Annotated in this window: 56 protein-coding genes (2 of these 56 running past the window's edge); 22 read left to right on the plus strand and 34 right to left on the minus strand. The window is 69.7% G+C overall.

Annotated features, from left to right (window positions below):
* A protein-coding gene (locus DMC61_RS05105) for a glycosyltransferase (RefSeq protein WP_125687244.1) crosses the window boundary here: on the plus strand, window positions 1-541 show its 3' portion. It extends 425 nt beyond the left edge of the window; the window shows 541 of its 966 coding nt (coding positions 426-966); the start codon falls outside the window, past its left edge; it ends in the stop codon at window positions 539-541.
* Between the two features lie 29 nt (window positions 542-570).
* On the plus strand, window positions 571-1,788 hold the full coding sequence (locus DMC61_RS05110) for a glycosyltransferase (protein ID WP_125687246.1): 1,218 nt from the start codon (window positions 571-573) through the stop codon (window positions 1,786-1,788).
* Between the two features lie 20 nt (window positions 1,789-1,808).
* On the opposite strand, the gene DMC61_RS05115 is transcribed toward DMC61_RS05110, so the two are convergent.
* Genes DMC61_RS05115 through DMC61_RS05125 form a run of 3 tightly spaced genes read right to left on the minus strand, consistent with a single transcriptional unit; the run spans window position 1,809 to window position 4,460 of the window.
* Entirely contained in the window at window positions 1,809-2,714 is a 906-nt protein-coding gene (locus DMC61_RS05115; protein WP_125687248.1) for a glycosyltransferase family 2 protein, read from the minus strand.
* Complete coding sequence (locus DMC61_RS05120; protein WP_125687249.1) at window positions 2,704-3,576, minus strand: glycosyltransferase family 2 protein; 873 nt, start codon at window positions 3,574-3,576, stop codon at window positions 2,704-2,706. The genes DMC61_RS05115 and DMC61_RS05120 overlap by 11 nt, the downstream gene beginning before the upstream one ends.
* On the minus strand, window positions 3,573-4,460 hold the full coding sequence (locus tag DMC61_RS05125; RefSeq protein ID WP_233594706.1) for a polysaccharide pyruvyl transferase family protein: 888 nt from the start codon (window positions 4,458-4,460) through the stop codon (window positions 3,573-3,575). The genes DMC61_RS05120 and DMC61_RS05125 overlap by 4 nt, the downstream gene beginning before the upstream one ends.
* A gap of 70 nt (window positions 4,461-4,530) precedes the next feature.
* On the opposite strand from DMC61_RS05125, the gene DMC61_RS05130 reads away from it, so the two are divergent.
* The 11 genes from DMC61_RS05130 to DMC61_RS05180 all read left to right on the plus strand — a co-directional run bounded on the left by DMC61_RS05130 (window position 4,531) and on the right by DMC61_RS05180 (window position 14,950).
* A complete protein-coding gene (locus tag DMC61_RS05130) occupies window positions 4,531-5,490 on the plus strand; it encodes an NAD-dependent epimerase/dehydratase family protein (protein WP_125687252.1) in 960 nt (319 codons plus the stop codon).
* A 551-nt stretch (window positions 5,491-6,041) separates the two neighbouring features.
* Window positions 6,042-7,664 (plus strand): carbamoyltransferase C-terminal domain-containing protein, encoded by a 1,623-nt coding sequence (locus DMC61_RS05135; protein ID WP_125687254.1) that lies wholly within the window; start codon window positions 6,042-6,044, stop codon window positions 7,662-7,664.
* A gap of 16 nt (window positions 7,665-7,680) precedes the next feature.
* Window positions 7,681-8,244 carry an SIS domain-containing protein gene (locus DMC61_RS05140; protein WP_199749902.1) on the plus strand — a complete coding sequence of 188 codons (564 nt, stop codon included), beginning with the start codon at window positions 7,681-7,683 and terminating at the stop codon, window positions 8,242-8,244.
* Window positions 8,241-9,599: a PfkB family carbohydrate kinase gene (locus DMC61_RS05145; RefSeq protein WP_125687256.1), complete on the plus strand. Its 1,359-nt coding sequence runs from the start codon at window positions 8,241-8,243 to the stop codon at window positions 9,597-9,599. Before DMC61_RS05140 ends, DMC61_RS05145 begins: the two co-directional genes overlap by 4 nt.
* Window positions 9,599-10,285 carry an SDR family oxidoreductase gene (locus DMC61_RS05150; RefSeq protein ID WP_125688051.1) on the plus strand — a complete coding sequence of 229 codons (687 nt, stop codon included), beginning with the start codon at window positions 9,599-9,601 and terminating at the stop codon, window positions 10,283-10,285. Before DMC61_RS05145 ends, DMC61_RS05150 begins: the two co-directional genes overlap by 1 nt.
* Window positions 10,282-11,220 carry a glycosyltransferase family 9 protein gene (locus DMC61_RS05155; protein WP_370456387.1) on the plus strand — a complete coding sequence of 313 codons (939 nt, stop codon included), beginning with the start codon at window positions 10,282-10,284 and terminating at the stop codon, window positions 11,218-11,220. The genes DMC61_RS05150 and DMC61_RS05155 overlap by 4 nt, the downstream gene beginning before the upstream one ends.
* Window positions 11,213-12,520, plus strand: coding sequence for a UDP-glucose/GDP-mannose dehydrogenase family protein (locus tag DMC61_RS05160; protein WP_199749903.1), 1,308 nt, complete (start codon window positions 11,213-11,215; stop codon window positions 12,518-12,520). The genes DMC61_RS05155 and DMC61_RS05160 overlap by 8 nt, the downstream gene beginning before the upstream one ends.
* Window positions 12,517-13,128 carry a flavodoxin family protein gene (locus DMC61_RS05165; protein ID WP_125687260.1) on the plus strand — a complete coding sequence of 204 codons (612 nt, stop codon included), beginning with the start codon at window positions 12,517-12,519 and terminating at the stop codon, window positions 13,126-13,128. Before DMC61_RS05160 ends, DMC61_RS05165 begins: the two co-directional genes overlap by 4 nt.
* Window positions 13,129-13,170: 42 nt before the next feature.
* Window positions 13,171-13,551 (plus strand): hypothetical protein, encoded by a 381-nt coding sequence (locus DMC61_RS05170; protein WP_125687262.1) that lies wholly within the window; start codon window positions 13,171-13,173, stop codon window positions 13,549-13,551.
* Between the two features lie 98 nt (window positions 13,552-13,649).
* A complete protein-coding gene (locus tag DMC61_RS05175) occupies window positions 13,650-14,324 on the plus strand; it encodes a DUF6766 family protein (protein WP_199749904.1) in 675 nt (224 codons plus the stop codon).
* 62 nt (window positions 14,325-14,386) lie between these two features.
* Window positions 14,387-14,950, plus strand: coding sequence for a hemerythrin domain-containing protein (locus tag DMC61_RS05180; RefSeq protein ID WP_125687266.1), 564 nt, complete (start codon window positions 14,387-14,389; stop codon window positions 14,948-14,950).
* A 99-nt stretch (window positions 14,951-15,049) separates the two neighbouring features.
* Here DMC61_RS05180 and DMC61_RS05185 read toward each other — a convergent pair whose 3' ends face one another.
* The 6 genes from DMC61_RS05185 to DMC61_RS05210 are packed head-to-tail and all read right to left on the minus strand — an operon-like array spanning window position 15,050 to window position 20,734.
* Window positions 15,050-15,721, minus strand: a complete 672-nt coding sequence (locus tag DMC61_RS05185; RefSeq protein ID WP_016333528.1) for a PhoU domain-containing protein — start codon at window positions 15,719-15,721, stop codon at window positions 15,050-15,052.
* Window positions 15,718-16,455 carry a metallophosphoesterase gene (locus DMC61_RS05190; RefSeq protein ID WP_016333527.1) on the minus strand — a complete coding sequence of 246 codons (738 nt, stop codon included), beginning with the start codon at window positions 16,453-16,455 and terminating at the stop codon, window positions 15,718-15,720. The genes DMC61_RS05185 and DMC61_RS05190 overlap by 4 nt, the downstream gene beginning before the upstream one ends.
* Entirely contained in the window at window positions 16,452-17,261 is an 810-nt protein-coding gene (locus DMC61_RS05195) for a nucleotidyltransferase family protein (protein ID WP_125687268.1), read from the minus strand. Before DMC61_RS05195 ends, DMC61_RS05190 begins: the two co-directional genes overlap by 4 nt.
* Complete coding sequence (locus DMC61_RS05200; protein WP_125687270.1) at window positions 17,258-18,307, minus strand: NAD-dependent epimerase/dehydratase family protein; 1,050 nt, start codon at window positions 18,305-18,307, stop codon at window positions 17,258-17,260. Before DMC61_RS05200 ends, DMC61_RS05195 begins: the two co-directional genes overlap by 4 nt.
* 28 nt (window positions 18,308-18,335) lie before the next feature.
* A complete protein-coding gene (locus DMC61_RS05205; RefSeq protein WP_125687272.1) occupies window positions 18,336-19,370 on the minus strand; it encodes an FUSC family protein in 1,035 nt (344 codons plus the stop codon).
* Window positions 19,370-20,734 carry an aldehyde dehydrogenase gene (locus tag DMC61_RS05210; RefSeq protein WP_125687274.1) on the minus strand — a complete coding sequence of 455 codons (1,365 nt, stop codon included), beginning with the start codon at window positions 20,732-20,734 and terminating at the stop codon, window positions 19,370-19,372. The genes DMC61_RS05205 and DMC61_RS05210 overlap by 1 nt, the downstream gene beginning before the upstream one ends.
* A 106-nt stretch (window positions 20,735-20,840) precedes the next feature.
* Between DMC61_RS05210 and DMC61_RS05215 the strand changes: the two genes are divergently transcribed.
* From DMC61_RS05215 to DMC61_RS05225, 3 genes are read left to right on the plus strand one after another with little or no spacing between them, the layout of a single operon-like run.
* Window positions 20,841-22,946 (plus strand): catalase, encoded by a 2,106-nt coding sequence (locus DMC61_RS05215; RefSeq protein ID WP_125687275.1) that lies wholly within the window; start codon window positions 20,841-20,843, stop codon window positions 22,944-22,946.
* Window positions 22,947-22,980: 34 nt separating this feature from the next.
* Window positions 22,981-24,468, plus strand: coding sequence for an HAD-IIIA family hydrolase (locus DMC61_RS05220; RefSeq protein WP_125687277.1), 1,488 nt, complete (start codon window positions 22,981-22,983; stop codon window positions 24,466-24,468).
* Window positions 24,465-25,490 carry a glycosyltransferase family 9 protein gene (locus DMC61_RS05225; protein WP_125687279.1) on the plus strand — a complete coding sequence of 342 codons (1,026 nt, stop codon included), beginning with the start codon at window positions 24,465-24,467 and terminating at the stop codon, window positions 25,488-25,490. Before DMC61_RS05220 ends, DMC61_RS05225 begins: the two co-directional genes overlap by 4 nt.
* Here DMC61_RS05225 and DMC61_RS05230 read toward each other — a convergent pair.
* From DMC61_RS05230 to DMC61_RS05265, 8 genes are all read right to left on the minus strand, one after another.
* A complete protein-coding gene (locus DMC61_RS05230) occupies window positions 25,453-26,307 on the minus strand; it encodes an SDR family oxidoreductase (RefSeq protein ID WP_016333519.1) in 855 nt (284 codons plus the stop codon). The two genes, DMC61_RS05225 and DMC61_RS05230, sit on opposite strands and share 38 nt — an antisense overlap.
* 293 nt (window positions 26,308-26,600) lie before the next feature.
* Complete coding sequence (locus tag DMC61_RS05235) at window positions 26,601-27,611, minus strand: TauD/TfdA family dioxygenase (protein WP_125687281.1); 1,011 nt, start codon at window positions 27,609-27,611, stop codon at window positions 26,601-26,603.
* The gene (locus DMC61_RS05240; protein WP_125687283.1) at window positions 27,608-29,017 is read right to left on the minus strand and encodes a cation:proton antiporter; all 1,410 of its coding nucleotides are present in this window, start codon (window positions 29,015-29,017) and stop codon (window positions 27,608-27,610) included. Before DMC61_RS05240 ends, DMC61_RS05235 begins: the two co-directional genes overlap by 4 nt.
* Window positions 29,018-29,839, minus strand: coding sequence for a dimethylargininase (gene ddaH / locus DMC61_RS05245; RefSeq protein WP_125687285.1), 822 nt, complete (start codon window positions 29,837-29,839; stop codon window positions 29,018-29,020).
* Between the two features lie 79 nt (window positions 29,840-29,918).
* Window positions 29,919-31,172 (minus strand): ATP-grasp domain-containing protein, encoded by a 1,254-nt coding sequence (locus DMC61_RS05250; RefSeq protein WP_125687287.1) that lies wholly within the window; start codon window positions 31,170-31,172, stop codon window positions 29,919-29,921.
* A complete protein-coding gene (locus DMC61_RS05255; RefSeq protein WP_233594707.1) occupies window positions 31,169-32,371 on the minus strand; it encodes an FAD-binding oxidoreductase in 1,203 nt (400 codons plus the stop codon). The genes DMC61_RS05250 and DMC61_RS05255 overlap by 4 nt, the downstream gene beginning before the upstream one ends.
* A 46-nt stretch (window positions 32,372-32,417) precedes the next feature.
* A complete protein-coding gene (locus DMC61_RS05260; protein ID WP_125687289.1) occupies window positions 32,418-33,986 on the minus strand; it encodes a carbamoyltransferase C-terminal domain-containing protein in 1,569 nt (522 codons plus the stop codon).
* 87 nt (window positions 33,987-34,073) lie between these two features.
* Window positions 34,074-35,540 (minus strand): NB-ARC domain-containing protein, encoded by a 1,467-nt coding sequence (locus DMC61_RS05265; RefSeq protein WP_125687291.1) that lies wholly within the window; start codon window positions 35,538-35,540, stop codon window positions 34,074-34,076.
* Window positions 35,541-35,728: 188 nt separating this feature from the next.
* Here DMC61_RS05265 and DMC61_RS05270 point away from each other — a divergent pair, with 188 nt between their 5' ends.
* Both DMC61_RS05270 and DMC61_RS05275 read left to right on the plus strand, forming a co-directional pair.
* On the plus strand, window positions 35,729-36,421 hold the full coding sequence (locus tag DMC61_RS05270; RefSeq protein WP_125687293.1) for a hypothetical protein: 693 nt from the start codon (window positions 35,729-35,731) through the stop codon (window positions 36,419-36,421).
* On the plus strand, window positions 36,405-36,755 hold the full coding sequence (locus tag DMC61_RS05275) for an MmcQ/YjbR family DNA-binding protein (RefSeq protein WP_125687295.1): 351 nt from the start codon (window positions 36,405-36,407) through the stop codon (window positions 36,753-36,755). The genes DMC61_RS05270 and DMC61_RS05275 overlap by 17 nt, the downstream gene beginning before the upstream one ends.
* A gap of 277 nt (window positions 36,756-37,032) precedes the next feature.
* Here the strand turns inward: DMC61_RS05275 and DMC61_RS05280 are convergent, their stop codons facing one another.
* The 14 genes from DMC61_RS05280 to DMC61_RS05350 form a co-directional block, all read right to left on the minus strand.
* Window positions 37,033-37,362: a hypothetical protein gene (locus DMC61_RS05280; RefSeq protein ID WP_125687297.1), complete on the minus strand. Its 330-nt coding sequence runs from the start codon at window positions 37,360-37,362 to the stop codon at window positions 37,033-37,035.
* Window positions 37,359-38,612, minus strand: coding sequence for a glutamate synthase-related protein (locus DMC61_RS05285; protein ID WP_125687299.1), 1,254 nt, complete (start codon window positions 38,610-38,612; stop codon window positions 37,359-37,361). The genes DMC61_RS05280 and DMC61_RS05285 overlap by 4 nt, the downstream gene beginning before the upstream one ends.
* Window positions 38,609-39,604: an asparagine synthetase A gene (locus tag DMC61_RS05290; RefSeq protein WP_038515220.1), complete on the minus strand. Its 996-nt coding sequence runs from the start codon at window positions 39,602-39,604 to the stop codon at window positions 38,609-38,611. Before DMC61_RS05290 ends, DMC61_RS05285 begins: the two co-directional genes overlap by 4 nt.
* On the minus strand, window positions 39,601-40,911 hold the full coding sequence (locus DMC61_RS05295; protein WP_016333506.1) for a methylaspartate/glutamate mutase E subunit: 1,311 nt from the start codon (window positions 40,909-40,911) through the stop codon (window positions 39,601-39,603). The genes DMC61_RS05290 and DMC61_RS05295 overlap by 4 nt, the downstream gene beginning before the upstream one ends.
* Window positions 40,908-41,372, minus strand: a complete 465-nt coding sequence (locus DMC61_RS05300) for a cobalamin B12-binding domain-containing protein (protein ID WP_125687301.1) — start codon at window positions 41,370-41,372, stop codon at window positions 40,908-40,910. The genes DMC61_RS05295 and DMC61_RS05300 overlap by 4 nt, the downstream gene beginning before the upstream one ends.
* Window positions 41,369-42,649 (minus strand): ATP-grasp domain-containing protein, encoded by a 1,281-nt coding sequence (locus DMC61_RS05305; protein WP_125687303.1) that lies wholly within the window; start codon window positions 42,647-42,649, stop codon window positions 41,369-41,371. Before DMC61_RS05305 ends, DMC61_RS05300 begins: the two co-directional genes overlap by 4 nt.
* Window positions 42,646-44,397, minus strand: a complete 1,752-nt coding sequence (locus DMC61_RS05310) for an ABC transporter substrate-binding protein (RefSeq protein ID WP_125687304.1) — start codon at window positions 44,395-44,397, stop codon at window positions 42,646-42,648. Before DMC61_RS05310 ends, DMC61_RS05305 begins: the two co-directional genes overlap by 4 nt.
* Window positions 44,398-44,596: 199 nt before the next feature.
* Complete coding sequence (locus DMC61_RS05315) at window positions 44,597-45,853, minus strand: MFS transporter (RefSeq protein WP_125687307.1); 1,257 nt, start codon at window positions 45,851-45,853, stop codon at window positions 44,597-44,599.
* A gap of 6 nt (window positions 45,854-45,859) precedes the next feature.
* A complete protein-coding gene (locus tag DMC61_RS05320; RefSeq protein WP_233594708.1) occupies window positions 45,860-47,479 on the minus strand; it encodes a class I tRNA ligase family protein in 1,620 nt (539 codons plus the stop codon).
* A 2-nt stretch (window positions 47,480-47,481) separates the two neighbouring features.
* Window positions 47,482-47,847 (minus strand): cupin domain-containing protein, encoded by a 366-nt coding sequence (locus tag DMC61_RS05325; RefSeq protein WP_037344297.1) that lies wholly within the window; start codon window positions 47,845-47,847, stop codon window positions 47,482-47,484.
* Window positions 47,848-47,870: 23 nt separating this feature from the next.
* Entirely contained in the window at window positions 47,871-49,184 is a 1,314-nt protein-coding gene (locus DMC61_RS05330) for a lysine N(6)-hydroxylase/L-ornithine N(5)-oxygenase family protein (RefSeq protein WP_125687311.1), read from the minus strand.
* Window positions 49,185-49,243: 59 nt separating this feature from the next.
* A complete protein-coding gene (locus tag DMC61_RS05335; protein WP_125687313.1) occupies window positions 49,244-50,500 on the minus strand; it encodes an ATP-grasp domain-containing protein in 1,257 nt (418 codons plus the stop codon).
* 525 nt (window positions 50,501-51,025) lie between these two features.
* Complete coding sequence (locus DMC61_RS05345) at window positions 51,026-51,376, minus strand: hypothetical protein (protein WP_125687315.1); 351 nt, start codon at window positions 51,374-51,376, stop codon at window positions 51,026-51,028.
* A gap of 144 nt (window positions 51,377-51,520) precedes the next feature.
* Entirely contained in the window at window positions 51,521-51,928 is a 408-nt protein-coding gene (locus DMC61_RS05350) for a VOC family protein (RefSeq protein WP_125687317.1), read from the minus strand.
* A gap of 130 nt (window positions 51,929-52,058) precedes the next feature.
* Between DMC61_RS05350 and DMC61_RS05355 the strand changes: the two genes are divergently transcribed.
* From DMC61_RS05355 to DMC61_RS05365, 3 genes are all read left to right on the plus strand, one after another.
* Complete coding sequence (locus tag DMC61_RS05355) at window positions 52,059-52,643, plus strand: GNAT family N-acetyltransferase (protein WP_125687319.1); 585 nt, start codon at window positions 52,059-52,061, stop codon at window positions 52,641-52,643.
* Between the two features lie 92 nt (window positions 52,644-52,735).
* Window positions 52,736-53,215: a DUF2975 domain-containing protein gene (locus DMC61_RS05360; protein WP_125687320.1), complete on the plus strand. Its 480-nt coding sequence runs from the start codon at window positions 52,736-52,738 to the stop codon at window positions 53,213-53,215.
* Window positions 53,215-53,427 (plus strand): helix-turn-helix transcriptional regulator, encoded by a 213-nt coding sequence (locus DMC61_RS05365; RefSeq protein WP_016333493.1) that lies wholly within the window; start codon window positions 53,215-53,217, stop codon window positions 53,425-53,427. The genes DMC61_RS05360 and DMC61_RS05365 overlap by 1 nt, the downstream gene beginning before the upstream one ends.
* On the opposite strand, the gene DMC61_RS05370 is transcribed toward DMC61_RS05365, so the two are convergent.
* Window positions 53,424-54,737 (minus strand): cytochrome P450, encoded by a 1,314-nt coding sequence (locus tag DMC61_RS05370; protein WP_125687322.1) that lies wholly within the window; start codon window positions 54,735-54,737, stop codon window positions 53,424-53,426. The genes DMC61_RS05365 and DMC61_RS05370 overlap by 4 nt on opposite strands.
* Window positions 54,738-54,808: 71 nt before the next feature.
* On the opposite strand from DMC61_RS05370, the gene DMC61_RS05375 reads away from it, so the two are divergent.
* Window positions 54,809-55,429: a UdgX family uracil-DNA binding protein gene (locus tag DMC61_RS05375; RefSeq protein WP_125687324.1), complete on the plus strand. Its 621-nt coding sequence runs from the start codon at window positions 54,809-54,811 to the stop codon at window positions 55,427-55,429.
* A 1-nt stretch (window position 55,430) separates the two neighbouring features.
* On the opposite strand, the gene DMC61_RS05380 is transcribed toward DMC61_RS05375, so the two are convergent.
* A complete protein-coding gene (locus DMC61_RS05380) occupies window positions 55,431-55,622 on the minus strand; it encodes a hypothetical protein (protein WP_125687326.1) in 192 nt (63 codons plus the stop codon).
* 117 nt (window positions 55,623-55,739) lie between these two features.
* Window positions 55,740-55,891 carry the 3' end of a TIGR03557 family F420-dependent LLM class oxidoreductase gene (locus DMC61_RS05385; protein ID WP_125687329.1) on the minus strand. 811 nt of this gene lie beyond the right edge of the window, so only the last 152 of its 963 coding nucleotides appear in the window; its start codon lies off the right edge, out of view; its stop codon occupies window positions 55,740-55,742.

Below are 55,891 nucleotides of genomic sequence, written 5' to 3' on the forward strand. Positions count from 1 at the left end.
GCACGGGATCCCAGATCCCGGTGAGCGGTACACCGGGGAGCTGCCCCACGGCGTGGCCTTGATCAACGAGCCCGTGCGGCGGGGCCGGATCACCGGAACCGATCTGCTCCCCGCCTTCGCGGAGATCGCGCCGGTCGACGTCTACGGGATCGGTGCCGAAGAGCTCGACGGCCGCCACCCCGCGGTGCGTCCCGGGGGCGATCTGCGGAGCGGGGAGCTGCACGCCGAAGTGGCCCGGCGACGCGTCTACCTGCACACCGCGCGGTGGACGTCGCTGGGCCTCTCGCTGCTCGAAGCGATGCATCTGGGCATGCCGGTCGTGGCGCTGGCGACCACCGAAGCGGTACACGCGGTCCCGCCGGACGCCGGCGCCGTCTCGACCGACATCAAGGCGCTGGCGAAGGCATACCGCGAGCTTGTCCACGAACCCGATTTCGCCGTGCTGGCGGGGAAAACCGCGCGTGAGTTCGCCGTGAGCCACTACGGGCTCGACGCGTTCCTCACCCGCTGGGACGCCCTGCTGGCCGAGGTGACCGCTTGATTCCGCCGGAGGCGGAGGGAAGGAGCCCGATGAGGATCGCGATGGTTTCCGAGCACGCGAGCCCGCTCGCCGCCATGGGCGGAGCCGACGCCGGGGGTCAGAACGTCCACGTCGCGGCGCTTTCCGCCGCGCTGAGCAGGCAGGGCCACGACGTCACCGTCTATACCCGCCGCGACAACCGCCGTGTCCCGGCGACCGTCGAGACGCCGGACGGCTATCGCGTCGTCCACGTTCCGGCGGGGCCCGCCAAGAAGCTGCCCAAAGACGAGCTGCTGCCGCATATGGGCGAATTCGGCCGGGTGCTGCGGTCCCGCTGGGCCAAGGACCGGCCGGACGTCGTCCACGCGCATTTCTGGATGTCCGGCCTGGCTTCGATTCTCGCGGCCAAGGATCTCGGCATCCCGGTGACCCAGACCTTTCACGCGCTGGGGGTGGTGAAACGCCGCTATCAGGGCAAGGCCGACACGAGCCCGCCCGAGCGGATCCGGCTGGAGCGGATGATCGCCAAACAGGCCGACCGCGTGATCGCGACGTGCTCGGACGAGGTGTTCGAACTCGTGCGGATGGGGCTGCCGCGTTCGCGTGCTTCCGTCGTCCCCTGCGGAGTCGACCTGACCACGTTCACCCCGGACGGTGGTGTCGCTCACCGGACCGCTCGGCGCCGCATCGTCAGCGTCGGCAGGTTGGTCCCGCGCAAGGGTTTCGACCTCGCCATCGCCGCGCTGCCCTCGCTCCCGGACACGGAACTGGTCATCGTGGGCGGCCCGGACGCAGGTCCGCTCGCCAAGGCGCCGGAGGTCCGGCGGTTGCGGGCGATCGCCGACCGGGTCGGCGTCGCCGACCGCGTACATCTGCCCGGGCTCGTGTCGCGCGAGCAGATGCCGGCGCTCCTGCGTTCCGCCGACGCGGTGGTCTGCACCCCTTGGTACGAACCGTTCGGCATCGTGCCGCTGGAGGCGATGGCGTGTGGTGTCCCGGTCGTGGCGACCGCCGTCGGCGGGCTGACCGACACCGTCGTCGACGGGGTCACGGGGATGCTGGTCCCTCCGCGCAATCCCGTCGAGCTGGCGGCCGCGCTGCGGCGCCTCCTCGGTGACGCCTCGTTGTGCGAGTCGTTCGGGCTCGCCGGAGCGGACCGGGTGCGGGCGCGGTACTCCTGGGACAGGGTCGCATCGGATTCCTTGCGCGCTTACGGTCGTGTTCTGACCGGGGAAACGGAAGTGGCGGCTGCCGCTTCGCCTTCCTGAGGTCGGCTGGCGCCGGTACGTCACCCGACGTACCGGCGCGCCACCGAGTTCCGCTGCGATTCCTCCAGCAGGACCAGCCCGCGCTCGACCGCCGCCGGGACCACCGCGCGTTCCCGCATCACCCACGGGATCCCCCGGATCGCCTCCGCCACCGCCGCGAACGTCGCCCGGTCGAGCGGTGCGGAACGCAGCACCGTCACCATCCGGCGTACGACACTGCCGAGCGGGCGCCGCAGCCACAACGTCCACAGCGTGTTGCGGATGCCCAGCTGACGGCGCCGGCGCGGATCGCGGACGGTCGAGGGAGCGTGATGGATCACCATCTCCTCGTCCCAGCACATCCACCAGCCCTTGCTCGCGAGGTCGAGGGCGAACAGCTCCTCCTCTCCCCCGAGCCACATCCGGTCGGAGAAGCCGCCGACGTCGTGGAACGCGCGGACGCGGACGGCCGACAGGCCCGCCATGACACCCAGCAGAGCGGGACCGGGCAGCCATTCCGGGCCGGGGACCGGTGAATGGCGCAGCTCGGGGGTGATCGGGTCCTCGGTCAGTGACGGCTCCACCAGGCACCGGCCGGTCACCACGCCCAGCCCGGGAAACGCGTCGAGCCGGTCGGCGGCGCGGCGCAGGGATCCGGGCTGCCAGCGAGTGTCGTCGTCGCAAAAGGCCACATACGGCGTGTCCACTTCACGGACGGCGAGATTGCGCGCGACGGCGCCGAGGTTCCGCGGCGCGCGGATCAGCCGGATCGAAGGGAACCCTTCTTCGACGGCGTCCGCCGTACCGTCGGTGGAAGCGTTGTCCACCACCACGATCGGCGCCGCGTCGGGCAGCGCGGTCATCGAGGCGAGCGTCTCCAGCAGCTGCGCGCGACGGTTGTGCGTGATCACCACGACCGTGATCCGGTCCTGCACTTCATCCTCCATGGGCGTGTTCCAGTACCCGGATCCGGCGTTCCACCGAAGCGGGAAGTCGTTGCCGGTCGGCGAGCGCCCGCGGCAAGCGCCGCAGGACACCGGCGAGCGCGGCGAGCACGTGTGGCTCCCGCGGCACCCTGGCCAGCGCGCGGCCCGCCTCGGTGAGGCACCGGCGCACAGGCCGTCTCATGACGGTGATCAGCATGCGGTTGCGGAGTTCGGCGCGTTCCCGCCAGGACGGCGACGGCCGCACCGGAGAGGGATGGTGGTGCGCACGCACCTCCTCCGCGTAGCAGAGCCACCACCCGCGGGCCGCGAGGTCGTAGGACAGCAAGCGCTCCTCGGCACCGAAACGCAGCAGCGGATGGAAGCCGGCGGCCTGCAGATACGCGGTCCGGCGGACGATCGCGGAACAGGCGAGGAAGCCGAGCACGGCCGGCCCGGGGAGCCCCTCGGGCCGGCCGAGCGGGCTCGCGGCCATCAGCGAGACGACCGGATCCTCGCGTTCTTCCTCGCCCACCAGGGTTTTCGCGGCGACCAAGCCGACGTCGTCGTGGGTGTCGAGGATCCGTTCGGCCTCGGCGAGGGCGTCTTCGGCCCACCAGGAATCGTCGTCGCTGAACGCGACATACGGCGTCCGGGCCACCGCGACGCCGAGATTCCGCGCCGCCACACCGATGTTGCGCGGCAACCGGACCACCCGGACGCTGTCGAACGCGGCCGCGGTGGCCGCCGTGCCGTCGGACGAACCGTTGTCCACCACGACGATCGGCGGTGGCGGCCGCAACGCGGTCAACTGTCGCAAGGTCCGTTCCAGTTCCGGCGCCCGGTCGCGGGTGGCGATCACCACCGTCGTCGCCGCGGCGCTCATCGCACCGGCCTGGTCTTGAGCGCCTTCACCATGTTCCGCAAGAGCCCGTTGTCGGCGGGCAGCGCGCGCAGCGCCGCCACCGCCCGGCCTTGCACCGAAGAACACCACCGCCACCAGGAGTCGAGTGCTTCATGATCACCCGCTTCTTCGGCCGGGACGAGCGCGGGCCAGCCGAGCGCGTCGGCCTGGGCGGTCACCTTGCCACCTCCCGCGACCGGGTCGATGGCCAGCGCGGGCACCCCTGCCCGAAGGCTCAGCACCAGGCCGTGCAGCCGCGTCGTGACCACGACATCCAGATGCGACAGGATCGACGCGAACTGGTCCGGTGTCTCGCAGCGTTCCCAATCCGACGACGCCAGCCGCGTGTCGAGCGGCACCCGGGCACAGTCCACCCCGGCGATCCATTCCCGCACCGACGCGTGCACCTCCGCGTGGCGACCGGAATCGCCGTACTCCCGTTGCTGCGGGGCCAGGATCACGCCGGTCACCAGCACCTCGTCGGTCGGCGCGCCGAGGGAGAGATCCGGCGTGCCGACCTTGTCCCGATCCCGCGCGAACACCTCGTCGAAGTCCCGGACCGTGTCGTCGTCCGGGTCGATCACCGACACCCCCACCGCGATCCGGCGGCAATGGGCGAACCTCCGGTGCACCTCCCGGACCTGCCATCCGTGGGCAGGCCCGCAGACGAAGACCACGTGGCTGTACCTGGCCGGATCCACCTCTTCGTAATTGACCTCCCCTTGCCGGTAGACCGGGCTCCACGCCAGATCGTGCGGCAATCCCATGGTGGACAACGCCTCGTCGACCCTGCGCATGCTGAGCACGTCCCCAGCGGTCGCCTCACCGTGGCGGAAGCTGGCCCAGCCGATAACCAATGCACGCATATTCGACACTTACCCGGCATGTCCCGGTTCACACGGTTTTTCCCGGGCCCGCTCCGGGTAGTCCGTCGCCATGGACAGAGCGCTGGTGACCGGGGGCGCGGGTTTCGTCGGTTCGCACCTGTGTGAACGCTTACTGGAAGCAGGCACGGAGGTCGTCGCGGCGGACAATTTCGCCACCGCCGACACCGTCAACGTGGCGCATCTGCTCGACCGCCCGGACTTCCGGCTCCTTTCCCGCGACGTCACCGGGCCGATGACCGCGCCGGGCCCGTTCGACGTCGTCTTCCACTTGGCGTCCGCGGCCTCGCCGCGTGACTACCTCCGCCTTCCGCTGGAGACGCTGCGCGCGGGCTCGTACGGCACGGAACGGGCGCTGGACATCGCCGAACGCGACGGCGCCCGGTTCGTCCTCGCGTCGACGAGCGAGGTCTACGGCGATCCGCGGGAGCATCCGCAGCGCGAGGAATACTGGGGGCACGTGAACCCGATCGGCCCGCGCAGTGTCTACGACGAAGCCAAGCGATATGCCGAGGCGCTCACTTCGGCCATGCGCCGGGAGCGCGACGTGAACACCGGGATCGCGCGGATCTTCAACACTTACGGCCCTCGCATGCGTCCCGACGACGGCCGCATGATCCCGACGTTCATCGGGCAGGCGCTGGCGGGCGCGCCGCTCACCGTGACCGGAACCGGCGGCCAGACCCGTTCGCTCTGCTACGTCGACGACACCGTCCGCGGCCTGATCGCGCTGGCCGGCTCCGATGTGCCCGGCCCGGTGAACCTCGGCAACCCGCACGAACTCACCGTGCTGCGGATCGCGGAGGAGATCCTGGCCGTCACCGGCAGCGCTTCCCGGATCGAATACATCGACGCCGCGGTCGACGATCCGTCCCGCCGGTGCCCGGACATCTCCCGCGCCCGCCGCGAACTCGGCTGGGAGCCGGAGATCGGGCTGGCGGAAGGACTTCCGCGCACGGTCGCCTGGTTCACGCGGCAGCGGTCGGGTCCGTATCCGGCCGTCGGTGCCTGACCTCGGTGAGTGGCGTCTCGCAGCTTGATCAACGGAGGATTAGGGACACTCAACGTCCTCATTCCTCCGTTGATCAAAGTCTTGCCGAGTGGGGAGGATTTGGGACGTCCAACGGCCCAAATCCTCCCACTCGCCGACACCGGCCCGCCGGGGCCCGGACATCTCCCGCGCCGGGTGTTGACGATGTAGGAATCAGGACGTCGCGTGTCCCAATTCCCACATCGTCGAGGGCGGCTCAGGTCACGCCGAGGACTCCCCCGCCCCGTCGGCGCGTGACTGGATGGCCGACACCTGTGATCAGATGGACGACACACGTGTCCAGGCGGACGGCTCGGGGCCGGTTCCGGATTGGGCGTGTGTCGTCCGTCCAGTCACGCGTGTCGTCCATCTGATCACACGCGCCGTCTCACCCATATCCCCCGAGAGACGCTTCGCTCTGTAGCGACGTCCTGGGCTTTTGCGCCGCATCGTTTATCCCCGAACGCACCGGGTAGCGCTACGGGAGTAAGCGCGGGTCACGGCCCGCGGCCCCGAACCGGAGAGGTGGCCCGGTGCGCATACTCGGTATCAACGCCGTCTTCCACGACCCGGCCGCTGCCCTGGTCGTCGATGGCGAAATCGTGGCGGCGGCGGAGGAAGAACGGTTCAGCCGACGCAAACACGGCAAGCGGCCGGTGCCGTTCTCCGCGTGGGAACAGCCGGTCGAGGCCGCCGCCTGGTGCCTGGCCGAGGCGGGAATCTCCGCTCAGGATCTCGACGCCGTCGGCTATTCGTATGATCCGGCGCTCGTCGAGCCGGGCATGGCGGGGCACGACGGGAAGAACGAATGTCTCCGCACCGACTTCGCCCGCCGGGCCCCTGGGTTCCTCAAGGCGGCCTTGCCGGGGCTGGATCCCGGGATCGTCCGCTTCGTGCGGCACCACGTCGCGCACGCCGCCTCGGACGCGCTCGCCGCACCGTTCGGGGACTGCGCGGTGCTGGTCGCGGACGGCCGCGGCGAGAGCACGTCCTACCTCGCGGGCGAGTATCGCGACGGCAAGTTCGAGGAGCTCGCCGAGCAGCGGCTCCCCCATTCCCTCGGGCTGATGTACGAGGACCTGACCGAGCACCTCGGTTTCGCCCGGTCCAGTGACGAGTACAAGGTGATGGCCCTCGCCTCCTACGGCAAGCCCCGCTTCCTCGGCCGGATCGCGGAAAGCGTGCACACCAACGGGATGGGATTCCGCACCGACGAGATCGACTGGGCGTCGTTCGCCCCCGCCGTCGAGCCGGGACAGGAACCGGGGCAGATCCACGCCGACTTGACCGCGAGCGTCCAGCGGTGCCTGGAGGACGTGCTGCTCGACCTGACGGCCAAGCTCCACGAGCACACCGGGCACACCGACCTCGCGCTCGCGGGCGGGATCGCGCTCAACTGCGTCGCCAACACCCGGCTCCACGCCGAGGGGCCGTTCGACCGGATCTGGGTCCAGCCCGCCGCCGGTGACGCCGGCACCGCGCTCGGCGCGGCCTTGGAGCTCGCCGCCGAATTCGGCGACCACGGCGGCCCGATGACCGGCGCGGATCTCGGCCGCGGCTGGACGGACGAGCAGCTGGAGAACGCGCTCAAGACCGCGAACGTGCGCTACGAGCGGCCGGACGACATCGCCGAGGCCGTCGCCGAAGCGCTGGCCGAAAACCGGATCGTGGCCTGGTTCCAGGGCCGGGCCGAGTTCGGCCCGCGGGCGCTCGGCCACCGGTCGCTGCTCGCACATCCCGGGCACGAGACCAATCTGGAACGGCTGAACGACGTGAAGGGCCGCGAGCAGTTCCGTCCGGTCGCCCCGATGGTGCTCGCCGAACGCGCGGGCGAGATCTTCTCCCGCGGCCCGCTTCCCAGCCCCTACATGCTTTTCGTGCACGACGTCGCTCCACAGTGGAGGGACCGCATCCCGGCCGTCACCCATGTCGACGGTACGGCCCGGGTTCAGACGGTCGACGCGGACGCCGAGCCGCTCGTGGCGCGGATGCTCGGCGCGTTCGAACGCCGTACCGGCGTGCCCGCCGTGGTCAACACCAGCCTCAACACCGCGGGCAGGCCGATGGTCGATTCCCCCAGGGACGCCCTGGAGTGCTTCGGCTCGGCCCCCATCGACCTGCTCGCCCTCGGACCGTTCGTGGTCCGCCGTCCCTGACCTTTGGAGGTGTGTCGTGATCGAAGAACATTTCGCGGCTTTGAGCGAGGCCGCCGGGAAGTCCGCTTCCTGGTCGCCGAAGATCCGTGGCTGGGGTGACCACCTCGCCGCCGTGCTGTCCGCCGGCGGACGGCTGCTCGCCTGCGGCAACGGCGGGAGTGCCGCCGAAGCGCAGCATCTCACCGGGGAGCTGGTCGGCCGGTTCCGCAACGACCGGCAGCCGTTCTCGGCGATCGCCCTGCACGCGGAGACCTCGGCCGTGACCGCCATCGTCAACGACTACGGCGAGCACGAGGTGTTCGCCCGGCAGGTGCGCGCGCACGGCCGCTCCGGCGACATCCTCGTCTGCCTTTCCACCAGCGGGAGCAGCCAGAACGTCGTCGCGGCCGCGAAGGCCGCCCATGAAATCGGCATCACCACCTGGGCGATCACCGGCCCCTCACCCAACCCGCTCGCCGCGCTGTGCTCCGACGCGATCCCGGTGGAGGCGCCGTCGATGGCGACCGTGCAGGAGGTCCACCTCGCCTTGGTGCACGCCCTGTGCACCGCGCTGGACGACGCGCTCGGGGTGCCCACGTGAGGCCGCTGGTGGTCCTGGGCGACGCCTTGCTGGACGTCGACGTCGACGGCACGTCGGACCGGCTCTGCCCGGACGCGCCCGTACCCGTGGTCGACCTGATCCGGGAATGGCGGCGGCCGGGCGGCGCCGGGCTGGCCGCGTTGCTCGCGGCCCGCTCCACCGCCGAGGTCGTGCTGGTCGCACCGCTGGGTGATGATCAGGCGGGCCGGATCCTGACCGGGCTGCTGGAGCGCGAGGTCCGGACGGTACCGATGCCGTTGCTCGGCACCACCGTCACCAAGAAGCGGGTGCGCGCGGCTGGACAGTCACTGATCCGTCTCGACAGTGGTGACGGCAGGGCCGAGTTCTCCCCGCTCACCTCCGGCGTCCGCGAGGCGCTGCGGTCGGCGGGCGCGATCCTCGTCGCCGATTACGGCCGCGGGGTGACCGGCCATCCGGAGATCCGCGCGCTGCTCGCCGAGCTGGCGGGCAGTGTCCCCATCGTCTGGGATCCGCATCCCCGCGGCAGCGAGCCGGTCCCGGGAGTCCGGCTGGCCACCCCGAATCTCGCCGAAGCCGAGCAGCTCACCGAGACCCGCGCCGACCCCGGGGACCTGGCGAAGCGGATGCACGCGCTGTGGAAGGCCGACGCGGTCAGCGTCACCACGGGCGCGCACGGCGCTGTGCTGACGGAGGGCGGACCGTGTATGACGTTCCGGCCGCCGTCGGGGGTCGTCGCCAAGGACACGTGCGGCGCGGGTGATCGCTTCGCGTCCGCGGTCGCCGCGGCGTTGCTCGACGGCGCGTCCACCGCCGACGCCGTGGCGGCCGGCGTCGAGACGGCGGCCCGGTTCGTCGCGACCGGCGGCGCCGCCACCCTGTCCACAGTGGACAACGCGCCCGAGCCGGAGTCCCGCCACGATGGTATTTCGGCGTTCGACGTCGCGGCACGGATCCGTGCGCGAGGCGGCAGGCTCGTGGCCACGGGCGGCTGCTTCGATCTGCTGCACCCCGGACACGCCACCCTGCTGCGGCAGGCGCGTGCCCTGGGCGACGGTCTCGTCGTCTGCCTCAATTCCGATGCCTCGGTGCGCGGGCTGAAGGGACCGGGGCGGCCGATCGTGACCGCCCGCGACCGCGCCCGGCTGCTCACCGAACTCGCTTCGGTCGACGCCGTCGTGGTGTTCGACGAACCCGACCCGGCCGCGGTGCTGGACCGCCTGCGCCCGGACGTCTGGGTCAAGGGCGGCGACTACGCCGACACCGAACTCCCCGAAAGCGCCGTGGTGCGACGGCACGGCGGCGAAATCGTCCTGATCCCGACCATCCGCGGCTATTCCACCTCCCGGCTGGTGGCCGCGGCGGAAGGAGCATGATGCGTCCTCTCGGCAACGTCCTGATCACCGGCGGCGCGTCCGGCCTCGGTGCCGCGACCGTCGAAGCCGTCCGCGAGGCGGGCGGCACCCCTCTCGTCGTCGATCGCGCCGAACCGGCGGGCGACGTCGCGTTCGTCCAGGCCGACCTGTCCGACTCCGCCGCGGCCGCGCGCGCCGTCGACGAACTCGCCGAACGGGCGGGCGGGATCGACGGCGTCTTCACCGCGGCGGGTACCGACGCGTGCGGCCCGCTCGACGAAGTGTCCACTGAGGACTGGGAGCGCGTGATCCGGGTCAACCTGCTCGGCACCGCCGCGGTCGTCCGGGCGGCGCTCCCCCATCTGCGGCTGAGCCGCGGCACGGTGGTGACCTGCGCGTCGACGCTGGGCCTGCGGGTCGCCGGGGACGCGAGTGCCTACTGCGCGTCGAAATTCGGCGTCGTCGGCTTCACCAGGGCGCTCGCCATGGAGCTCTCGGGCCGGGTCGGGGTGACGCTGCTCATCCCCGGCGGTATGCACACGGCGTTCTTCGACGACCGGGCCGAGCAGTACAAGCCGCCGCCGGACGCGAAACTCAACCAGCCCGAGCACGTCGCGGCCTCGGTGGTGTTCGCCCTGTCCCAGCCGCCAGGTTGTGAGGTCCGCGAACTCGTGGTCTGCGCTTCGGAAGAAGGGTCGTGGCCGTGACCGGTGGCATCCTCGTGCTGCGCGCGCTCGGCCTGGGCGACCTGCTCACCGCGGTCCCCGCCTTGCGCGCTTTGCGCCGCGCCTTCGCAGACGAGCGGCTGGTCCTCGCCGCTCCGGAGAACCTGCGCGACCTCGTCGAGCTGATCGACGCCGTGGACGAGTTGCTCCCGACTGCCGGGCTCGGCGAACTGTCCTGGCCCGGCGAGCCGCCTCGGCTGGCGGTGAACCTGCACGGCCGCGGCCCGGAGAGCATCCACGATCTGCTCGCCCAGGATCCGCTCGAACTGATCACCCACCGGCATCCCGACTTCCCCGGCGTCGACGGCCCCGACTGGCCCGCCGAAGCGCACGAAGTCGACCGCTGGTGCCGTCTGCTCGAGGCCGCGCGTATCCCCGCCGATCGCGACGACCTCGCCCTGCCCCCGCCGCCCGGTCCCAGCCCGGCGTCGGACGCGGTGGTGATCCACCCTGGCGCCGCCTTCGCCGCCCGGCGCTGGCCGCCGGACCGGTACGCGCGGGTGGCGCGGGAACTCTCCGCCCGGCATCGCGTGGTCGTCACGGGAAGCACGCCGGAGGCACCCCTCGTCCGCGCGGTCGTGGAGGAGGCCGGGCTTCCCGACGAGGCGGCTCTCGTGGGCGGCGGCCTCGCCGAACTGGCCGCGACCGTGGCCGAAGCGCGGCTGGTGATCTGCGGCGACACCGGTGTCGGCCACCTCGCGACCGCGTACGGGACGCCGTCGGTGCTGCTGTTCGGGCCGACCCCGCCGCGGCTCTGGGGCCCGCCGGCCGGAGACCCGCGGCATACGGTCCTCTGGGTGGGGGACGTCGGCGACCCGCACGGTGACGCACCGGATGCGGGGCTGCTGCTGTTACGTGAGGAACGCGTCCTCACCGCGGCCGAGGATCTGCTCCGGACGGGAGCTCCCCGTGGTTGAGCGGGTGGGGGTGATCGGCGCCGGGTACGTCGGGCTCACCAGCGCGGCGTGTTTCACGCATCTGGGGCATCAGGTGGTCTGCGTCGACAACGATCTGTCCAAAGTAGACGATCTGAACCGGGGTGAGGTCACCATCGCCGAACCCGGGCTCACGGAACTGGTCCGGGACGGGCTGGGCTGCGGGCGGCTCCGTTTCACCGGCACTCCGCAAGAACTGGCCGATGTGGACTTCGTGCTGCTGTGCCTGCCCACACCCAAAGGGGAGAACGGGGACGCCGACGTCCGGATGCTGGACGAGGTCGTGGCCACGCTGCCCGGGCTGCTCGCGCCCGGCTGCGTCGTCGTCACCAAGTCGACCGTGCCGGTCGGCACCGGGACCCGGCTGGCGGAGTCGCTCGGGCCGGACCTGCCCGTGGTGAGCAATCCCGAATTCCTCCGCGAGGGACACGCCGTCGAAGACTTCCTCAATCCCGACCGGGTCGTCCTCGGCGCACTTCCCGGGAACAGGACGGCAGCGGAGCGGGTGGCGACCCTGTACGGGGAGACGAACGCGCCGGTGTGGTTCACCGATCCGGCGAGCGCCGAGCTCGCGAAGTACGCCAGCAACGCGTTCCTGGCACTCAAGGTGTCCTATGTGAACGTCCTCGCCGAACTCTGCGAGCACTACGGCGCCGACATCCGCGACGTCGGACGGCTCATGGGACTCGATTCCCGGATCGGGCCGGCCTTCCTCGTCCCCGGCCCCGGCTGGGGCGGCTCGTGCCTGCCCAAGGATACCGCCGCGCTGCTGCGGACCGCCGAACACGCGGGGGTCGACTTCGGCATCCTCCGTGACGCCATGAAGGCCAACGCCCGTCAGCGGGCGGCCGTGGTGCGGAAGATCCGCCTCGCGATCACCGGGGTTTCGGACGGCTCGCTCTCGGGCATCCGTATCGGGTTGCTCGGACTGGCGTTCAAGGCGGGAACCGGGGATCTGCGCGATTCCCCCGCCCTTGCGGTCGCGCGGGAGCTCGCCAGGAGCGGCGCGGTGCTGACCGCGTACGACCCCGGCGTCGAAGCCGTCGAACCGGACACCGTCCAGGTCGTCGACGACCCGTACCTGGTGGCGAAGGACGCGGCGGCGCTGGTCGTGCTCACCGAGTGGCCCGAGTTCCGCGAGCTCGACTGGGACCGGCTCGCCGCCGCCACCGGCCACGCCGTCGTCGTCGACGCCAGGAATCTCCTGGACCCGGCGACCGTCGGCGAAGCGGGCTTCGTCCACACGGGACTCGGCACCGATCCGAACAGGAGGACAGGATGACCCAGCCGTTGAAGGCCCTCGCACTGGTGTGCTCGCTCAAACCGTCCCCGGCCCCGTCGAGCAGCGCGCTGATCGCGCAGCAGCTTTTGGACGAACTGGCCGGGCACGGCGCCACCGGGGAACTCGTACGCGTGGTCGACCACGACGTCAAACCGGGGGTGGAGGCCGACATGGGTGACGGCGACGCCTGGCCGGAGATCCGCCGCAAGGTCGCCGCCGCCGACATCCTGCTGATCTCGACCCCGACCTGGGTCGGCCACATGTCCAGCGTGGCGCAGCGGGTGCTGGAACGGCTCGACGCCGAACTGTCCGAAACGGACGACGAGGGCAGGCCGTCGATGTTCGGCAAGGTCGGCGTGACCGCCGTCGTCGGCAACGAGGACGGCGCGCACAAGATCACCGCCGATCTCTTCCAGGCCCTCAACGACGTCGGTTTCACCGTGCCCGCGCAGGGCGGCACCTACTGGAACGGTGAGGCGATGAAGGGCGGGGACTACAACGACCTCGACGAAACGCCGGAAGCGGTCGAATCGACCAACTCGACCCTGGCACGCAACGCCGTCCATCTGGCGAATCTGCTGCGCGAGCGCCAGTACCCCGCGTCCTGACCCCGAGGTGTAACCACCGGCCGGGCCGGGTACCCGTCTTCCGTGATCGTCAAGACGCTGGCGTTCGGTGTGTGCCTGCTGCTCGCCGGTTGTACCGGGGCGAGCGGGCAAGAGCCGGTGCGGGAAGCCGCCGGGCGGTTCCTCGGCGCGCTCGCGTCGGGTGATCACCGCTCGGCGTGCGCGCTGCTCGCGCCCCGGGTGCGGGAATCCTGGGCGGCGGAAGGCTGCGAACGCGGCCTGGCCGGCGCGAACGTCCCGGACGGCACGCCGGAAACGGTCTCGATCTGGAGCGAGGAAGCCCAGGTGAAGACCGCCCGCGACACACTGTTCCTGCACGAGTCGTCCACCGGCTGGGTGATCACGGGAGCAGGCTGCCGCCACCGCAACGAACAGGTCTACGACTGCGCGGTGGGTGGCCCATGAGAGCGCGTCCGGTGTTCACCGTCTATCTCGTCTTCGTCGTGGCCGTCCTCGGCTATTGCGTCCTGCTGGGCCTGCTGCACCGGTGAAGGGGGCGGATGATGCGAGTGTTCTTTCGTGACAACGCCCTTTCGCTGGGCTTCGGCTTGCTGTTCCTGCTGAGTCTCGCGGGGCAGGCGTTCGCCGGTCTCGCGAACTACAACGACGGGCGGCTCAGCCACGCCGCCGAGCCGGTCGGCCTGCTGGACTACCTGGCGTCCGCGGATTTCGCCGTCGACGTCGCCGAAAACTGGCAATCGGAATACCTGCAGTTCTTCCTTTACGTGTTCGCGACCGTGTGGCTGCTGCAACGAGGTTCCCCCGAATCGAAACCGGCCGACCGCGTCGGGCTCGAAACGGACGAGGACCAGCAGGTCGGGCCGCACGCGACGGCCAATTCACCGAAATGGGTGAAGGCGGGCGGCTGGCGCACGGGAATCTTCTCGATGTCACTCGGACTGGTGATGCTGGGGTTGTTCCTGCTGTCCTGGCTCGCCCAGTCCGTGGCCGGGATGAGCGCGTACAACGCCGAACAGCTCACCGAATTCGGCGATCCGGTTTCGTGGTTCGGCTATCTGGCGTCTTCGGACTTTTGGAACCGCACCCTGCAGAACTGGCAGTCGGAATTCCTCGCCATCGGCTCGATGGCGGTGTTCAGCGTGTACCTGCGCCAGCGCGGCTCCCCGGAATCCAAACCCGTCGGCGCGCCGCATCGGGCGACGGACGAATCCGGGTGATTGAACCACGGGGAACGGGTATCCGTCCGGCGTCGGACTGACGACCACGGACAGGAGTGTCCATGACCCCCACCACGGAACACGACCTCGTCACGGTGATCACGGAGGATCACCGCGCCTTCGAACGGATCTTCAAGGAACTGGAGTCCGGCAAGGGCGGTGACCAGCACCGCAAGGACCTGGCGGACCACGTGATCGCCGAACTCGTGCGGCATTCGATCGCCGAGGAACAGCACATGTACCCCGCCGCGCGGAAGCACCTCCCCGACGGCGACGAGGTCGCCGACCACGAGATCGAGGAGCACGCGGAAGCCGAACGGGTGATGAACGACCTCATCGGGCTGGAGCCGACGGACAACCGGTTCGACGAACTGGTCGGCAAGCTGATCGAGGACGTCCGGCACCATATCGAAGAGGAGGAAAGCGACCTGCTGCCCAAGCTCCAGGCCGCCTGTTCTCCGGAAGACCTGCGGGAGCTGGGCGAAAAGGTGTTGCGGGCCAAGGAGATCGCCCCGACCAGGCCGCATCCCGCCGCGCCGGACCGGCCGCCGGCGAACCGGATCCTGGCGCCGGGGACGGCGTTCATCGACAAGATCCGGGACGCGCTGTCGGACCGGGCGACCTGACCTTCGCCAGGCGCTCACGCTTAGGTCCAGCGCGTGAAGGCCCCCTTCCCTCGGCTGAGCCGAGGGAAGGGGGCCTTCACGCGCAAACGCGAGCGATCCTCAGAGTTCAGCAGGCGCATCCCGCACGGAAGACTCCGGCAACTCCCCCGTGAGCGCGAAATCCACCCGCCGCGCCACCGACACCACCTGGTCCGCGAACCGTTCGTAGAACCGCGCCAGCAGCGCCACCGAAATCGCGGGGGCGACGCCGTCGGCCCACTCCGGATCGGTCACCAGGGTCATCAGCTCTTCGTACAGCGCGTCGACCCGCTCGTCGGACCGGGCCAGCGAATGGAACACCTCCGCCGTCGGCCCGTCGATCGCGGACCCGAGGTCTTCCGCCATCGAACAGACGAGCCCGGCCATCTCACCGAAACGCCCGGCGAGCGCGTCGGGAACCGCGAATTCCGGCGCCCGCAAGGCCTGGTCGGCGATGTGCTGGGCGAGGTCGCCCATCCGCTCCAGCCGGTCGGCGCAGTACACCGCCGCGAGCACGGTCCGCAGGTCACCCGCCACCGGCGCCTGCAGGGCGAGCAGCTTCTGCGCGGACTCCTCGCATCGGGTCCGCGCCGCGTTCAGTCTCGCCTCGACCGTCGCCAGCTCGGCCGCGGCTTCGACGTCCCGGTCGAGGAAGACCCGGTTCGCCAGGTGCAGTTCTTCGCAGGCCATGCCGCACATGCTCGACAGGAGTTCGCCGAGAACGCTCAGCTGACCGTGGAATCGTTCCCTCATGTCAGCACTTTCGCAGGTTCGAGGACATACGTGGCGTACGCCGCGCGGATCACCGGCTGGGCGACGTTGCGTACCGGGACCCCGCCGGGGCTGACCCCTTGTTCGCTGCCGTAGTGCGCGTGGCCGTGCACGGCGAGGGCCACCTGGGCGTCGTCGATCGGCTCGCACAGCAGGTACGACCCCAGGAACGGGTGGATCTCCGGCGGTTCGCCGTGCAGGGTGCCGGGGATCGGCGAGTAGTGGGTCAGCGCGACGGTCACGTCGGGCTGCTCGTGTTCGAGGCCTTCCAGCGCGGCGCGCAGCCGCCTGGCCGTCGCCATGGTGTGCTCGACGAAATCCTTCATCTCGCGTTCCCCGAACCGGCTCGCGCATTTGCCCGCGAACCCGCCGCCGAAGCCCTTGACCCCGGCGACGCCGAGCTTCCCGCCCTCCAGTTCGACGGTGGTCGCCGAGCCCTCGAGGACGGTGACCCCGCTTTCCTCCAGCAGCCCGCTGACCGCTTCGGCCTCGTCCGAGTGGTAGTCGTGGTTGCCCAGCACCGCTATCACCGGGACGTCGAGCCCGGCGAACTCGTCGGCCACCACCCTGGCCTCGTCGACGCTGCCGTGCCGGGTGAGGTCGCCGGCGAGCAGCAGCACGTCGGCGTGTTCGGCGATGTTGTCCAGTGCCGGCCGCAGCAGGCCTCGGTTGTCCTCCCCGAGGTGGACGTCCCCGACCGCGGCGACCCGGATCACCGGATCTCCTCGGCGTGCGACGGCTCCCGGACGTCGGCCAGCCGGACGTCGTTGTGCACCAGCTCGGCCGCGATGTGATCGCAAACGACCGCCTCGATGTCGGCCTTGCGGTTGGCGCACGGAACCTCGCCGCTGAGCCGGACCTGGTCGCCGCGCACGGTGACGTGCACGCCGAGTTCGGCGGTCCTCGGGTCTTCCGCCAGCGCCTTGGTCAGCCTGGCGACCAGGTACTGGGGTGCTTCCTCGGGCATCGGGAGCTCCTTTCCGTCGACGATGGACAGTGCCGCGAGCAGGGTCAGGAACGACCACGCGTACGGCGATTCGGCGGTCTCTTCGGCCACTCGGTGCCAGTCGACCTGCTCGCGCAGGTCGCGCGCGATCCGCAGCAACGGCGCGAAATCGCACCGGTGCGGGCTGAGCACGAGGACCTTGTCGACGAGCAGATCGGTCCCGTTGAGCACGGGCGCGGCGGTGGCGCCGACCCGCATCAGCGAGGCTCGGTCGAGCATCTCGTCGGTGACCGGCCGATGGTTGGGCCGGAAGATCAGGTCGACGAGGCAGTCCCCGTCGTAGACCTTGGTGAGCCAGTCCTCCGGCGGGTGCTCCCGTCTCAGACCGGCCGCTTCCAGCGCCTTCGCCGCCTCCTCGATGTCCTCCTCCTTGAGGAAGAGGTCGACGTCGTGATCGGACGGCGGGCCGCCGCGCGCGTAGACGGCGAGGCCGCCGGCGACGGCGAACCGCACGTCGGTCTGGTCCAAAGTGGACACGACCCTGGTCAGCGTGTGCAGCAGTTCCTTCTCGTTCACGGTCGCTCCCCCACTCCGGTGGCCAGTTCGTGTCCCCTGCCGACGTCCGGTTTCAGCGGTTCGGTCGGGAATCCTTCGCCTTCCCGCAACCCTTTGAGGAAGGCTTCGATCGCATCCTCCGACGAGTATCGAGGCGTCCAGCCCAGTTCTTCCCTGGCGCGCGTGCAGTCCATCACCGGCAGGTGTAGAACGGCGTCGAACAGTCCCGGCGTGGCCGGGATCAGATGCAACGACCAGGCCGCGGCCAGCGCGCGACGGACGAACGGCGCCGGGACCTTCACCGGTTTGGCGCCGAAGATCCGCGCCAGCGCCCGGGTGTCCAGCACCGGATCGGCCGCGATGTTGAAGGCGCCCTTGACGTCCTGGAGCGCGCAGCGGCGATAGGCGTCGGCGACGTCCTCGGTGTGCGCGGTCTGGATCCTCAGCTGCGGGAGGTCCGGGAGTACCGGGATCAGCGACGGCCGTACGAGTTTGCCCGGGACGAACGGGCCGCCGAAGAGCCGTCGCTGCTCGGGCGCCGCGGCCTTCTGGAAGAGGAATCCCGGCCGCACCCGGACCACCCGCAGCCGCGGATGACTCCGGTCGAAGGCTTCGAGAACCCTTTCCACATAAGCTTTTTCGCGGGTGTACGCCGCCTTCGGCGACCCGTGGGTCGGCCAGTCCTCGGTCACCGGGTGGTCGTCGTCCCTCGGCGAGTACGCCCCGATCGACGACGCGTATACCAGCGACGGCACCCGCATCGCCTGCGCGGTTTCGAACACCCGGATCGAACCCAGCACGTTGGAGCGCCAGGTGACCTCGGGCCGGTGTGTGGGCTGGAAGAGCCAGGCCAGGTGGATGACCACGTCGGCGCCGTCGAACACGGAACGGAGGTCGTCGCGGGCGACGTCCGCGGTGACGAACTCGGTTTTCGGGCTCTCCCATCGGCTCGGGCGCCTGGCGACGCCGACGATGGAGCCGACCTCGGGGTCCGCGCCCAGTGCGCGGACCACCGCCGTGCCGACGTTGCCGGTGGCGCCGGTGACCACGATCCGCTTACCGCTCATGGGTACGGTTACCCACCGTCGCGTCGCCTTAATCGGCGCGGAGCCGCTGGACGAGACGCCGGGCCGGCAGCGCCATCGCCCCCAGCCCGATCGAGGTGGTGACCTCGTCCGTGGGGGTCACGAGCAGGTGGTCGATCTCGCCGACGAGGTCGCGGCATCGATCAAGCTTCTCCGGATCACCCGAACGGGCCACCTCGGCGAGGGCTTCGAGCAGTTCGCCGACCACCCCGCGCGCGTGCTCGCCGGGATGCCGGAACGGCTGCTCGCTGCGGGTGGCCTCGCTGACGGCGTCGATCAGCTGGGCGAGCGGATGCCACAGGGACACGAGGTTCGCCAACGGTTCCTCGCGGGTCTCACGCCGTCCACGGAGGTTCAGGTACCGGCCCTCCCGGGTCCAGCCGATCGCGTCCTCCGCCTCCGCGACCAGGCTGCGGACGTCCTCCATGCGCTCGTCCAGGCCGTCGGTCGTCTCGGCGCCGCGGACCAGTCCCGCGGTCTTGTCGAGGACGTCCGCGATAGCCGACGCCAGCCGGGTGGTCGCCGCCCGCAGGCGTTCGCCGTGCAGCGGGGGCAGGATCACCGCGGTGAGCACCGCGCCGATCGCCGCCCCCAGCGCGGTTTCCAGCAGCCGGTCGGCGAGCAGGACGGGTTCGGTCGCGTTGCCGTAGGAGATCAGCAGCATGCCGGTGATCCCGACCCACACCCCCGAATCACCGAACCCGCGCCACGAGCCGATCAGCAGGCCGACGAAGATGACCAGCCCGAGCGCCACCGTCACCGAAGGAATCAGCTGACCGGCGCCCGCCGCGAGCAGCACTCCCACACTGACGGCACCGACCTGCTGCGCCCAGCCCCGCAGCGACCGGTACACGGTGGCCTGCACCAGGAACACCGCCGCGTACGGCGCCAGGAAGGGCTGGGGCAGCCGAAGCACCGCCGTCGCGACGATCCACGCGATCACGGCCGCGGCGGTGGCCTTCGCGATCTGGACGAGACTCCGGCGTTCTTCCCCCGGCACCCGGAACGCCCGCGCGGCCCAGGCGAACGGCGTCTTCCCGCCCATCACGGACCCGGCGGGCCCAAGTGGACGACCTTGGTCTGGGTCATCTCGTCGAGCAACTCCGGCCCGTAGCCATAGCCGCTGCCGCTGGCACCGCGCGGATGGGCGGCCCCGCCGGGCGCGCCACCGAAGACGTTGTTGATCTTCACGGTGCCGACGGGGAGTTCGCGCCAGGCGCGCTGCGCGTGGGCCATCGACGAGGTGAGCACCGTGGCCGCGAGACCGTACTCGCCGGCGGCCGCCTGTTCGAGTGCCTGGTCGAAGTCCGCCGCCACGGTCACCGGTGCGACCGGGCCGAAGGTCTCTTCGGTCAGGACCCGCATCCCCGGGGTGCATCCGGCGAGGACGGTCGCCGGGTAGTGGGCACCGGGACCGTCGGGTACGAATCCTCCGGCGAGCGGGTCGGCGCCCTGCGCGATCGCCTCCGCGACCTGGGCGTGCACCCCTTCACGGTGGCGCCGGTCGACGAGCGGCGCCAAGGTGCGCTGACCGGCCTCGGCGACCAGCGCGGTGAGGAAGGCGTCCGCGACGTCCTGGTGCACGTGGATCCGTTCGACCGAGACACAGATCTGCCCGGAGTTGGCGAACGCGCCGATCGCCGCCTGCTCGGCCGCCCAGACCGGGTCCACGCCGGCGTCGACGACGAGCGGGTCGTTCCCGCCGTTCTCCAGCAAGGCCTTGGCGCCGGTCCGCGCCGCGTTCGCCGCGATCGAGCGGCCCGCGGCCGTGCTGCCGACATGCGCGATGACGTCGACGTCCGGATGGGCCGCGAGTTCGGCGCCGACGCTTCCGTCACCCTGCACGGTCTGGAGCACGTCGTCGGGAACTGCCTGTGCCAGCACGTTTCCCAGCCAGGCGCCGGTGTGCGGGCAGCGTTCGCTCGGCTTGTGCACCACCGTGTTCCCCGTGACCAGGGCCGCGCCCAGCAGCCCGCAGGCCACCGCGACGGGATCGTTCCACGGTGTCAGCGCGACGACCACGCCCCGGGGTTCCGGCACCATCAGGTCGGTGGCCGAAGGATCGCCCAGCAGGGACCGGCCCCGGTGCACCGGCCCCAATTCGGCGTACTGCTCCAAGGTCCCGGCTCCGGCCAGGACGCCCTCTTCGGCCTCGTCCCGGGGTTTGCCGGTCTCGCTCTCGATGAGGACGGCGAGTTCGCCCGCCCGCGACCGGAGCGACCGGGCCGCGTCCTTCAGCGCGATCCCGCGTTCGGCCGCCGGTGTGGCGGCCCAACCCGGGGCACTTCGCTTCGCCGTGGCGATCGCCGTTTTGACGCCGTCGGCCGTCACCGCTTTGACGCTGCCGACGAGACGGTCGTCGGCGGGATCGCGGATCTCCAGCACGGCAGGCCGGTCCACCGTCGTCATTCGCACCTCCTCGAAGTTTCCCGCACGCCGGTTACCCGGTGTCGTTTTGCCGAAACGGTGCCGGGGTAGCCGCGAGGGAACCCACCACCGCGAAGGGGCGAGACCTGTGGCACAGCATCGAGAAGACGCGAAGGACGAGCAGCTGGACGGAAGCCGGGTGGATCCGGAACAGTCCGTGCTGACGACACAGCAGGGGGTCCGCGTCGACCACACCGACGACTCGTTGACCGCGGGCAGCCGGGGCCCGACCCTGCTCGAAGACTTCCACGCCCGCGAGAAGATCACCCATTTCGACCACGAGCGCATCCCTGAAAGGGTCGTGCACGCGCGCGGCGCGGGCGCCTACGGCTTCTTCGAGGCCTACGACGACGCGCTGGCCGACTACACGGTCGCCGAATTCCTCACCAGCGGCGAGAAGATCCCCGTCTTCGTGCGGTTCTCCACCGTCGCCGGTTCCCGCGGTTCGGCCGACACCGTGCGCGACGTCCGCGGCTTCGCGACGAAGTTCTACACCCGCCAAGGCAATTACGACCTGGTGGGCAACAACATGCCGGTCTTCTTCATCCAGGACGGCATCAAGTTCCCCGATTTCGTGCACGCGGTGAAACCCGAGCCGCACAACGAGATCCCGCAGGCCCAGTCGGCTCACGACACCTTCTGGGACTTCGTCTCGCTCCAGCCGGAGAGCCTGCACATGGTGCTCTGGCTGATGTCCGATCGAGCGCTGCCGCGCAGCTACCGGATGATGCAGGGGTTCGGCGTGCACACGTTCCGGCTGGTCAACGCCGACGGCAAGGGCACCTTCGTGAAGTTCCACTGGAAACCCGTCCTCGGCACGCATTCCCTGGTGTGGGACGAATGCCAGAAGATCGCGGGCAAGGATCCCGACTTCAACCGGCGCGACCTGTGGGACGCCATCGAGGCCGGGCAGTACCCGGAATGGGAACTCGGCGTGCAGCTGGTGGACGAGGACTCCGAGCACGACTTCGACTTCGACCTGCTGGACGCCACGAAGATCATCCCGGAGGAGCAGGTGCCCGTGCGCCCGGTCGGGCGGATGGTCCTGGACCGCAACCCCGAGGACTTCTTCGCCGAGACCGAGCAGATCGCCTTCCACACCGCGAACATCGTCCCCGGTATCGACTTCACCAACGATCCGCTGCTGCAGGCCCGGAACTTCTCATACCTCGACACGCAGCTGATCCGGCTCGGCGGCCCCAACTTCTCGCAGCTCCCGGTTAACCGGCCGATCGCGCCGGTCCACACGAACCAGCGCGACGGGTACGGCCAGCAGAACGTCCACAAGGGACGGACGAGCTACTTCCCGAACTCGCTCGTCGGCGGCTGCCCGGCGATCGCCGATTCCGGCGTCTTCCGCCACTACACCGAAGCCGTCGCGGGCCACAAGATCCGGGACCGCAGCGAGAGTTTCAAGGACTTCTACAGTCAGGCGACACTGTTCTGGAACAGCATGTCGCCGATCGAACGCGAGCACATCGTCGCGGCGTTCCGGTTCGAACTCGGCAAGGTCGTGGACCGGGAGGTCCGGTCGCGGACGATCGCCGAGCTCAACAACGTCGACCACGATCTGGCCGCCGAAGTCGCCGAGGGAATCGGGGTGAGCGTGCCCGCCGCTCCCGTCACCCCGCACCACGACCGCACCTCCCCCGCGCTTTCGCAGCTCAACCAGCCTTCCGTCGCGCCGACCAGCCGGAAGGTCGCGGTGCTCGCCGCCGACGGCGTCGACACGATCGGTGTCGGCCGCCTGGTCGAGACGCTGACCGAGCAGGGTGCGATCGTCGAGGTCCTCGCGCCGACCGAGGCCGAACTCCGCCCGGGTGGTGAAGGGGATCCCTTGCGGCCGGACAAGCAGCTCAACACCATGGCGTCGGTGCTGTACGACGCCGTCGTCGTCCCGTGCGGCCCCAGCGCGATCAACGTCCTCGAACGCGACGGTTACGCGGTGCATTTCGTCGCCGAGGCGTACAAACACGGCAAGCCGGTGGCCGCGTTCGGCTCGGGTATCGACCTGCTGCGCCGGGCGGGGGTGACCTCGAAGCTGGCCGACGACACCGAAACCCTGATCGACCAGGGCGTCGTGACCACCACGGCGGCCGAAGCGACCCTCCCCGACGGCTTCTTCGCCTCGTTCACCGCACAACTGGGTGAACATCGCTCGTGGCTGCGGAAGACCGACGCGATCCCCGCGTGAGTTTGCCGCCGTCGCACCCGGGTACCGGAAGAGGGTGACCGACCTCGACTACACGATCGTGATCCCGACGACCGGCCGGGAGAATCTCCACGCGCTCCTTTCCGGGATCGAAGCCGCCGGGGAGCCACGGCCCGCGCGGATCATCGTCGCCGACGACCGGCCCGGCGGCGAGGATCTGCGGCTTCCTCCCTCCACAGCGGAGATCGAAGTCGTCCGTTCCGGCGGGCGCGGTCCGGCCGCGGCCCGCAACGCCGGCTGGCGGCGCGCGACGTCCGAGTGGATCGCCTTCCTCGACGACGACGTGCTGATCGGCTCGGACTGGCCGCGGAAACTCGCCGAGGACCTGCTCCCCCTCGGCCCGGAGACGGCCGCGTCGCAGGCACGTCTCGTCGTGCCGCTGCCGCCGGACCGCCGCCCGACCGACGACGAACGCGGCACGGCCGGTCTGGAGACGGCCCGGTGGATCACCGCCGACATGGCCTACCGCCGGTCCGCGCTCGCCGAGGTCGGCGGCTTCGACGAACGTTTTCCCCGTGCCTACCGGGAAGACTCGGATCTGGCGCTGAAGGTCGCCAAGGCGGGTCATCTCATCGCGCGAGGCGAACGCGTCACCGTCCATCCGCCCAAACGGTCGGGCCCGCTGGCCAGCCTGCGCGCCCAGCGCGGCAACGCCGACGACGCGCTCATGCGGCGCAAGCACGGTGTCCTCTGGCGACAGCAGACCGGGGCCGGGCACGGACGGCTCGAACGGCACGCGCTGACCACCGTGAGCGCGGCCGGCGCCGTGGCGTCGTTCGCGCTGGGACACCGCAAGGCCGCCGCCGCGGCGGCCGGACTGTGGGCGGGGCTGACCGCCGAGTTCGCGGCGCGCCGGATCGCTCCGGGTCCGCTCACCCCCGGCGAGGTGGGACGGATGCTGCTGACCAGCGTGCTCATCCCGCCCGCGGCCTGCTATCACCGGCTGCGCGGGGAGCTGAAGCACCGGCTGTCGCGGCGGCCGCAGGCCCTGTTGTTCGACCGGGACGACACCCTCATCGTCGACGTGCCCTACCTCGACGACCCCGACGGTGTGCGTCCCGTGCCCGGCGCCGGGGAACTCCTGCACGAGGTGCGTGCGGCGGGGATCAGGATCGGCGTGGTCAGCAATCAGTCCGGAGTGGCCAAAGGCCTGATCACCCCGGACCGGCTGGCCGCGGTGAACGCCCGCGTCGAAGAGGAGCTCGGCCCGTTCGGCACCTGGCAGGTCTGCGTGCACGACGACGGCGACGGCTGTGGCTGCCGGAAACCCGCGCCCGGACTGGTGCGGCAGGCCGCGGAGGCGCTCGGCGTGGACGTCCGCCGCTGTGTGGTCATCGGCGACACCGGCGCCGATGTCGACGCCGCCCTCGCCGCCGGGGCCCGCGGGATCCTCGTCCCGACCGCGCGGACCCGGCCGGAGGAGGTCGATCGCGCCCGCCGCCGGGCAACCGTCGCCCGCGATCTCGCCGAAGCCGTCCACCTGGCCGTCGCGGGTTCCCGATGAACGTGCTGGTCGCGAGGATGGACAACCTCGGCGACGTCCTGCTGGCCGGTCCCTGCGTCCGCGCGGTCGCGGCGGGTGCCGAACGCGTGGTCCTGCTGGCCGGCCCCCGTGGCCGCGCGGCGGGCGAACTGCTGCCCGGCGTGGACGAGGTCGTCACCTGGTGCGCGCCGTGGATCGACCCCGAGCCGCCGCCGGTCACCCGGGAAGACACCGAAGCGCTGGTCCGGCGCCTGCGCGAATACTCCTTCGACGCGGCGCTCGTGCTGACGTCGTTCCATCAGTCCCCGCTCCCGCTGGCCCTGCTGCTGAGGATGGCGGGCGTGCCGTGGATCGGCGCGGTCTCCGAGGATTACCCCGGATCGCTGCTGGACCTGCGGCATCGGGTGGCCGGTGACCCGCCGGAACCGGTGCGGATGCTTTCCCTCGCCGAGGCGGCGGGCTTCTCGTTGCCGCCCGGCGACGACGGCGGGCTCGCGATCCGCGGGCCGCTGCCGCCGGTGGAAAAGCTGGTCGGCGACGAGGATTACGTGGTCGTCCATCCGGCCGCGTCGGTCCCGGCCCGTCAGCCGTCCGCCGACCGCTCGGCCGCGATCGTGCGGGCGCTGCAGGCCGCCGGACGCCGTGTCGTCGTGACCGGCTCGCCGTCGGAAAGCGGGCTGACCGGGCAGGTCGCCGGGGACGCGCTCGATCTGGGCGGCCGTACGAACCTGTCCGAATTGGCGGCCGTGCTGGCCGCGGCCGACGTGGTGGTGGCCCCCAACACCGGCCCAGCCCACCTCGCGGCCGCCGTCGGCACACCGGTGGTCTCGTTGTTCGCCCCTGTCGTGCCGTCGTCGCGCTGGGCGCCGTACGGGGTGCCGTCCGAAGTGCTCGGCGACCAGCACGCGGCGTGCCGGGACAGCCGGGCCCGGGTCTGCCCCGTGCCCGGCCATCCGTGCCTGGACCGCGTCGCGCCCGAAGCCGTCGCCGACGCCGTGGCGCGCCTCAGCCGGGTGTGGTCTCGCCGCCCAGCGCGGCGATGACCTCACCGCTGTAATACGACGAAAGCCGGTTGGAGGCAAGGAAAACGTACGACGGCGCGAGATCGTCCGGATGGGCCGCGCGCTCGAACGGGACCTGGAGGCCGAACTTCTCCACCTTCTCCGGCGGGAACGTCGACGGGATGAGCGGTGTCCACACCGGACCGGGCGCGACACAGTTGATCCGGACGCCGCGATCGGCCAGCGCCTGCGCCATCGCGTACGTCCAGGCGTGCACGGCTCCCTTGGTCGCCGAATAGTCGATCAGGGATTTGTTGCCCCGCAAGCCGTTCACCGAGCCGGTATTGATGATGACCGAACCCTCGCCCAGATGGGGCAACGCGGCGTTCGTCACCCGGAAGAAACTGTGGATGTTCACGTCGAAGGTGTGCGTCCACTGCTCGTCGGTGAGCTCCTCCGGGGAGTCGACCGGCCACTGCGTGGCGACGTTGTTGACCAGGATGTCCAGCCCGCCGAGGTCCTTGACGGTCCGGTCCACGATCTCGCGGCATTGCGCCGCCTCGGCGAGATCACCCGGTAGGAGGAGACACTCGCGCCCCTCGGCGCGGACGCGTTCCTCGGTGTACTTGGCGTCCTCGTGCTCGTTGAGGTACGCGATCGCCACGTCGGCGCCTTCCTTCGCGAAGGCGATGGCGACCGCGCGGCCGATCCCGGAGTCGCCGCCGGTGATCAGGGCCCGCTTGCCGGCCAGCAGCTCGCGGCCCTCGTAGTCCTCCATGGAGTCACGAGGCGGCGGGTCCATCTTCGACGTCACGCCGGGCGGTTCCTGCTGCTGCGGCGGCCGGAGCTTCTCTGCCATCGGTTTCCCTCCCGTCGGGTGCTTTCGGGGACGGTTACCCGGATGGCCGCTCGCCTGAACATGCCTCGCGCAACGCCCGCGGAGGTGTGCGCGCGGGGTGTCGCGACCGATCGCATCCGCAGTGGTTGCGAAAGCCACTTTCGCAACGTTCAAGGTTGCGAAAGTGGCTTTCGCAACGCCCGCCGCCAAGCGACGACACCCGAAGCTCCGCCTGCACCGCCCACGTCCTGAAGGCCTCCTTTGAGACGTTGAGCGTCTCAAAGGAGGCCTTCACGGACTCGCGAGCCGAAACCTCAGTGCACCCGCCGATCCCCGGCAACCCCCCGGTACCGGATCGTCCACAGGCTCCGCCGGATGTAGGTGCGCTGCAGCCACCGGTCCCGCCCGTTATGCCGCGCGAAGAACTGCGACCGCGCGTGCAGGCCCTTCCGGTTGTTGATCAGCAGCGCCGTCCCCGGCTCGAGCTTCACCTGGTGCGCGACCTCGCGGCAGACCCGCTGCAACTCCTCCAGCGCCTGCTCCGCCTCGACGGTCTCCCCCACCACACCGTTGGCCGAGATCGCCACTTCGGGTGACTCCGCCGGCCCGGAGATCACCGGCACGAGGTCGGAGAGCACGTCGGCCCCCTTGGCCACGTCGCGCACGTAGCTGCCGGGCGCGTTGAGCCGGAACAGCGGGCGGCGCAGGACGTCGAGCACCTCCGGGTCCAGCGCGGCCGAGATGTCCCTGCCGTCGGCGTAGTAGGTGACGGCTTCCTTGTTGCCGTCCTGGCGGACGCAGTTCAGCACCAGGAAGTCCGGATTGGACACGTCGTAGCGGCCGACCTCGTCGTGCACGATGTCGTTGTGGAAGTTCAGGAACACGTGCGAGCTCTGGTTCGTCTGGCTGCGCGCCCCCGCCGACACCGGGACGACGTCGTGCACGAGCCGCCCGCTCTTCTCGGTGGTGAACCCGACGGGCTCGCCGAGCAGCTGACTCAGTCCCAAAAGGACGGTCTCGGCGACGAACGTCTTCTTGTCCTTGCTGGGTTCCCCGTCGATGGGCGTCTCCGGCAGCTCCGGGTCCACCGGCAGGTTGCGCACGAGCGCGACGCCGGGGGTGTCGACGTGCCTGCCGAAGTCCAGGATCGCCTGGAGCTGGTCGATCGGCAGCTTCGAGAACGTGACACGGAGCATCGCCAGCGAACGGTCGATGTCGTCGACGGGATTCGGGAAGGACCGCAGGTCGCTCCCGATCGTGTTGCGGACCTCGTCGTCGAGGACGACCTCGGCGAAGGTGCTGACTAGGGTTTCCTTGCTGGTCATGGTGTCCTATCCACTTTCCGCCGCCGCTGGACCGGCGGTCTCGTCTTGAACCTGGAAATGAGGGTGAGCGCGGGGGCGGTCGCGATCGTCGACACCAGCGTCATGATCACGAGCATCGCGAACACCGCCGGGCTGATCACCTTCAGCTGGAGGCCGACGTTGAGTACCACCAGTTCCGTCAGCCCCCGGCAGTTCATCAGCGCCCCGAGGGAGAGCGATTCGCGCCAGCCGACGCCGGTCAGCCGCGCCGCCGTCGTGCTGCCCGCCCATTTCCCGAACACCGCCACCGCCGTGATCAGCACGGTCCACAGCCACAGCGAACCGGAGCCGAGCAGGCTGAATTCGGTGTGCAGCCCGGTGTAGGCGAAGAAGAGCGGCAGCAGCAAGGTCAGGGTGACACTGCCGAGCTTCCCGGCGGCGCGGGCGACGACCGGATCCTTCCTCGGCGCGATCACCCCGAAGAGGAAGGCACCGAAGATCGCGTGGATGCCGATCTCGTTCGTGGCCAGTGCCGACAGCATGATCCCGCCGAGCAGGATCGCGAGCACCGCGGATTCCGGCACGCGCGCGAGCACCCTGGCCAGCAGCGGCTTGACGACGTAAATCATCGCCACGACGAACACCAGGGTGAGCCCGACGGTCAGGAAGACCTCCGACGGCGTCCCGCCCTGGCTGACGGCGACCACCACGGCCAGCAGGCACCAGGCGGCGACGTCGTCGACGGCGGCGCAGGTGAGCGCGAGCGCGCCCAGCGGCGTCTTCGCGATGCCGCGGTCGGTCAGGATCCGTGCCAGCACCGGGAACGCCGTCACGCTCATGGAGACCGCGATGAACAACCCGAACGCGAGGAAGCCGACGTCACCGCCGAACGCGGGGTACATGCCGAGCGCGAGCACGATGCCACAGACCATCGGCAGCGCGATGCTGACCTGGCTGACGGTCACCGCGGTGAACCCGCGCCGACGCACCGCGTCGAGATCGATCTCGGAACCGACCAGGTACATGAAGAAGATCAAACCCAGCTGCGACAGGATGTTGATCGCCGAGACCACCCCGCCGGGGAACAGCCAGCCGAACGCGGCGGGCCAGACGATCCCGAACAGCGACGGTCCCAGGAGGATGCCGGCGACGATCTCGCCGATCACCGCGGGCTGGCCGAGCCGCCGGGCCAGCACCCCCGCGAGGTGGCAGGCGCCCAGGATCACCGGAAGCGCGACCAGCAGGCGCGCGTAGGTGTCGGGCCCGCCGCCCGCGGCCTTGGCCCCGGTGCTCGCGACAGGCGCGTAGGCCGACCCGAGGCCGAGCACCACGACGACGACCGCCGCCGGAACCGCGACCAACGCGGCCCCGACGAGGATCCGGCGCAGCGCGGTACGCCCGCCCCGCTCCTGTACAGCCGATTCCATCTAGTCTCCTTGAGCGGCACGCAGTTCCAGCGTGCAGCATTTGACGCTGCCGCCCGCCTTGAGCAATTCGGACAGGTCGGCGCCGATCGGTTCGAACCCGTGTTCCCGCAGCTGCGCGGTCAGCTCGGTGGCCGCCTGCGGGAGCACGACGTGCTTGCCGTCGGAGACCGCGTTGAGGCCGAACACGGACGCGTCGGCTTCGGACGCCAGGATCGCGTCGGGGTACAGCTCTTTCAGCAGCAGACGGCTTTCTTCGGAGAACGCCCCCGGGTAGTACATGACCGTGTCTTCGTCGAGGACGGCGAGCGCGGTGTCGAGGTGGTAGTAGCGCGGGTCGATCAGCGTCAGCTTGGTCACCGGACGGCCGAAGAACTCACGGGACTCGTTGTGCGCCTCCGGGTTCGTGCGGAACCCGGTGCCGGCGAGGATCGTCTTCCCGGCGACGAGGTAGTCACCCTCCCCCTCGTTGACCCATTGCGCCTGCCGCACGTAGCGGTAGCCGTTGTCGCGGAACCACTTGAGATAAGCGTCGGACTCTCCTGCCCGCTGCACGTGGTGGAACCGCGCGACGAGCACCTGACCGTCGACCACGGTGGCGCCGTTGGCCGCGAACACCATGTCGGGCAGGCCGGGCAGCGGATCGAGCAGCTCGACACGATGTTCCAGATCGGCGTACAGATCACGCAGCCATTCCCACTGGGCGATGGCCAGCTCGGTGTCCGTCGGTTTCTTCGGGTCCATCCAGGGATTGATCGAGTACTCGACGTCGAAGTACGTCGGTCTGACCATCAGGTAGTGCCGTTGGGTGGCAGTCCGTGACACGCTTCCTCCACGCGGTTTTGGGCGTCTTTCGCCACCGGGCCCTGGGTGAGGGCCCGGTTTCGTCGAACAGGATCCGGTGCTACTTCTGGAGTTCGGAGAGTTTGACCTCGATCTTCCCGGCCAGGTCGTTCGCGTTGCGCATGGCTTCGTCGAAGGACGCGCCGAGCGCGCCGATACCGCCGAAGATGTTGTTGCCGAGCGGCGGGCGTTTGATCAGGTCACCCGGCTTGGCGAAGATCTTGAGGTAGTACAAGGCATCCGACTCGTTCACCGCAGGCGGGACCTCGATCGAGGCGATCACCCCGCCGGGGCAGATCAGGCACATCGCGGCGGTGTGCAGCCCGGTCGGGCTGAAGTGCTGGACATCCGGCCGCACACCGCGCGAGATGTCCATGAGTCCCCTGATCGGGTCGTACCCGGCGGAAAGCCGTGCCATGTGGTCGAGCCCGCCGCCGCCCGGGCGCACGGCGATCTCCAGCAGGAACGGTTTGCCCTGATGGAACCGGACTTCGGCGTGCAGCGCGCCGCGGGTGAGGCCCTGCGCCCGGACGCCGGCGGCCACCACCGCGTGCACCTCGGCCACCTGCTCGGGCGTGAGCGACGTGGGCGCGTGGTGCACGTCGTCGTCGAAGGTCTCGCCTTCCGAGGTGACTCTGTCCACAATGGAGCCGAGGTAGACTTCGTCGTCCCAGGCGACGGCTTCGATGAGATGCTCGTGACCGTCCAGAAAGGACTCGACGAGCAGGCCGTGCGGGCCGAGGTCCAGCCCTTCGGCCTCCATGTTGTACCAGGACATCCCGTCGATGCCTTCGCGTGCCTGCGCGTAGCGTTCCCGCATCTTCTCTTCGTCGTCGACCCGGAAGACGAAGTTGCTGGCCGCGCCGAGGGTCGGCTTGAGGATCACCGGATAGCCGAAGTCCTCGGCCGCCCGCAGGGCCGCGTCGAGGTCTTCGACGAACCGGAAGTCCGGATGCGCGGCACCGCCCTTTTCGTGTGCCTGCCGCATGATCAGCTTGTTCCGGCTGGTCCGCGCCGCGTCCACGCCGATCCCGGGCAGGCCGAGTGCCTCGGCGACCGCGGCGACCAGGACGACGCCGGACTCGGAGAAGGTGAGGACGCCGTCGAAGGATTCTTCCGCGTGCCAGGCCTTCGCGTGCCGGATCAGGTCGTCGATGTGGTTGCTGCCGGCGATCCGGTAGCGCTCGGAGGGCCAGAGATCCTCGGTGCCGACCCCGTTGAGCACGTACAGCACCCCGCCGAAATCCTCGATCTGCTGGTACCGGGGCAGGTAGTAGTAGGAGTTCTGGCTGGCTTCCAGCGCGAGCAGTTTCACGACACACCTCGTAGGGCAGGACGGATCGGGTGGGCACCGCCCGCTCGCACGAGCGGCCGGTCGAGCGGTTCGAGCCCGGTCCGGACCGGGTCGGCGCCGGTGAGGCGCGCGGCCAGGGACCGGGCGATCAGCGGGGCGAACTTGAAGGACGAGCCGCCGCACGCCGCGTAGGACAGGACCCGGTCGCCGAGGACGGCGAGCATCGGGCCGAGGGTGGAGCGCCGGGCCAGGTAGTGGCAGTCCCGGGTGTCGACCAGCCAATCCCGGCGGAAACCCGGGATCAGCGCGGCGAACGTGTCGATCAGGTGCTCACGCCACCACGAAGGCACGGTGGCGCCGCCGATCTCGTCGACTACGCGGCACGCGCTCGCGGCGCTGAGTTTCAACGGTGTCCCGGCGACCGGCGGCACCAGCCACGCGCCGCCCGCCGAGCCGAGCGACGTGATCGCCGGGGTGGCGGCCCACGCGGCGGCGTCGGCGGGTGGGACGTCGCAGTAGAGCATCGTCTGCCGGTGCAGCACGAGTTCCCTGGACAGGGCCGGGGCGAGCAACTCCCGTGACCACGGGCCCGCCGCCGCCAGGACCGCGTCGCCGCGGAGGGTCGCGCCGTCGGCCAACCGGACCTCGGCCCGGTCGGCGTCGATCCCGATCACCTTGCGGTGCGGGTGGAGTTCCGCGTTCGCGTGCCACCGCAACCGGGTGGCGCACGCCGTCAGCACCCGGTCGGCGAGCAGGACCCCCGCGTGCGCTTCGAAGACCGCTCCCGTCCCCGGCACGAACCCGGCGTGCGGGAACTCCTCGGCGAGCTCTCCCGCGCCGAGCACTTCGGCCTTCGATCCCGCCGCGGACAACAGGTCCCGCGCGGCCGCCGCCTCATCCGGCGGCATCGCGGTGAGCGCGCCGACCTGTTCGTAGAACGACGTGGACAACGCGTGTTCCAGCTCCAGCCACGCGTGATGCGCGGTGACCGCGGCCGCCGTGGCCGCGGGGTCGCCGGGATGCAACGCGCGCAGCACGCGGTGCCGGTCGAACGAAGTCGCGCCGGAGAACGGGATGTCCGCCTGGTCGGCGAGCACCACTTCGTGCCCGGCCGACACGCACTCCAGTGCGGTCAGCAGCGCGATGACGCCGCCGCCCGCGAGCACGACTCGCATGGTCTTCCCCGTTCGTTCGGGCGCCACGAGGTACCCGGATGCCACTGCTGGGATGGTGGCATCCGGGCCTTACCCCCGTTGGGCAAGGATTTCAGGAGGCGCGCGGGGTCACGAACGTGTCGTTGATGACGTAGCCGTCGAGGCCGTACGTCTCCCCGTACTCGATGAGATCGCTGGTGCGGTTGAGGAAACCGCGCCCGTTGTTGTTCAGCGAGGTGTTGCACAGCACGCTGAACCCGGTCTGCTCGCGGAACGCCTCGAGCAGGTCGGTGATGCCGGCGTTGCGTTCCCGCGTCACCGTCTGGGTGCGAGCGGTCCCGTCGACGTGCGTGATGGCCTTCAGCTCGTCCGAGGTGACGTGGTTGAAGTACAGCATGTACGGGTCCTGCACCGAGCCGACGAACCACTTGGGAGCGTCGGATTCCAGCGCGATCGGGGCGATCGGGCGGTAGTCCTCGCGGCGCTTGATCTTGTTGAGCCGCACCGTGGTGTCCACGGTGAACGGCGCGGCGAGGATCGACCGGTTGCCCAGCGCCCGCGGCCCCATCTCGTACCGGCCGCGTGCCCAGCCGATGATGTTGCCGTCCTTGATGTACTTCGCGACCTCGCTCGCCACGAGCGGCCGCGTCTCGTACTTCGCCGGATCCGGGACGACGTCCTCGACGAAGTTCTCCCCCGCGTAGACGTCCCAGTCGATGGTCGCCTGTCCGGTGTAGAACCATTGCGCGTCGATGGCGGTGCCCAGCGCGGAACCGCTGTCGTTGGGGCACGGCGGCACGAACACCGAGGAGAACAGGCCGCTCTCCCGCCACAGCCGGTTCCAGTCGCAGTTCAGCCCGCAGCCGCCGGAGATCAGCAGCGGCAGGCCTTCGGTCAGGTTCTTCTCCGCGTAGTCGTAGAACCGGTTGAAGATCGCCTGCGAGTGCTTCGCCGCCGCGTTGCGGTACTCCTGCGACCACACCCCGGCGTTGTACAGATGGGACCAGGACATCTCCTCTTTGGACAGACCGAGGATGATGCCGTCGCGGTCGAGGATGAAGTCGATGGTCTTCTGCTCGTCCGGCGTGAGCGGGCCCGGCTCGGCGAACCCGGTCAGCGCCATCTGCTTGCCGGCGTCGTTGAACCGGAATTTCCCCTTGCCCAGCGGGAAACCCGGGTCGGCCAGCGCGAAGAGGTACGCGTACTTCGCGCCGGGGTCGGTCAGGACGTGCTGCAGGTGGGTGGCCTCGCCGCGCTCGTCGATCCGGTAGAAGTCACCGATGTTCCCTTCCCACACCAGGGAGTAGTACGCCTGGCCGGGTGCCGCGGGGGCCATCCCGAGGGAGGTGTAGATATGCGAGCGCTCGTGGGTGGAGGAGAAGTACCGCACGTCCTTGCCGAAGAACTTGCCCGCCTCGTCGGAGATCGCGCCCTCGCCGACACCGAAGTATCCGGTGCGCGACGGCGGTTCCACCGAGAACTCCCCCTTGACCCAGCCGCCGAGCGCGACCACGTCGGGCTGCTTGTCCAGCATGCCCGCCGCGCGCGCCATCAGCTCGCCGGTGATCCGGTCGTAGCGCGGGTAGTTGTCCTTTTCCGACTCCAGCGCGAACAGCAGCTTGCCGTCCTCGATCGCCACGATCCCGCCATCGTGGCCCTCCTTCATCGACAGAATCAGCATTGTGTCACCGAATTTCGCTCGCCTTCATTCGTCGACTCATTCAAGCCGCGCGGCCCGTTGACCGGAAGCGCCCCGCGGGGAGAACAATCAACCTTCGGACGAGCCGCCCGGCAGGGTGCGCACGGCCTCGTGGCGCAGCGATTCGAACGCGTTCTTCCGGGCCCGGTGACCGGCCATCGGGACGGCGGCGGCGAACGCGCCCGGCTCCCGTCGCCGTTCGGAGGCGAACGCACTGACCAACCGGGAAACCGCGTACCGGCCGGCGACGTTGGCGCGCTGGAGAAGTCCGGCGTCCACCACGGACTCGAGGAGCTCGTCGGCGGTCTCGATCATGATGCCCATCGCCGCGGCGACGCCGATCGACGTCGTCCAGCCCGCCCCGGTCTGCCCGAAGTGGTGGATGGCCTCCCGTTCGGTGGGGGAAAGCTGTTCGTACGCCGCGATGAACCGGTCCCGCACGTTGACGTCACCGACACAGAGGCTGTCCATGAGCCGTTCGCGATCGGCGAGCTGGCCCGCCGTGTACGCGATCGCCCACTCCGGACGGGCGGCGATCTTGCGGCCGACGATGTTGATCGCCAGCGGGAGATCCCCGCACAGTTCGGCGATCATGTCGGTGGCGTCGTGTTCCGCGCGCACTCGGGCCGGTCCGGCGATCCGGCCGATCAAGGCCATCGATTCCTTGCGGGAAAACGTATCCAGCTCGACACGGTTCGTGTCCTCCAGCCCGAGCAACCGCGCGCGGCTGGTCACCACGACCTGACTGTGCGGGGCCTGGCCCAGCAGCGGCCGCACCTGGCCCTCGTCCCGGACCCCCGACAGGAGCACGAACAACCTGCGCTCCGCGAGCAAGGATCGGTACAGCCCGATCCGCTGCATCGGGTCGTCGGGTACGAGATGCGCCGGCACGCCGAGCGCGCGCAGGAATCCGCGCACGATCCCGTTGGCCGACCGGCCACCGGTCCCGCTGCCGCCCAGATCGGCGTAGAGCTGCCCGTCCGGGAAGTCCGCCGCCACCTCTTCCGCCAGCCGCAAGGCGAAAGCCGTCTTCCCCACTCCGATCGGACCGCTGACGAGCAACGGCACCTTGACCGGGCCGCTCGCGCCGATCATCTCCGCGGCGTCGGCCAGATCCCCTTCCCTGCCGACGAAAGTCCGCGATCCCATCGGCAGTTGCGCCGGACGGGCGAGGCGGATGACGCCGGATGCCGGTGCGTGCACGCCATCCGGCGGCGCTTCGGCCTGTTGTGGCACGGACGCGCGTTCCTCGCGGACTTCCGCGCCGGCGCCCGTCTGCCCGGCGACGCTTCGCCAACGCCGTTCCCACGCCGCGCGGTCGCCACCGCACGCGGAAACGAACGCCAGCGTCACGGCGAGCGTGGGCAGCCGGTGGCCGCTCGCCGCGCTCGACAGCACGGAAGGTGCGAACAGTGCCGTCCTGGCGAGTTCCCGGTAACTCGGGTTTCCCGCCCGGTTCCTCAAAACGCGCAGATCGTGAGCGAATGCGGCGATCGGACCAGTGGAGCCGTCCAACGGTCGCTCGGGTCTGCCCATGCCATCTCCCTCCCCTGGATGGGGTAACGCAATCGCGCTGCGTGACCGTCATCCTTGCAGCCTTCCTGGCCACAACCCTAAAGGACCAATGAACGATGCAGCAGATACAAATAGGTGACTCAATGTACAAAGTCCAATAGTTGGACGCGGAAATTCACCCCCTTGGTGGCACCGGATAGGGTTCGCCCATGTCTGACCCCCTGCCGCCACTCGCCGAACTCCGGCGAGCCGCCGAAGTGTTCAACGGCTTCGCGAATGTGGACACCTCGTGGCTTCGGCTCATGGAAGAAACGCAGTCCGCGATCGACCTGTCACAGCCCGCACATCGCACAATTCTTCTTCGCTGGCTCAACTCGTGGGGATGCCGGATCCGGTACCCGCGGGAAGGCGAGCCGGCCCCCTTCGACGACGGGGTCCTGGCCTGGTGGGAGACCTGGGGCGCCACCCTGCCCGCCGTCGCCCTCGCGGAACTGACCGACGCGGGGATCGACACGGCCGCGAAGGCGTACGCGGACCTCGCGGGTGTCGCCGTCTCAGCGGGACGGACCAGGCGTACGCTGGGCCCGACCGCCGCGGCCAAGGCGCTGTATGCGTTGCGGCCCAACACGATCATGCCGTGGGACGCCGCCATCGCGGCCGCCCTCCACGGCGCGCGTGACGGCGCCGCGTTCGGGAGACATCTGCGACTCGGCCGCGCGTGGGCCGCCGCGGTGATCGCGGAGGCGGGAGACGGCGGGGCGGGGATCCCCGCCCTGATGGGCAGGCCCGTGTCACTGGCGAAGATCCTCGACGAGTACCTCTACGTCGCCTTCACCATGGGCGCCAAGGGTGACTGGGGAACGGAACGCGGAGAATGGTGGAAAAATGGTAACCGGGGATGACGTCAGAGAGATCATTTCGGGGCTGCCCCGCGCCTATGAGGCGCTGGTCCGGGACCGGCCGAAGTTCCGCGTGGGGCGAATCGTCTTCCTTTCGCTCTCACCCGACGAAACCGTGATGGGATTCGGCTATCCCAAAGAAGAGCGGGAAGCGCTGGTGGCGGGCGAGCCGGACAAGTTCATGATGCCGATTCCGTCCGATATGCGCTATCAGTGGGCCCGCGCCCGGCTGTCCGCGCTCGATTACGAAGAGTTACGAGAGTTGATCGTCGACTCGTGGCGAATGTGCGTCCCGAAGAAGGTCTGGGCGGAATACCTGGAAAAGAACCCGAGCTGAACTACTCCTTTCGGAGTGCGCCGTTCAGCCCCCTCGATTGCCCTTTTCGGTCCCGTGAATTGCCATCCGGGTGACCGAAGAGGCGTCACTCGCGTGATCAGAGACGGAACTCGCGTGCTTGGGGGCGTAACTCACGTGTCCGGAGCCTCCACTCGGTGTGCGGCTTCTGATCACGCGAGTTACGCCCTCGATCACGCGAGTTTGGCGCCCGAGCACGCGTGAAGGCCCCCTTCCCTCGGCTGAGCCGGGGGAAGGGGGCCTTCACGCGCGAAACGACCTACTCCGCGACCTCTTCGATCGCCGAAGTGCCGCGGGAGCCGGGGCTCCCGTACCGCTCCCAGACCTCGTTCAGGCGGATCCGCCCGTCCGGCAGGAACTCCGGGGTGTTCGTGCTGTGCCCCGAGATCACCTGACCGCTGGCCAGCACCATCGTGTAGGCCAGGTCGATGGTCCCGTCCTCGCCGCACTTCCCGGTCAGCGAGCCGAGCCGCACCCCGCCGCCGCTCAGTTCGGCCCACACCAGATCGTCCTTCTGCCGGTACAGGGTCACCGGCGCGTCCGGGTCGGTGCTGACCTTGCGGAACCGTTTGCCGTCGTAGTTGATCATCCGTCCTGCTCCGTCCGTGCCGATGAACCGGGGAACCAGAGGTCGTCCGTGGTGAGATCCGCCAGGTCGTACTTCCCGAGCGCGCTGGCGAGCAGCCTCAGTTCGAGTTCGAGACACCGCACCAGCCGCACGAGCCCTTCGTCCGGGTCCTCGTCGACGGCGTGCGCCGCCGCGCCGCCGAGGCCGACCGCGGAAGCGCCCATCGCCAGGCACTTCAGCGCGCGGGCGCCTTCCCAGATCCGCCCCGACACCAGCAGCGACGCGTCGTGTTTGCCGACCCGCCGCAGGCATTCCACCAGCGGCAGCCCCACCTGGTCGAGGAAGACCGACGGCGCCCAGCCGGTGCCGCCCTCCGCGCCGTCCACGGTGACGGCGTCCGCTCCCGCCGCCCACGCGACCCGCGCCGCCTCGCCGACGTCGCGGCCCGGGTGCAGTTTCACCCAGGCGCGGGCCCGCGGGTAGTTGTTGCGCATCAGGTGGATCTGCTGACGCAGGATCTCCCCGGTGAACGTGCCGGGACTGCTGGACCGCAGCACCATGGCCTGGTCCCTGCCGAAGGCTTCGTCCACTGTGTACTGTTCGGCGATCTCGCCGGCGGCCGTGCGCGAGAGCACGGTCATCCCGCCGAGCCCGGGCTTGGCGCCCTGACCGACCTTGAGCTCGAACGCCAGCCGCCCGGTCTCCAGCAGTTTCGTCGCGGACGGGTCGCTGTAGACGAGGTTCCACACCTCCGCGTCCGCGTCTTCGGTGCTCTGCTGGACGACGACACCGCCCAGCCCGTCCGGCACGGCGCCGGCGTACGCGCGGATCCGGCCGAGCAGACCGTCCTCGACGCTCTCGCCCATCCGGCCGTAGCCGTGCATGGGCACGACGTTCTCGCCGATCACCATCGGCATCCCGAGCCTGCCCGCCTGCTCGCTCGCGGCGATCCCGAGCCCGCTGCCCGCGACCTGCGTGGAGCCGAACGCGCACAGGAACACCGGCGACGGCGCGGTGAACCCGCCGAGCACGGTCGACAGGCCGACGTCGCCGTACACCGGTTCGCGGGCGAGGTCGAACATCTTCTCCAGGCGACGGGGGACGAACACCGGCGGCACGATCCGCGCGCGGTCGAGTTCGTCCGGCGGGGTGCCGGCGTCCGCGCCGAACAGCGACCGGCCGTATCCCGCGACGTCGGGGAAGATCGCCGCGCTGCCTTCCCTTGCCCTGGCCCGGATCGCGTCCTCCGGGAGCTGCCGCGCGGTGATCACGGCGTCGCGATCCCGGGCAGCTTCGGATACGCGTTCGCCTGCCAGATCGCGTCCAGCCCGGCGATGTAGCGCGTCACCCGCTCCAGCCCCATCCCGAAGCCGGCGCTCGGCGGCAGTCCCTCGCGCGCGAGGTCGAGGTACCAGGCGTACTTCGCCGGGTTCTCCCCCGTCTCCCGCATCCGCTCGATCAGCCGCCGGTACTCGTGCGTGCGTTCACCGCCGCTGCAGAGCTCGCCGAACCCGTCGGAGGCGATGAGGTCGAAGTTCCGCAGCACACCCGGTTCGGTGCTGGACTCGCCGTCGGTGAACCCGCGCGATCCCTTGGGATAGTCGACGATGAAGAACGGCCGGTTCGTCTGCTCGGAGATGATCCGCTCGCCCTGCCAGTCGATTTCGGCGTCGGCGCTCTGCCCGTGCCGCAGGCCCTGCAGCCGCGACACCGCCTCGCGGTGCGTCATCCGCTCGAAGTCCTCTTCCAGCAGCGCCGTGAACGCCTCCTGGTCCCGGCCCAGCGTGGCGAGGTCCACTTTGGACTCCCGCAGGGTGTGCGCGACGATGTGCCGCAGCAGGCCCTGCGCGACGTCGAGGACCTCCTCCCGGCTCGCACGGGCGACCTCGACGTCGATCTGGGTGAACTCGACCAGATGCCGTCCGGTGGTCGAGGTCTCCAGCGGCTCCAGCCGCACGTTCGGGGCGACGTAGAAGATTTTGTCGAACGCGAGCAGCGAAGCCTGCTTGTACAGGATGACGCTCGTCATCATCTTGTACTTGTGCCCGTAGTAGTCGACGTCGACCTGCTTGGCACCGCGGCATCCCGGGTCGGTGACCGGGCCGATCAACGGCGGCTGGAGTTCGACGAACCCGTTCATGCCGAGGTACTCGCGGGTGCCGGCGGTGATGCTGTTCTGGATGCGCAGGGCCGCCTGCGTCACCGGCGACGTCAGATGTTCGCGGGTGCCCGGCGGCAGCGCCGCGTCCGGTGTTCCGGTCATGTCCTACTCCCCTGTGTCAGTCGGTTCACGGTCCCGATTCCGGGTAGCCCGTACTTCTCGTCGAACGACCGCTCGACGTACCGGAGCGCGTCCAGCAGATCGTTCGAGGTCATCCGCCGGTCGCCGGGCAGGTCGACGAGATCGCCCAGCGGCATCGCGCCGATCCGCTGCCACTCCAGGCGGCCGCCCTCGGCCAGCCGTCCGCGGGCCCGGCCGGCGTTGTCCGGGTGCAGGCAGAACGGGACGTCCAGCTGGCCGCGCGCGAACGCGGTGACCAGCGCCCTGCCGAGGTCGGCGTCGAGTGAAAGAACGTTGTCCACCAACGCTTTCGCCTGCGCGTGGATCCCGGTGTCGCCGAGCCTGCCGATCCGGGAGACACCCCGCGCGGCCTCGGCGGCGTGCTCCAGCGCGGTCACGTTCTCCGCCACGGTCGGCAGCCGGTGCGCTTCGGCGGTGGTCTTGACGATCAGCCTGCTCGCGCCGGTGCGGGCGGCCAGCCGCGCGGACTCGGCGATCAGCTCCAGCGCGCCGCCCGGTGTCCTCGGGTAGACGCCCATGTAGCCGTAGATCACCACATGCGTCCGCGCGTGCGGCACGTATTCCCTGATCAGCGCCTGCAGCGCGGCGACGGCCTCCTCGTCCTGCCCGGCGTGGGTCTGCTGCGCGTAGCTGAAGGACAGGCAGCGGATCCCGTGCCGCCAGAAGAACATCCCCTCCAGCACGCTCAGCGCGACCAGCAGCGCGGGCGGGCACAGCTGGCCCATCATGCAGCCGCCGAAGGTCTCCAGATGCGGCTCCAGTTCGGGACCCCTGGCCTCGGCCAGCGTCTCGCAGGAGCGCCGCCAGTTGTCGACGGCCGCCGAGAGCGGCATCCGGCTGTACGGCAGGCAATACGACACCGGGCCGCCCTCGGTCGCGTGCAGCCCGAAGTCCAGCAGCGCCCGCACGATCCGGCGGGGATCCGCCGAACCGTGCCGCACCTGCACCGGGAAATCCCCGGTCAGCACGCCGTCGAGCAACGCCGCCGTCGTCACCGGGTCGTGGTCGACGAGCGGGTACCCGTTGAGATCGGCGCCCGCCGCCAGTGCCGCGCGCGCCGCCTCGTGGTCGCCGACCCTGGTGTAGCTGTCGATCGTGATCGTGCCGACCGTCGCGGCCCGCGCCGACCGGGTCGCCAGCAGCCCCCTGGTCATCCGCCCCGGATCGGCGAACCCCATCCGGGGCTGGACGACCAGCTCCCCCCGGGCGTGGTGGCGCGCGACCACCTCGCCGAACGAATGTCCCCGCCGCGGGGCGAGCACGTTCATCCCGCACCCAGCGGGACACCGGGGCCGCGGACGGACAAGGTGCGGAGGAAGGTACGGAACGGGGTCAGCCCGGCGGAGTCCTCGAACACCGCGTCGAAGCCGGCCTCCAGCAGCCGGGCCGCGTTGCTGCCGCCCGTGACGTCGAGCTTCCCGCCGATGACGACCGGCGTCGTGACCAGCTCGGCCCGGGCGCGGAAGGCTTCCATCAGCCGGACGCCGTCCTGACGGCCGTGCCCGTTGAGGCTGCTGATCACCAGCAGATCCGGCCGCCGGGTGACGCATTCGCGCACGATCGTCGCGTCCGGGACGCAGGCGCCGAGGTTGGTGACCCGGCAGCCCAGTTCCTCCAGCAACAGCTCCAGGTACACCAGGTTCCAGGTGTGCGCGTCGGACGAGAGCCCGGTGACGATCACGTCGAGCCCGGCGTCCGGGAGCGTGGACTGGACGGCTTCGATGGTCATGGCGCGGCGTTCTCCCTCTCTCCTCGATCCGGCCGCACGTCGATCTCGATCAGCGCGACCGCCTCTTCGGCCAGGCGCGACGCCTCCGCCGGGCTGTCCGCGGTCACCATCAGATCGCCGACGCGGTCCCACGAACTGCGCAGCCCGTCGAACCGGTCACCCGCCGAGACGCTGACGTCGCACATGAACACGCCTTCGGACTGCGCCGCCTTCTCCACCCCGCGCACGTCCTCGATCCGGCCGGGTTCGATCGAGAGGAACCGGACCGCGGCGCCGCCTTGGGCCTTGCGCGGCAACACGTCCACGACCGGCTCGTCCTTCATCACCGAGAAGTAGGCGCGGTTGAGCTCCACCGGATAGGCGCGCTGGATCAGCTCGATGATGCCGTCGCCCGCGAACCGGCCGGCGCATTCGACCAGGTACGGGACGCCGTCCGAGACGATCCACTCGCAGTGGACGATCCCGGTGCGGAACCCGGTCGCGCCGGTCAGCCGCCGCGTCTCCTCGGTCAGCGTCGCGGTGAGCTCGTCCGGGATGTCGGCGGGGACGATATGCGCGAGTTCGATCGGCCGCGGACCGGGGAACAGCCGCTTGCCGGTGACGTTGGCGAACAGCGGCTCGCCGTCGCGCAGCAGCATCTCGACGCTGAACTCGTCTCCCTCGACGAAGCTCTCGGCGAGCATCTTCAGCTCCATCGCGCGGTCCGGGACGAAGATCCCCTCGTCCTGCACGACGCAGTTCGTCCACGCCTGCTCGGCCTCGGCCGGGTCGGTGAGCACCTGCGTCCCCACCGACGCCTGCCGGTTCGACGGCTTCAGCACGGTCTTCCCCGGATGCCGCGCCATGAACTCCCGGACCTGCTCCGGGCTTTCGACCCGCGCCGACGCCGGGTTCGCGATTCCCGCCGCCCGGCTGACCAGGCGCAGCACCGCCTTGTCCCGCAGGATCTGCGTCGCGCCGAACCCCGCGCCCGGCAGGCCGTAGCGTTCCGCGAGCCGGGCCGCGAACGGGGTCGCGTACTCGGTCAGCGGGACCACCGCGGCCGGGTCGAGATCGTGGTGGACGTGGTAGAACTCGTCCGCCTTGCCGGGCAGGTGGAACTCCCACTCGATGAGCTCGCGCACCAGCGCCGAACCGGCCACCGTCTTGCGCGCGTCGCGTTTGCGGACGACGTCGGGCTCTTCGACGAAGATGACCGAACCGTCCGGCTGGAAGTCCTTGATGGACGAACCCAGCGCCGCGGCCACGAAACCGACCAGCACGACCGGGCGGGTCATGACCCCTCCTCGACGTAGTACCAGTTCTCGGGGTTGATCAGGCCGTACGGGTTGATCGGCGAGAATCCGCGCAGATTCCCCGCGACCTCGAACAACCGCCGCGGGAACGTCGGCATGAAGATCACCGGCGCCTGCTCGGCGATGTACTCCTGGTACTCGTACAGGGCGTCGAGGGAGTCGGTGGTGACGGTCTTCGCGATCAGCTCGTCCGCCTTGGCGTCGCGCCAGTTGCTGAAGTTGCAGGCGGCCCCGCTCTGGAAGAGGTTCTCGCCGGTCGGGTAGTTGTAGACCCAGCCGCCGCCCCAGCAGGACAGCTGCCACATCCGCTTCTCGCCCGGACCGTCCTCCGCCACCAGGACCGACCCCATCACCTCTTCGAGGCGGATCTCGATGCCGGCCTTGGCGGCGTCGTCCCGGAACTGCGCCATCAGCCGCGCCAGCGACGGCCGTCCTTCCCAGTAGCGCAGGGAAAAGCTCAGTTCGGTGCCGGCCGGGATGCCCTCGCCCGCTTCACCGGGGCCGGTGCCGGGCCGGACGCACACCGCGGGCGAGGTGGTGACGTCCCAGCCGTTGTCGGCGAGCAACTGCCGCGCCTTCTCCAGGTCGAACGGCCAGAACCCGCCGCGCTCGGCGATCTTCGGCGAGACCAGGTCGCTCTTGGGCAGCACCGGGATCGACCCCGTCTGGCTCCAGCCGTAACCCTGGTAGACCTCGCGGGCGCCGTACTCCTGGTCGAAGCAGCTCTGCAGGGCCTGCCGGACATACGGCTGCCTGATCATGTTCCCCGCGACGGTCGGGTTGCTGAAGTTGACCGCCATGAAGTTGATGTTGAACAGGATCTGAGGCTCCAGCTGGAACCCGTCGCCCAGCGGGTTCGGCCCGCCCTTCGTCGGGTCGCCGTCGGGCTGGACGCCCATACCCGGCGGCAGGAAACCGACCTGGACGTCGCCGGACCGCAGCAGCTCGTACTGCTGCTCGTCCGACGTCGTCGAGACCTGGCGCAACTCGTCGAGATGCGCCGGGTTGGGGCCGCTGTAGTGCTCGTTCGGGACGAAGGTGACGACGCCTTCTTCGGTGTAGCTCTTGAGCCGCCACGGTCCGTTCACGACACTCCACACCGGGCTGTCGGCCCAGCGTGTGCGGTGCGAGTTGTCCTCCTCGACGACGTCACCGTTCTCCGCCATGAGGAACTCGTAGACCGCTTCGGCCTGCTCGATGTCGTGCGTCGCGTCGGCCGGGCCGTCCGCGGTGCGGTCCCACGCCTTCGGCATCGGCGTGATCATGGTGAGCTGGTTCAGCAGCACCCAGTTCTTCGAGTACGCCTTGTCGAAGGTGAAGCTCACCTTGTCGTCGGCGACCTTTTCGAAGGACACCAGGTTGTCCGGGAAGTAGCCCTCGGAGTAGGCGCCGAACCTCGGCCCCTTCACCTTCAGCATGTTCATCCAGAAGATGACGTTGTCCGCGCAGACCGTCTCGCCGTTGGACCACTTCCACGGTTTGATCCGGACCACGCAGGTGCGGCCGGTCTCGTCCCACACCGGCTCTTCACCGACGCTGAGGTCCCAGTCGATCTCCGGCGCGCCGTCCCGGCCCAGCCAGTACAGCGGCCGGTACATCAGCATCTGGAACTCGTAGAGGCTCCGCACGCCGAAGCGTTCGCCCGGGGTGAAGGGGAAGATCACCGCGGGCGGGAACCCGGGAAGGCAGGCCCAGGTCGCCACGCCGCCCTTGATCGGCTTGTCCGTCATGACTTTCGCTTCCTCCGCATGTCGGCCGCGCTTAGTGGTTGCCATCGGATGTCCTTCGGGGGTATTCGGCGGATCCAGGTTTCCGCTGGGTGTGCGGCCGCGAGGTTCGCGTACCGGGGTTGTACTCGGGCCTCGCGGCCGTGCGTCCAGCGGGAAGCTGGGCCGTCGAGACCACCGGAGGACTTCCGATGGTGACCACTTAGGCGGCGGTCGCCTCGAGAACCTCGGCCGGTCGCTTCTCCTGCGCCGACAACGGTTTCGCCAAGCTGAAGTAGGTGCCGATCACGATCGCGCCCTGCAGGATCGCCAGCCCCCAGAACGCGTAGGGCACGGTGGTCGCGTCCGCCAGGGAGGACAGCGCGACGGTCGCCCCGACACCGAGCCCGAGGCCGAGCGCCTGGGTGCTGCCGAAGATCCGGCCGACCCGCTCCTCCGGGCTGGCCCGCATCAGCAGCGTCCGCGCCGCGATGCGGCCCTGCGCGAAACAGAAGCCGGCGAATGGGATCGCCGCCATCAGCGCGATGTAGTGCAGGGGCTGGATCGCCAGGCAGATCAGGTTGCCGAGGGTGCCGAGCACGGCCAGATGGATGCCCTTGACCCGTTTGCTGACCTTGCCGTACACCGCCGCGCCGACGATGAACCCGACGCCCGCCAGCGCGTCGACCACGCCGATCATCCACGCGCCCTGGTTGAACGTCTGCAGGATCAGCGTGGTCAGGATGACGTTGGCGACCATCAGGCCGATGTTGCCGTTGGCGTACAGCAGCGCGAGCCGTTTGATCGGCTGCCGCACCGGGGCCTCCACCGGCGCCGACGGATCGGTGGCGACGGCCTCCTCGACGACCGGCGCCTTGGCGGGCTTGCGGCCGATCGCGTAGACCAGCACGGCCGAGAGCACGAAACTCAGCGAGTTGAACACGAACAACGGCGTGGCACCGAACCAGATCACCAGGAAGCCGGCCAGCGAAGACGCCAGCAGCATGCCCGCGTTGCTCGCCATCTCGAAATGCGAGTTGAACTTCCCGAGCCGCTCGTCGCGGATCCGCTCCTTGATGAGGCCGTTGCTCGCGGGCATGAACAACGCCGCGGTGCAGGCCAGCATGAAGTTCGCGATATAGGAACCGAGGTTCGCCGGACCGCCGATCCACAGCCACACCGGCAACGCGAACGCGGTCATCGCGCTCACCAGGTCCGCCGCCACGCACAGCATCCGGCGGTCGACCTTGTCGACCAGCTTCCCGAACAGGACCGCGAGCGCGACCTGCGGGATGGACACCGCGATGAACAGCCAGCCGACCGCCAGGGTGGTCTGCTCGGCGTGGAAGACCAGGATCGCGGCGGCGGTGATCTGGAAGGCGTTGCCCGCCGTGGTGATGAAACCCGCCGGGACCAGCAGGCGTTCGGCGAGCCGGGAACTCCGGACCGCGTCGGTGGATGGGGTGCTGTCGAGTGACATGGTGGGTCAGACCTCGCTCGTCGGGGGGAATTCCAGTGATGGCACGGGGAAGGCCGTGGTGTGCGTGACGTCGAAGGCGGCCGCGGTGATCCGGAGGGCGAATCCGCCCGCCGCGGCGGCACGTCCGGCGAGGTCGATCAGGATCGGTGACGCGCAGCCGATCAGCGCCCGCAGTTCGAGGAAGAGGTCACCGAGCCGCGCGCGGAGCATCTCCTGGTCGAGGTTGCCCTTGAGGGTGCGTTCCGTCGCCGCCCGCAGGCGTTCGACGTGCTGCACGATCAGATCGGCGGCCCGGCTGAGGCTGAAGTCCTCCAGCTCGTAGTTCAGCGCGAACCGGGAGACCATCGCCGCGGCCCGTTCGGTGGCTTCGGTCGACACCGGGAGCGAGCCGTTCTCGCCGCCGACCTCGGCGGTGAGCTTGGCCAAGGTCTCGGCGAGTTCGTTCCAGGGCGTGACGAGCCGCTCCCCCGCGACCTTTTCCAGTGCGGCACGGGAGAAGTTGGTCCGCGCGAACTCGGGCGCGGTGAGGTTGAGGTGGAACCGCGCGATGTCGCGGGGCACCTCGGCCGCCAGTTCACGGGCCCAGACCACGTGTCCCTTGCTGGTGGAGAACTTCTCGTTCTCCAGTTCGTAGAACTCGTTGACCAGCAGGGTGTCCGGAAGGACGTAGCGGCCTTCGAGGGCCATCAGCTCGGCGACGTGGACGACGCCCCAGGTGAACAGGGGGTCGAATCCCATGAACACCACGACCCGCGCGTCGTTCTCCGCGAGCCAGGCGTCGTCGTCGGCGGCCTTCGGCTTCCCGTTGCGCCGCAACGCGTACTCGGTGCAGTACATCGAGGCGGGCATGCCCTCGACCCACGCGTTGAGGCGCTGCCCCGGCGTCTGCAGGAACGGCGCCGGCAGGCCCCATTTAACCGGGTACGTGATCGCGAAGTCGGGCAACGGCCCGGACAGCAGTTCCCGCATCAGCCCGAGCACGTGCGGCCGCCACGCGGGACCGCGTTCCTCGTAGTAGGCCAGGAGCTGTTCGCGGTACTCGGAAACCGGGAAGACCATGATCTCGGTTTCGCGGTAGGTCACCTCGTCGGCCGGGTCGAGCACCGAGTACGGCTCGATCAGCGCGTCGAAGTCGATCGGATGCCCGCAGCCCTCGCAGAACCCGCCGCGGCTGTCGGCGAGGCACGTCGGGCAGCCACCGCCGACGAAACCCTCGACCAGGAACTCGCCCTTGCTCTCACTGTAGGGCAGCCGGACCTTGCGCAGGCGCAGCTTTCCCTTGTCGTACAAGCGTTTGACGTAGTCGTAGACGAGCGCCTTGTAACCTTCGTCGGTCGGCGAGAAGCCGTCGACCTCGACCCCCATCGCCTCGAACGTGCGCTGGATGTTCTCGGTCGACTGCTCCACCAGTTCGGGCGGGGTCAGCCCGACCCTGGCCGCGCTGGTGACGAGATAGGTCTGGCTGTCGTCGGTGCAGGAGGCGAACACGGCCTCGCGGCCGGCCGCGCGCAGGTACCGGCGGTGCACGTCGGCACCGAGGTACGGGCCGGCGATATGCCCGATGTGCAGGTCGCCGTTGGACGTCGGGGGGCCGCCGATGATCACCACCGGTCGCTTGTCGGCCATGCTCATGCCTCCGCTTCATGGCGAGCGGCGAACTTCACCGTCATGTCGGAGTCCCACCAGATCGCGTACATCTCGAAGTCCTCGGCACCGTCGTTGAGGATGCGGTGCTCGGTGCCGGGCTTGTGGAACTCGATGTCGCCGGGCCGGAAGGCACGGCGCTCTCCCCCGGACTCGACGACCGCCTCGCCGCTGACGGCGATGAAGATCTCGTACTCGTGGTGGGAATGCGCGCCCGTCGCGCCGTGCGCGGGCACCGTGACCCAGGCGCCTTCGAACGGCGCGTTCAGCGCCGCCCACGGCAGGAGCCGCTGGCCGTAGGCACCGTTCTCGAAGACCATCTTTTCCCGCTCGAGCGGACGGATCTCCATGGCTTTCTCTTCCTTCTCGTGGGTCAGCGGGTGGCGACGATGGGGGCGGTTTCCGAAGTCGGCTGCGGTGGCACCGAAGGGTTCTCCCCGCGATGGGCGAGGATGTCCTGCAGGATGTCGTTGGCGCGCGGGGCGAGGACGCTCAGCAGCGAGTCCGCGATCCCGTGCGTCGCCTCGTTGACGCCCTGGAGGTAGACGGCCGCGGTGGCGGGCTGCTCGATCTCCAGCCGGTAGTCGCGGGTCACCTTGATCTCCGACAGCCCGATCGATTTCGCGATCTCCTGCACCATCCTCGGCATCTCCGGGGAGAAGCCGGTGCCGAGCAGTACGAGATCGGTGCGCAGTTCCTGGACCTCGCCGGTGCGCCGGTCCGTCAGTTCGAGCACGATCTCGTCGCCCTCGTCGCGGGCGTCGGTGATGTCGCTCATCGTGATCATCGTCAGCCGCGAACGGCCGGAGAGACGGTCCAGGTAGATCGAGCGGTAGAGCGCGTCCATCGTGCCCGGGGCCAGCCCGGAGTAGTTCGTGTGGTGCATCTCCTTGAGCATCTGCTCGCGCGCTTCGGGCCGCGCCTCGAAGAACTTGTCCACGTGGGACGGGAAGAACAGCTCGTTGTTGAACTTGCTGCTCTCGTAGTAGTTCAGGCCGATCGAACGCATCACCATGGTCGGCTTGCATTCGGGAAGGTCCTTCTGCACCGCGCTGAACAGTTCCGCCGCGCTCTGCCCGGCGCCGATCACCGCGACGCGGTACGGGAGATCCTTGCGCAGCTTGGCGATCCTCGGCAGGTACTGCGTGCTGTGGATGACGCGGTCCTGGTTCACCGTCCGGAGCCGGTCGGGGATCCGCGCGTCGCGGCCGGCGCCGACCACCAGGTACCGGCTGCGGATGGTCTCGCCGTCGGCGACGTGGGTGTCCCAGCCGGTGAGCGTGCCGTCCGTCCACACGGGAGTGATTTCGAGGCATTCACGGCCACGCTGCAGGTCCACCAGCGAAAGCGAGTCGGCCGTCCACTTGAGATAGTCGGCGAGTTCCACCCGGTACGGGACGAAGCTGCCCATGTTCACGAACTCGTTGAGCCGGTTCGTGGCGTGCAGGTAGTTCAGGAACGAGAAACGGCTGCGCGGATTGCGCAGGGTCACCAGGTCCTTGAGGAAGGAGACCTGCGAGAGGGCTTCGGGCAGGAGCATCCCCCGCTGCCAGGAGACCTCCTCGTCGCGTTCGAGCAGGACCGATTCGCGGGCCAGGCCGGGCGCGAGCTCTTCCAGCGCCACGGCCAAGGCCAGGTTCGACGGTCCTGCTCCGACTGCGAGCAGCTCGACATCACGGTTCGCCATTTGTTCGCTCCGCCATCTTTGTGAGTGCTGGGAAGGTGTTCTGTGGTTCCGGTGCGCGGTCAGCCACCGGCGGCCACCGAGGGCAGCAGGGGGTGCGCGGTCAGCCGGACCTGGGCCATGGCCTTGTCCAGCACCGCCTCGCAGTCGTCGGGATCGGCGCCCGCGCAGATCACGTACGCGTGGCGCGAGATGAACTCCGCCGGCGGCAGCCGCAGGCGCGAACCCGGCTCGACGAGCCGGTCCGCGGCGAGGATCCCGTTGTTACGCCAGGAATCCGGCACGGACACCGACTCGACGACACAGTCCTGTTTCGGATAGCCGAACCGGACGCCGACCCACCGGGGCTCGGCCTCGTGCGGGATGTGGGGACGCATGCCGAGCGCGACGTCGACCGCGGCCGCGCCGGGGTCGATCCCGGTCGCGAACTTGGCGAGCAGCGGGATCAGGTCGCCGCCGAGCCTGCCGTTGATCTCCACGATCACCGGCCCGCGTTCGGTGAGCTTGAGCTCGGTGTGGGTGATGCCGTACCGGAAGTCGATCGCGCCGTGCGCGCGGGCCAGCGTCGAACGCAGGGCCGGGTCGGCGAGCAGTTCGTCCGCGGAACTGACCAGATGGCCGAGCTCCTCGAAGTACGGATGCATGCCGACCGTCTTGCGCGCGACGAACATCGGCGTGTACTCGCCGTCCACGACGGCGCCGTCCACACTGATCTCCGGGCCGCTGAGGTATTCCTCGACCAGCGCCCCGCCCTTGTAGGCGGGAGAGCCATTGAAGCTGGCGTCCTCCGCGGTCCGGAACGCCTTCCGCACGGCCTCGGCGTCTTCCGCGAGACTGACGCCGATACTGGCCCCGCCGCCGCGCGGTTTGACGACGACCGGATATCCGATCCGATCCGCGACACCGACCGCCTGGTCGTCGTCGTGCACGAACCCGAAATCGGGCTGCGCGACCCCGGCCGCGGTCAGCGTCCGGCGGCTGAACCACTTGTCACGGCAGCCTTCGATCGCGGAGAGTCCGGCGCCCGGGACGCCGAGTTCGTCCGCGACATGCGCCGCCGCCACGATCAGCGCCTCGTCCCAGGACACCACGCCGAGCACCGGCGTGGTGGCGTGGAGTGCGCGGGCCGCGGCCAGCACGGTGTCCTGGTCCTGTGTGTCCAGCACTGTGGCGCCGGTGATGTAGCGCTCCTGCCAGGTCGGTTCGGTCCCGTTGAACAACCACAAGGGATGCCGGTGCCCGGCCGACGCCAACAGGTACTCCCGGTACGGCCGCATCCCGCAGCCGATCACCAGGACAACACCCTCCGCTGAGCTCATTCCCTCTCCCCACCAGCCCGTCACTTCGTCGCGGGCTACTACATCCCGGGGGCGGGTTGACCGGAACCCTTGATTCGGGAAGAACAATCAACGGGATGCGTGGTGACGAGGCGGATACCGCGCGGAATGAACCGACGGGAGGCCGTGATGCTCGAACCCCGGACCGCGGACGGGAAGGTGCTCTGGCACTTCACGATGTCGCTCGACGGCTTCGTCGCGGCCCGGGCCACGGCATGGACTGGATGACCGGCACCACCTTCCGGCCGGACCTGGTCGGCGAATACGCCGCGACCACCGGCGCCGTCCTCGGCGGCCGCGACGGCTGGGACGCCTACCCCGACCCCGGCGCCGTCTATGGCGGCGCCTGGACGGGGCCGCTGTTCGTCCTCACCCATCACCCCGAGGACGCCACGCCCACCCCCGGGGTCACGTTCCTGAACTGCGGTGTCGCGGGGCGCCGATCCACCTTCGGGGGCTCGGCAGGGAAGATCCGCATGCGGCGATCGACGTGCGGTTCCGGCCGGCTTAGTTCCTGTTTCCGTAGGACTGCTCGCACGGGTACCCGTCGCGGTCGGCGTCCCAGCTCAACGGGCGCCCCGCGTTCACCCAGGCGTTGTAGGCGTGCGTGTACGAGAATCCTTCGGCGAACAGGCGCTGGCACGACGTGAGCGAAGGCGCCCGGGTGACCGTCACCGGCGGCTCGACCACGACCACGGACGTGGCGGGTGGAGCGACGACGGCGGTGGTCGTGGTGTTCGGCGGCGGGACGATCTCCCGCACCACGGTGACCGGTGTCCCGGCCGCCGTCGTCCCGCAACCACCCAGTGCCGCGACGGCACCCGCCGATACCAGCAGTGCCGCGAACTTCCTGTTCATCCTCTTGCCTCCCGGTGGAACCGCCGAATCCTCACGTGAGGAGAACGGCGGTTCCACCGGTGACATAACGGGTTTCGCGCGATCGGAGCCGCAAGTCCCCGGAAGTCGGGAGCTTCGGCACGGACCGGGCAGGGCCGGAAGACCCTAGGACTGAATGACGTTCACCATCCACGAGATGCCGAACTTGTCGGTGCACGCACCGAATTCGTCACCCCACATCTGCTTTTCGAAGGGCACCGAAACGGTACCTTCGGCGGAGAGTTTCTCCCAGTATCCGCGCAATTCCTCACCGTCGTCGCCGCTGAGGCTGACCGACACGTTGGTGCCCGGTTTGTGCTCCATTCCCGGCGGCGTGTCCGACGCCATGATCGTGTAACCGCTCGGGGAATCGAGCTGGCTGTGCATGATCTGGTCCGCCGCGGGCGTTCCCGCCATACCGGCCTCGCCGAACGTATTCAGCGTCAGTTCTCCGCCGAACACCGACTTGTAGAACTCCATGGCCTGCCGGGCATCGCCGGCGAAGCTGATGTAGGGATTGAGACGAGAAGCCACTGGAACGCTCCTTCTGGTCGGGTCACGAGCATCCTGGCAGACCGCCCCTGAAGCGACAACGGCTGGACTACGGCCGGGTGAATCCTTGAATATGTGGGCGATTTCCCGAGTACCGCTTTAATGTCGGCACATGCCCGCGTTCCGGATCCATCCCGCGACCGCCGACCGGTTCGGCGACGTCGCGACCATCCTCAATCCGAACGGGAACGACCGCGCCTGCTGGTGTCTCGCCTATCGCGCGAAACCCGCGGACTACAGCCGGCTGCGCGGGGACGAACGCGCCGACCACGTCCGCGCCCTGTGCGCGGCGGATCCGGCACCCGGCGTGCTCGCCTACGACGGCACCACCCCGGTCGGCTGGTGCGGCGTCGGCCCGCGCGCGCACCTGCACCGGATGACGCGTTCCCGCACGATGCCGCCGATCGACGACGTCCCGGCGTGGACGGTCGTCTGTTTCGTCGTGCGGGCGGGCCATCGCCGGAAGGGCGTGGCGCACGCGCTGCTGGACGGCGCCGTCTCCTACGCGCGCTCGCACGGCGCCCCGGTCATCGAGGGTTATCCCGTCGACCCCGGCGAAGGGCGGATCAACTCCTCCGCGGCCCACGTGGGGACCATCGGGTTGTTCGCGGCCGCGAGCTTCGAACTCGTCGCGGAGACCCAGGCGCGGTCGGATCGGAAACCGCGCTGGCTCATGCGGCTGGACCTGCGCTCTTGAGCGGCGGCCCCATCACAGCTCCGCCCTCATAGTCGACCGCTCCTCGATAGCTACCGATTGACTTTCGATAGATAACGCGCGAAACTCGATGCATGATCACAGGTCAACGGGCCGTCGCGCCCCTGCGGGTCTTCCTCGTGCTGCTCTTCGGGGTCCTGGTCCTCTTCCAGACCATGTCCCTGCCGGGCCAGTTCGCGCATATGGCACGCCAGGATCCGGAGATGGCGTATCTGCGCTGGCCCGCGACGGCGGTCTCCGTCTTCTGGGTGCTGTGCGTCCAGGTCGTGGTCGTCGCCACGTGGCAACTGCTCTCCCTGGTCAGGAAGGATCGGATCTTCACCGAAGCGTCCTTGCGATGGGTGGACGCCATCGTGTGGGCGATCCTCGCGGGCTGGGTCGTGCTGGCGGGCGTGTTCCTCTACGTCGGCTTCAACGCCGAAGATCCCGGCCTGCCGCTGCTGCTGTTCCTGGCGTTGATCGGCGTCGCCGTGCTGGGCCTGCTCATGATCGTGATGCGCGCCCTGCTGCGGCAGGCCACCACCCTGCGTTCCGACCTCGAACAGGTGATCTGATGCCGATCGTCGTCCGCATCGATGTCGAACTGGCCAAGCGCAAGCTGAGCGTCGGCGAGTTCGCCGAACTCGTCGGGCTGACCCCGGCGAACGTCGCGGTGCTGAAGAACGGCCGCGCCAAGGCCGTCCGGTTCAGCACGCTCGAAGCGATGTGCCGGGTGCTCGAATGCCAGCCGGGAGATCTGCTCGAATGGGTCCCGGACGAGCCTTAGGCCACCGAGAACTTCAGGTGGAAGTTGTCCAGCGTCGCGGGCAACGGCCGCTCCGGCCCGAGGACGGCACCGGAGGCCAGTTCGAAGCGGCGGTCCTTGATCAGGTGCGCCAGCATCGTGCTCGCACAGAACAGCACCAGATCCCGGCCGGGGCAGATGGCGGGCCCGGCGCTGAACGGGACCAGCGCGGGGTTCGCCGCCGCGCTGCCGTCCAGCCAGATCCCGGGTTCGAACCGGTCCGCGTAGGGCAGCGATTCGGGATCGCGGTGGAAGAACGGCGTGAAGATCAGCACCGTGGTCCCCGCGGGTCCCCACGCCGTCTCGGCCGTGCTCTCGCGCAGCAGCGCGGGAGTGGTCGGCCACAGCCGGACCGACTCGAGAGCGCAGGCGCGCAGGTACGGGAACTGGCCGGGCACGCTCAGGTCTGCGGCGGCGACCTCCTCGTCGGCGCGTTCCCGGGCCGCCGGGTGGGTGGCCAGCAGCGCGAGCGCGCGGAAGGTGACGATGCCCGCGGCGTCGAACGCGAAGAGCCAGTGGGCGACCTGGTCGGCGACGACGTCCATCCTCCGCTCGCCCGCCGGTCCGGCCGACGCGATGGCTTCGGCGAGGCTCCCCCGCTCCGCCCGTTCCAGATGGCCGATGAGCCGGGTGCGGAACTGATCGTGGAGCCGGTCGCGCCGAGGGTGCGCGTACGCCCAGTTCCCGTCCTTCCGCAGCCGGGCGAGCATGTCGGTGAGGCCGTCGTCGCCCGCCGCGGACTCGCCGAGCGTGACCCGCCGGACGATGCGCCACCAGGCCACGTTGAAGGTGTCCCAGTCCAGCGTCCCACCGTCCCAGAGCGACGCCGCCTCCTCACCGATCGCCGCGGCGAAGGGAGCGGCGAGGTCGTGCAACGGCTTGCCCGGTTCGAGGACATCTTCGTTGAACTCGCGGCGCGGCGGCCGCTCCACCGCGTCCGAGACGAGGACGCCGTGGGGCTGGAAATGTCCCAGCGCCGCCCGCTTCTCCTTGGTCGACGGGCTGAACGGGACCGGCGCGGCGGCGAGCACGTCACCGACGTCCTCCCCCGACAGCGCCAGGTCGATCGTCCGGCCGGGCACCCGCAGGCGCAGCGGGCCCGGGCCGTACTGGGACCGCAACTTGCACAACAGCCGCACCGCGGGGCGGTCCAGCTGGAGTTTCTGCGCCGCGGCCAGCCCCAGCGGCCGTCGTTTGATCACCCCGCCGGCGAGCGTGGGCAGCACGACCCGCAGCGCGACACGCACGGTGTCCTGAACGGAAGCGATGGCTGGTTCGGTCGTAGTCGCCATGGCGGAGGGCTACCCGGCACGGCTCGCGCGTAATCGGTTTGTCCCACGGCCGGGCGGGGAATCCGGCTGCCATGGCGACCAAGGCACCCGGGGCGGATCCGCCCGAAACCGCCGACCTGGGCGAGCTGCGTTCGGCGGCGTCCGGTTGCCGCGGCTGCGACCTCTACCGCGACGCCACGCAGACCGTCTTCGGCGAAGGCTCCCGCACGGCGGAGATCATGGTGGTCGGCGAACAGCCCGGTGACCAGGAGGACCGGCAGGGTGCCCCGTTCGTGGGCCCCGCGGGGCGGCTGCTCGACCGGGCGCTCGACGAAGCGGGTTTCGACCGCCGGAAGATCTACGTCACCAACGCGGTCAAGCATTTCAAGTTCAAACGCGACGAGCGCGGCAAACGGCGTATCCACAAGACGCCGTCGAAGACCGAGGTCGTCGCCTGCCGTCCGTGGCTGCACGCCGAACTGACGGCGGTCCGCCCGGAGCTCCTGATCTTCCTCGGCGCCACGGCGGCGAAGGCGCTGCTGGGCGACGACTTCCGCATCACACGCAGCCGCGGCGAGCGGATCGACCTCGCCGAGTACGCCACCACCGCGGTCGCCACGGTGCACCCCTCCGCGGTCCTGCGCGCGCCGGACCGCGACGAGGCCTATCAGGCCTTCGTCGCGGACCTCGTGGCGGCGCGCGGCGTCCGCTGAATCAAGCCACTTCGGAGCTGCTGCCGCGGTCGTGCAGGCCGAGCATGTCCAGCAGGGTCGCACAGTCTTCAGGGCTCTTGGCCCGCGAAGCCACGGCGAGGGCCGCCCTGCGGCGGACGGCTTCCTGCTCCGGCGTGTCCTGGCCCTCCGGAAGCAGGTCCGGCACCGGATGAAGTCCGAGATCGTTGTGCATCGGTTCCCCCTTGGCTGAAGGATGAGTGACTGCTTGATACCCGCGCTCGCGGGTTTGAACACAGGTGTCCCCGTTCGAGTGTGCGGAGACACAGCGCTACTGCTCCGTCCGTGTGAATCAGTTCCGCAACGCCGGGAGCAGCGTCTCTTCGGCGAAGCACAGGAAGCCTTCCTGCTGGTCGCCGCCGATCTGGATCAAAGCCACATCGGTGAATCCGGCGGCCTCGAATTCACCCACCCGCTTCACGATCGCGTCCACGTCCGGACCGC

Origin of the sequence: Amycolatopsis sp. WAC 04169, assembly GCF_003947535.1 — a bacterium.
Taxonomy (GTDB): domain Bacteria; phylum Actinomycetota; class Actinomycetes; order Mycobacteriales; family Pseudonocardiaceae; genus Amycolatopsis; species Amycolatopsis keratiniphila.

Bases quoted from the DNA above. Each gene is read 5' to 3' on its own strand.
- DMC61_RS05335 (WP_125687313.1), bottom strand. From the start codon at position 50,500: ATGAGCTCAGCGGAGGGTGTTGTCCTGGTGATCGGCTGCGGGATGCGG.
- DMC61_RS05235 (WP_125687281.1), bottom strand. From the start codon at position 27,611: ATGACCAGCAAGGAAACCCTAGTCAGCACCTTCGCCGAGGTCGTCCTC.
- DMC61_RS05165 (WP_125687260.1), top strand. From the start codon at position 12,517: ATGACCCAGCCGTTGAAGGCCCTCGCACTGGTGTGCTCGCTCAAACCG.
- DMC61_RS05325 (WP_037344297.1), bottom strand. From the start codon at position 47,847: ATGGAGATCCGTCCGCTCGAGCGGGAAAAGATGGTCTTCGAGAACGGT.
- DMC61_RS05310 (WP_125687304.1), bottom strand. From the start codon at position 44,397: ATGACGGACAAGCCGATCAAGGGCGGCGTGGCGACCTGGGCCTGCCTT.
- DMC61_RS05365 (WP_016333493.1), top strand. From the start codon at position 53,215: ATGCCGATCGTCGTCCGCATCGATGTCGAACTGGCCAAGCGCAAGCTG.
- DMC61_RS05200 (WP_125687270.1), bottom strand. From the start codon at position 18,307: ATGAGCGGTAAGCGGATCGTGGTCACCGGCGCCACCGGCAACGTCGGC.
- DMC61_RS05320 (WP_233594708.1), bottom strand. From the start codon at position 47,479: ATGGCCGACAAGCGACCGGTGGTGATCATCGGCGGCCCCCCGACGTCC.
- DMC61_RS05330 (WP_125687311.1), bottom strand. From the start codon at position 49,184: ATGGCGAACCGTGATGTCGAGCTGCTCGCAGTCGGAGCAGGACCGTCG.
- DMC61_RS05360 (WP_125687320.1), top strand. From the start codon at position 52,736: ATGATCACAGGTCAACGGGCCGTCGCGCCCCTGCGGGTCTTCCTCGTG.
- DMC61_RS05205 (WP_125687272.1), bottom strand. From the start codon at position 19,370: ATGGGCGGGAAGACGCCGTTCGCCTGGGCCGCGCGGGCGTTCCGGGTG.
- DMC61_RS05315 (WP_125687307.1), bottom strand. From the start codon at position 45,853: ATGTCACTCGACAGCACCCCATCCACCGACGCGGTCCGGAGTTCCCGG.
- DMC61_RS05115 (WP_125687248.1), bottom strand. From the start codon at position 2,714: ATGGAGGATGAAGTGCAGGACCGGATCACGGTCGTGGTGATCACGCAC.
- DMC61_RS05150 (WP_125688051.1), top strand. From the start codon at position 9,599: ATGCGTCCTCTCGGCAACGTCCTGATCACCGGCGGCGCGTCCGGCCTC.
- DMC61_RS05355 (WP_125687319.1), top strand. From the start codon at position 52,059: ATGCCCGCGTTCCGGATCCATCCCGCGACCGCCGACCGGTTCGGCGAC.
- DMC61_RS05260 (WP_125687289.1), bottom strand. From the start codon at position 33,986: ATGCTGATTCTGTCGATGAAGGAGGGCCACGATGGCGGGATCGTGGCG.
- DMC61_RS05270 (WP_125687293.1), top strand. From the start codon at position 35,729: ATGTCTGACCCCCTGCCGCCACTCGCCGAACTCCGGCGAGCCGCCGAA.
- DMC61_RS05125 (WP_233594706.1), bottom strand. From the start codon at position 4,460: ATGCGTGCATTGGTTATCGGCTGGGCCAGCTTCCGCCACGGTGAGGCG.
- DMC61_RS05175 (WP_199749904.1), top strand. From the start codon at position 13,650: ATGCGAGTGTTCTTTCGTGACAACGCCCTTTCGCTGGGCTTCGGCTTG.
- DMC61_RS05210 (WP_125687274.1), bottom strand. From the start codon at position 20,734: ATGACGACGGTGGACCGGCCTGCCGTGCTGGAGATCCGCGATCCCGCC.
- DMC61_RS05300 (WP_125687301.1), bottom strand. From the start codon at position 41,372: ATGACCATCGAAGCCGTCCAGTCCACGCTCCCGGACGCCGGGCTCGAC.
- DMC61_RS05370 (WP_125687322.1), bottom strand. From the start codon at position 54,737: ATGGCGACTACGACCGAACCAGCCATCGCTTCCGTTCAGGACACCGTG.
- DMC61_RS05180 (WP_125687266.1), top strand. From the start codon at position 14,387: ATGACCCCCACCACGGAACACGACCTCGTCACGGTGATCACGGAGGAT.
- DMC61_RS05185 (WP_016333528.1), bottom strand. From the start codon at position 15,721: ATGAGGGAACGATTCCACGGTCAGCTGAGCGTTCTCGGCGAACTCCTG.
- DMC61_RS05230 (WP_016333519.1), bottom strand. From the start codon at position 26,307: ATGGCAGAGAAGCTCCGGCCGCCGCAGCAGCAGGAACCGCCCGGCGTG.
- DMC61_RS05225 (WP_125687279.1), top strand. From the start codon at position 24,465: ATGAACGTGCTGGTCGCGAGGATGGACAACCTCGGCGACGTCCTGCTG.
- DMC61_RS05290 (WP_038515220.1), bottom strand. From the start codon at position 39,604: ATGACCGGAACACCGGACGCGGCGCTGCCGCCGGGCACCCGCGAACAT.
- DMC61_RS05280 (WP_125687297.1), bottom strand. From the start codon at position 37,362: ATGATCAACTACGACGGCAAACGGTTCCGCAAGGTCAGCACCGACCCG.
- DMC61_RS05345 (WP_125687315.1), bottom strand. From the start codon at position 51,376: ATGAACAGGAAGTTCGCGGCACTGCTGGTATCGGCGGGTGCCGTCGCG.
- DMC61_RS05305 (WP_125687303.1), bottom strand. From the start codon at position 42,649: ATGACCCGCCCGGTCGTGCTGGTCGGTTTCGTGGCCGCGGCGCTGGGT.
- DMC61_RS05265 (WP_125687291.1), bottom strand. From the start codon at position 35,540: ATGGGCAGACCCGAGCGACCGTTGGACGGCTCCACTGGTCCGATCGCC.
- DMC61_RS05120 (WP_125687249.1), bottom strand. From the start codon at position 3,576: ATGAGCGCCGCGGCGACGACGGTGGTGATCGCCACCCGCGACCGGGCG.
- DMC61_RS05130 (WP_125687252.1), top strand. From the start codon at position 4,531: ATGGACAGAGCGCTGGTGACCGGGGGCGCGGGTTTCGTCGGTTCGCAC.
- DMC61_RS05275 (WP_125687295.1), top strand. From the start codon at position 36,405: ATGGTAACCGGGGATGACGTCAGAGAGATCATTTCGGGGCTGCCCCGC.
- DMC61_RS05380 (WP_125687326.1), bottom strand. From the start codon at position 55,622: ATGCACAACGATCTCGGACTTCATCCGGTGCCGGACCTGCTTCCGGAG.
- DMC61_RS05240 (WP_125687283.1), bottom strand. From the start codon at position 29,017: ATGGAATCGGCTGTACAGGAGCGGGGCGGGCGTACCGCGCTGCGCCGG.
- DMC61_RS05110 (WP_125687246.1), top strand. From the start codon at position 571: ATGAGGATCGCGATGGTTTCCGAGCACGCGAGCCCGCTCGCCGCCATG.
- DMC61_RS05375 (WP_125687324.1), top strand. From the start codon at position 54,809: ATGGCGACCAAGGCACCCGGGGCGGATCCGCCCGAAACCGCCGACCTG.
- DMC61_RS05295 (WP_016333506.1), bottom strand. From the start codon at position 40,911: ATGAACGTGCTCGCCCCGCGGCGGGGACATTCGTTCGGCGAGGTGGTC.